Source organism: Pseudomonas sp. G5001 (assembly GCF_013385475.1).
In the GTDB taxonomy this organism is placed as follows: domain Bacteria; phylum Pseudomonadota; class Gammaproteobacteria; order Pseudomonadales; family Pseudomonadaceae; genus Aquipseudomonas.
In genome coordinates, this window is sequence record NZ_JACAPZ010000028.1 from 1 (window position 1) to 45,564 (window position 45,564).

The following is a 45,564-nucleotide window of genomic DNA, read 5'->3' on the forward strand; positions in this document are numbered from 1 at the left end:
TGCTTTTGATCTTGATTTTGATCTTAGGCGCCCCGTTAAACCACGCTGGCCGAACGCAGGTATTGCGGAGCGGGTAAACCGGCAGGACGCCGGTTTAGCCGCGCCGGGCCATGGATGGCCCGTCGCGGCGGCCCGCGGAGTAATGCCGGAGTGAGGGAACACCGAGCCTAGGCGAGGTGCCGAGTGGTGGGGCAAGAGCGTTTTGCTTACTTTTGCGCTGTTCAAAAGTGAGCCGCTGTAAGAGCGGAACCAATAGTGGCCGTTACCTAAATAACGGATATACACCCACAACCAAGCGAAAATACCAACCCCACAACGTCAAAGTTTGTAATCAGTATCCGTACGCTCCAATTGCCGAATCAACGCATTCCAGTGCCGCGCCACCCCCGGCCCATCCCCGCTCTTGAACACTTCTGCCTGCTTCTCCACCTTGGCCACCACCTCCGCCGGCGGAAAGATCAACTCGGCATTTCCCCCCGCCTGCGCCGCAATCTGGATATTGCACGCCCGCTCCAGCCCCTGCAGTTGCTGGAACGCATGCTCCACACTCACCCCCGCCGTCAGCAATCCATGGTTGCGCAAGATCATCACACTCTTGTCCCCCAGGTCCGCCACCAACCGCTCACGCTCATCCAGGTCAAGGGCCACACCTTCATACCCGTGGTACGCAACGCGCCCGGAAAACCCGATGGAATGCTGGGAGATCGGCAACAACCCGTCCTTCTGCGCCGACACCGCAATACCGTCGCGCGTATGCGTATGCAGCACGGCCTGCAAATCGTGGCGAGCCGCATGGATCGCGCTGTGGATCACATAGCCCGCATAGTTGATCCCCAGGCCCGTAGGGTCATCGACAATCGTGCCGTCGATATCCACCTTGACCAGATTCGAAGCGCTGATCTCATCGAACAACAGCCCGTAGGCATTGATCAGGAAATGCTCCTCAGGCCCCGGCACCCGGGCGGAGAAGTGCGTGTAGATGTGGTCGGTCCACTTGTACAAGGCCGCCAGCCGATAGGCCGCCGCAAGTTTAACGCGCACCTCCCACTCTTCCGGGGTAACCCGCTGGCGGACGTTGTTCGAGACACTGGAGATCGAGGTGACGCTGCTCATGGCAAAACTTCCTGGATGGCCTTAAGGACTTCCAGGCAAGCCTAGGGGATGACCAAAAATAATAAAAAGCACATTTTAATCTAAGCTAATTATTATTTTTTTTCATATCACGCCGCATTGCGCACCTTGTGCAACGACGCCGCCACCAGCTTGCCAAACGCGTCCACCGGCCCTTGCAGGTTGCCCAGGAAATGCGGGTAGATCAGCCACAGGTCCATCACCGGCTTGAAGTCCTTCAGTGGCATGGCCGCCAGTTGATCGCGATGGGCGCTGCGCTCCAGCAGCGGGCGTGGCACCAGGCCGAGGCCCAGGCCGTCAGCCACCAGGCCCAACTGTAGCTCGGTGCCGAAGGTCTCCAGGTTGACCCGCAACGCCAGGCCCTGGTCCGACAGGGTGCGTTGCAACCCGGCACGGAAACCGCAGCCATCCGGGTTCAGGATCCAGCCATTCTGGTACACGTCCGCCAGCTTGCAGGGCTTCTTCGGCAGTTGGGCCTTGGCACACACCACCACCAGTTCCATCTTGCCGATGGACTCGCCGACGATGTTGTCCGGGAAGATCTTGCCCGCCGGAAACAGCGCCGCCGCCGCGTCCAGTTCGCCGCGCTCGATCTTGCCCACCAGTTGGCTGCCCCAGCCGGTAGCCACCTGGGCCCGCAGCTCGGGGAATTCAATGCGCAGGTGCTTGAGGGCGTCCAGCAACACCACGTCGCCAATGGTCTGCGGCACCCCCAGGCGCAGCAGGCCGGTGGGCGGCGCGTCGGTGGCCACCAGTTCACGCAGGGCGTCCATTTCCCGAAGGATCGAACGGCACTGTTCATACACCCGCGTACCGATCAAAGTAGGCTTGAGCGGCTTGGTGTTGCGGTCGAACAACTCCACCCCCAGCGCCTGCTCGAAGTTCTGCACGCGACGGGTAATGGCCGGCTGGGTCAGTTGCAGCGACTCGGCGGCATGGCTGATGGACTGGCAACGAATCACTTCGACAAAGGCATCGATATCGTCAATTTTCATTTGGGCCGCACATAGAGAACAGTCATTAAGATGTGTGAAAAGCATAGTTCCATAAACGGTGGCTGGATAGCCCAACCCCCGGATCGATAACGTCTAACGCTATTCAAACCGGTTCTAAATTACTTTCCGCTATAACCTAATCATTAAAAAATAGCATATTAACTATAAACATTATGCTTAGATAAACCCATCACCACGAACCACCCACGATGGAATTGTCATGACCCAGGCCCGACACCCGGAGAGACTCAGAGCATTCATTGGCGCCCTGGCGGAATTGATCGACGGCAACCCTCGCGAAGGCGACCTGCTGCACCGCGGCGGCAAGCTGCTGGCGCAACTGGTCAGCCACGATGACTGGCTGCCGGACGAGTTTGCCCAACCCGACCCCGAGCGTTATCAGCAATTCCTGCTGCACGCCGATTCGCGCCAGCGCTTCAGCATCGTCAGCTTTGTGTGGGGGCCGGGGCAGACCACGCCGATCCATGACCATCGCGTGTGGGGGCTGATCGGCATGCTGCGCGGTTCCGAGTATTCCCAGGGCTTTGAGCGTAACGCCGAGGGCGCACTGGTCGCCGACGGCAAGCGCATCCAGCTGGAACCCGGCCAGGTGGAAGCCGTGTCGCCGAAGATCGGTGACATCCATCAAGTCAGCAATGCCTTCAGTGACCAGGTGTCCATCAGCATTCATGTGTATGGCGCCAACATCGGTGCGGTGCGCCGCGCCGTGTACCAGCCGGACGGCAGCGAGAAACTGTTTATCTCCGGTTATTCCAACGCTTTTCTCCCGAACATCTGGGATTTGTCCAAAGACGCCCTGTCCAAAGAGAGCCCTGCCCCATGACTGTATCGAACCGCAGCTTCGCCCAGATTCGCCAGGCCCTGCTGGACCGTGAAGAAGTCGCCCTTGTGGATGTGCGCGAGGAAGCGCCTTTCGCCGAATCCCACCCGCTGTTCGCCGCGAATATCCCGCTGTCGAAACTGGAACTGGAAGTGTATTCACGCATCCCACGCCGGGATACCCAGGTGACGGTGTACGACAACGGTGAAGGCCTGGCACAGATCGCCGCCCAGCGCTTGCAGGCGCTCGGCTATACCGAGGTCAGCCTGCTGGAAGGCGGCCTGGACGGTTGGCGCAGCGCCGGTGGCGAGCTGTTTATCGACGTCAACGTGCCAAGCAAATCCTTTGGCGAGCTGGTGGAAAGCCAGCGCCACACACCGTCGCTGGCGGCTGAAGAAGTGCAGGCGTTGCTCGACAGCAACGCCGACGTGGTGGTGCTCGACGCCCGCCGCTTCGATGAATACCAGACCATGAGCATTCCCACCGGCATCAGCGTGCCCGGCGCCGAACTGGTGCTGCGCGCCCGTGAGCTGGCACCGGACCCGGCCACCCGCATTATCGTCAACTGCGCCGGGCGTACCCGCAGCATCATCGGCACCCAGTCGCTGATCAATGCCGGCATCGCCAACCCGGTGTCTGCCCTGCGCAACGGCACCATCGGCTGGACCCTGGCCGGGCAGAAGCTGCAACACGGCCAGGCTCGACGCTTCGCGCCGACCTCGGAAGAACACCGCCAGATCGCCGCCAGGGACGCCCGCCAAGTCGCCGACAAGGCCCGCGTAGGCCGCGCCACCCTCGCCGACCTGCAACGCTGGCAGCAGGAAGCGACGCGCACCACTTACCTGTTCGACGTACGCACCCCGGAAGAATTCGAAGCCGGCCACCTGCCCGGCTCGCGCTCCACACCGGGCGGCCAACTGGTGCAGGAAACCGATCACGTCGCCAGCGTACGCGGCGCCCGGCTGGTACTGGTGGATGACGACGGCGTGCGGGCCAATATGTCTGCGTCCTGGCTCGCACAACTGGGTTGGGAAGTGCATGTGCTGGATGACCTGCAACCTGCGCACTTCAGCGAACCGGGGGCCTGGGTTGCCCCCGTCCCGGCGCCGCAACAGGCCGAACTCATCAGCCCGCACACCCTCGCCGAATGGCAGGTTCATGGCGACACCGCAGTACTGGATTTCACCGCCAGCGCCAACTACGTCAAGCGCCACATTCCCGGTGCCTGGTGGGCGTTGCGCGGGCAGTTGCCCGAAGCCTTGCGCAAGGTGCCTGCTGCCGAACGCTACGTGTTGACCTGTGGCAGCAGCCAGCTGGCGCGCCTCGCGGTGGCGCAAGTCGAAGCGCTGACCGGCAAGCCCGTGTTCCTGCTGCAGGACGGCACTGCCAGCTGGATCGCCGCGCAACTGCCGCTGGAGGAAGGCGAGACCCGCCTCGCTTCACCGCGCATCGACCGCTACCGCCGCCCGTACGAAGGCACCGACAATCCGAAGGAAGCCATGCAGGCCTACCTCGACTGGGAGTTCGGCCTGGTGGACCAGCTGGCCCGCGACGGCACCCACGGGTTTTATGTGATCTGAACACCCCCAGGAGCGAGTCCGCTCGCTCCTCTTCCCACTACCAGCCGACCCCTTCTCCAGGCGGAGGCGACTGAACGCAAGACCTAGCCTGGAGCCCGCCTGATGCGCTTTACCCTTGCCCTTTTACTGGCCGCCCTCACCCTGGGTGCGACTTGCCAGGCCGCCGACCTGCAGCCCCTGCGAGTGGCCAACCAGAAATCCACCATCAAGGCGCTGCTGGAAGTCGCCGGCGAAACCCGGGATGTGCCCTACGAAATCCAGTGGTCCGAGTTCCCCGCCGCCGCACCGCTGGGCGAAGCCCTCAACGCCGGGGCCGTGGACATCGGCGCGCTGGGGGACGCGCCCTACGTGTTCGCCCTCGGTGCCGGAGCACCGCTGAAGGTGGTGAGCATCATCCACGCCGAAGGCCGCAACACCACCGCGCTGATTGTTCCGAAAGATTCTCCGATCCACGATCTTGCCGACCTCAAGGGCAAGCGCATCGTCACCACCCGCGGCTCCATCGGGCACTTCCTGGCGATCAAGGCGCTGCGCAGCGCCGGCCTTTCCACCCACGACGTGCAGTTCATCTTCCTGCTGCCCAGCGAGTCACGGCTGGTGCTGGATAACGGCACCGCCGATGCCTGGTCGACCTGGGACCCCTACACCACCGTGGTCACCAGCCAGAGCCAGGCAAGAGTCCTTGCCAGCGGCAACAACCTGCTGAGCAATCACCTGTACCTCGCCGCCACCAGCAAGGCGATTGCCGACAAGCGCGTGCAGCTGGACGACTTCGTGGCCCGGGTCGACCGCGCCTACCGCTGGAGCAACGATCACCCGCAGGCGTTCGCCGCCGCCATGGCCAAAATCACCGGCTTGCCGCTGGAGGTGCACGTAGCCGTGGCCAACGCCACCCATATGCAACCGGTGGCGATTGACGACTCGGTGATCAGCGGCCTGCAAACCACCGCCGACATCTATCAGGACGAAGGCCTGCTGACCAAACACATCGACGTCTCCCAAGGCTTCGACAAAAGCTTCAACGCCAAACGTGCCCCGCTTACCCAGGCTTCCCGCTAAAAGGAGAGAGAACATGAGCAAACGCCAACTGAAACTCGGTGCCATGGTGCACGGCGTCGGTCACGGCTGGGGCGAATGGCGCCACCCGCAGGCGCAGCCCAATGCCAGCGTCAACTTCGGGTTCTACAAGCATCAGACGCAACTGGCCGAAGGCGCGAAGTTCGACTTCGTGTTCATCGCCGACAGCCTGCATATCCATGAAAAATCCAGCCCGCACTACCTCAACCGTTTTGAACCGCTGACCATTCTTTCGGCCCTGGCGGCCCTGACCTCGAACATCGGCCTGGTGGCGACCGTCACCGTGAGCTACACCGAACCGTTCCAGGTGGCACGCCAGTTCGCCTCCCTGGACCACATCAGCGGCGGCCGCGCCGGCTGGAACGTGGTGACTTCGTGGCTCAGCGGCACCGCCGACAACTTCGGCAAGGCCGAGCACCCGCCCCACGCCGTGCGCTACCGCATCGCCAGGGAGCATGTGAATGTGGTCAAGGGCCTGTGGGATTCCTGGGAAGACGATGCCTTTGCGTACAACAAGCAAAGCGGCGAATTTTTCACCCCTGGCAAGCTGCATGCACTGGAACACAAAGGCGAGTTTTTTGCGGTCAAGGGCCCGCTGAATATCGCCCGCTCGCGCCAGGGCCAGCCGGTGATTTTCCAGGCGGGCACTTCCGAGGACGGGCGCAATTTTGCCGCCGAAAACAGCGACGCGATTTTTGTCCACGCCGAGACCTTCGACGAAGCCAAGGCCTACGCCCAGGACTTGAAGAGACGCGCCCGCAGTTTTGGCCGTGATGCTGATCAGTTGTCGATCCTGCCGGGCATCCGGCCGATTGTTGGCCGCGACGAAGCCGAGGTGGAAAGCCGCTATCAGCAAGCTGTGGAGCTGGTGACCGTCGAGGACGCAATCGTCGCCCTGGGCCGCCCGTTCAACGACCACGATTTCAGCAAGTACCCGCTGGACGAACCCTTCCCGGAACTCGGCGACCTGGGCTCCAACAGCCAGAAAGGCGGCTCCGACCGCATCAAGCAACTGGCCCGCGATGAACGCCTGACCCTGCGGGAAGTGGCCCTGCGGTTCTCCCGGCCCAAGCGCGATTTTGTCGGTACCCCGGAGCAGGTCGCCGACGCGATCCAGACCTGGTTCGAAGCCGGCGCGGCCGACGGCTTCATCATCAATTCACTGCTGCCGGACGGCTTGCAGTACTTCACCGAGCTGGTAGTGCCGGTGCTGCAACACCGCGGACTGTTGCGCAGCGAATACAGCGGCGCCACCCTGCGGGAAAACCTTGGCCTGGACGTGCCGGCGAACCGCTACAGCACCCCGTTCGAAACTCAACCAACGCAGATCGCCATCTGACCAGGGCACGACCATGACGAACACGATCAAACACGGACAGTTCAATCGTCGCGGCTTCCTGGGCGCCAGTTCGATTGCCCTTGGCGCGCTGGGCCTCGCCTCGCTGGTGCCCCGGGCTTTCGCTGCACCTGCGAAGCTCTCGGACCTGACCCTGGCCGTCGCCACCTACCGTGGCCAGGACTCGTACTTCACCGACGACGCCGGCACTTCCAACACGCCCTATAAAGTCGACTACGCCGAGTTCGCCGGCGGCAACCTGATCGTCGAAGCGCTGGCCTCCGGCAGCCTGGACATTGGCGGCATGAGCGAGATCCCGCCGATCTTCTCGATCCAGAGCCACCGCGAGCCGAAGCTGATTGCGGTGCTGCAAGGTGACGTGAATAACCAGGTGATCCTGATTCCTAAGGAGTCGAAAATTGAATCCATCGCCCAGTTGAAAGGCAAGCGTGTGGGCTATGTGCGCTCCACCACCTCGCACTACTTCTTGATCAAGGCCTTGAAGGAGCAAGGGCTGACCTTCAACGACATCACCCCCGTGGCACTCACGCCACAGGACGGTTTCAGCGCGTTCCAGAGTGGCCAACTGGACGCCTGGGTGATCTATGGGGTGTTTATCCAGCTGGCGAAATTCCGCAGCGGCGCCCGGGTATTGAAAACCGCCCTCGGCTACCTCTCCGGCAACTACCTGATCGGCGCCCGCCCCGCCGCCCTGGAAGACCCGCTGCGCAAACAGGCGATCCAGGATTACTTGCAGCGCCAGGCGCGCACGCTGGAATGGATGAACAACAACCCCGAGCCGTGGGCTGAAAAATCGGCGAAGTTGCTCGGTGTGGACAAGGCAGTGTTCCTCGACGTGTACAACAACCGCAGCCAGCCCTACAGCGTGATCGAGGTGAACGACCAGGCCATCGCTTCGCAGCAGGAAGTGGCGGACCTGTTCTTCAATGCTGGGGTATTGAACGAGCGGCTGGATGTCAGCCCGTTGTGGGATCGGCAGTTTAAGTTGCTGCCGATATAACCCGCCTTCGAAAACGCCGAATAACCCATGTGGGAGCGGGCTTGCTCGCGAAAGCGGTGGATCAGCCAACGGATGTGCAACCTGACACACCGCTTTCGCGAGCAAGCCCGCTCCCACATTTTGAACGAGTACACCCATCATGAGCCTTTCTTCTCAACCGTCACTGCGCTCCGTGGAAGTGGCCAATTTCGAAGCCTTGCTGGAACGCCTCAGCGCCCAGCTCGCCGCCACTGCACACATCGTTGATAAAAGCGGCACCTTCCCCCACGACAACTTCAAGCTGCTGCACGAACACGGCCTTATCGCCCTGACCGTGCCCAAGGCCCTCGGCGGTGGCGGTGCCAACCTGAGCCAGGCGCGCAAGGCCATCAGCGCGATTGCCAAGGGCGAGCCGTCCACCGCGTTGATCCTGGTGATGCAGTACCTGCAACACACGCGCCTGCAAGACAGCAAAACCTGGCCGCCCGCCCTGCGCACCCAGGTCGCCGAAGACGCTGTGCGCAATGGGGCGCTGATCAATGCCCTGCGCGTCGAACCCGATCTCGGCACCCCGGCCCGTGGCGGCCTGCCCGCGACCATCGCCCGGCGTACCGCCGCCGGCTGGCGCATCAGCGGGCGCAAGATCTACTCCACCGGCAGCCATGGCCTGAGCTGGTTCAGCGTGTGGGCCCGCAGCAGCGATGAAGACCCGTTGGTAGGCGCCTGGCTGGTGCCCAGGGACAGCCCCGGCATCAGCATCATCGACACCTGGGACCACCTCGGCATGCGCGCCACCTGCAGCCATGAAGTGGTGTTCGACAACGTGCTGGTGCCGCTGGACCACGCGGTCAGCGTCAGCCCCTGGAGCGCACCGCAGGTGGAACTGGACGGTGACGGGTTCCTGTGGATGTCGGTACTGCTCTCATCGGTGTACGACGCCGTGGCCCAGGCCGCGCGCGACTGGCTGGTGGACTGGCTGGAACAACGCAAGCCGTCCAACCTCGGCGCCGCGCTGTCGACCTTGCCGCGCTTTCAGGAGACCGTCGGGCATATCGACACTCTGCTGTTTGCCAACCGCAGCCTGCTGGACGCCGCCGCCGACGGGCACACCCCGGCAGCCCACGCCGCACAGATCAAATACCTGGTGACCGGCAACGCGATCCGTGCCGTCGAGTTGGCCATCGAGGCTTCCGGCAATCCCGGCCTGTCCCGACACAGCCCACTGCAGCGGCATTACCGCGACGTGCTGTGCAGCCGCGTGCATACCCCGCAGAACGACGCGGTGCTGCAAGGCGTCGGCAAGGCCGTCTTCGCTCAACGACACAAGGAACGCCCATGAGCCAGGTGATTATCGCCAGCCAGTTGGACGAAGATTTCAATCAAGTCATCCGCCAGCGCCTGGCCCTCACCCACCCCGGTGCCGAGGTGATCAGCGTGCCGGCCGGTGTGCCCAGCGACTTGCCGGCCCAGGCCAATATCCTGCTGGCCCGGCCGATCAATGTGCGCGGCTACACCGCGCCGGACACACCGCCACCGGGTTGGCCGTACGGCGTGCAGTGGATCCAGGTGGTGTCGTCGGGCATCGACTTCTATCCCAGGTGGCTGTTCAACGGGCCGCCGGTGAGCACCTCACGGGGCAGCGCCGCCGAAAACCTCGCCGAGTTCGCCCTCGCGGCAATCTTCGCGGCGGCCAAGCATTTGCCGGATATCTGGGTAAAGGATGCCCAATGGCAGTTCACCCCGTTGCGCCCGCTCAAGGGCACCACCCTGGGGATTCTCGGGTTTGGCGCGATTGGCCGCAGCCTGGCGCAGAAGGCTCATGGGTTGGGGATCAAGGTGGTGGCATTACGCCAAACTGACACGCCGTTTGACGTGGAGGGTGTGGAAGCGGCGCGGGATATCCATGACCTGTTTGCTCGTTCCGATCACCTGGTACTGGCAGCGCCACTGACCGAGGCCACACGGCATATCGTCGATCGGGAGGCGCTGGCGAATGCCAAGCCAGGGTTGCACCTGATCAATATTGCCCGGGGAGGATTGGTGGATCATGAGGCGCTGCTGGAGGCACTGGACAGCGGCCATATCGGGCTGGCGTCGCTGGATGTGACCGAGCCCGAGCCATTGCCGGACGGGCATGCGTTGTATGGGCATCCGAGGGTCAGGGTGTCGCCGCATACGTCGGCGATTTCGACCAATAGCCGGCATGACATTGCGGACAGTTTCCTGGGCAATCTGGAAAGGTATCTGAGTGATCGGCCGCTGGAAAACCTCGCTGATACCCAACGCGGTTACTAAACCCAACAGAAATCAAAATGTGGGAGCGGGCTTGCTCGCGAATGCGGTGTTTCAGTCACTATCAATGTTGACTGAGCGACCGCATTCGCGAGCAAGCCCGCTCCCACATTTGTTTTTTGTCGGCTGAAAAATATCATCAGCCTTACGCATCACATTTAAACCAATACATACCTATTTTTTATAATTAACTTATAACTAATCGGACTTTTACGCCCGGCATTTATACAAATACTGTTACATCCAGTACCGACCCCTGACCAGGTGGAGGCCCAATTTTGCCTAAACCGTCAACCACCTCAGGGGTCCATCATGAGTCCTACCGCCGTACCCAATCGCCTGGCACTGGCCATCTCCCTCGCCCTGTTCGGCCTCGCCGTTCACGCCGACGACACCGCCCTGCCGGTGGTCAATGTCACCGCCGAGCACCGCAGCGAAGACCTGCAAAAAACCCCGCTGGCGATTTCCGCGTTTGATGAAAAGGCCCTGGAAGACAAGCAGATCAACAGCGTGCGCGACCTCTCGGGCCAGGTGCCGAACCTGACACTCAGCCGCCAGTCGATCTCCTACAGCGCGCAGACCTACGGCATTCGCGGTATCGGTGAAACCGACCCGATCCAGGAAGCCGCCGTCGCCGTGTATGCCGATGACCTGTACATCCCGCGTGCGATTTCGTCGATGCTCGACTTCAACGATGTGGAGCGTGTCGAAGTGCTGCGCGGGCCCCAGGGCACCCTGTACGGGCGCAACAGCAGCGCCGGTGCGATCCGCGTGATCACCCGCGATCCGACCCAGGAAACCCGTGGTTTTGTAGAGCTGGGCGCCGGCAACTACGACGCCCAGAACGCACGCCTGCTGATCAGCGGCCCGCTGGTGGACAACGCGCTGTTCGGCAGTTTCTCGGCGATCCGCCTGAGCCGCGACGGCACCGTCTCCGACCCCACCCGGGGCAAGGATGTAAACAACGTCGACATCCAGTCCTACCGCGGCAAGCTGCGCTACAAGCCGGTGGATTCGCCGTGGGATGTGCAACTGACCCTGGCCGGTACCTTCGACCGGGGCGACACCACCAGCTACACGCCTTTCGACGCCAACGGGCATTTCGACAAATTCAAGAGCTACAGCAGCCTCGACCCGAAAAACCGCCTGGACCAGGGCAGCTCGGTACTGCGGGCGATTTACGCGATCAATGACAACCTGAACTTCAAATCGGTGACCGCCTACTCGGCGTTCCACCAACCGGTGGACTACGACAACTCAGGGCAAGCCGCGCTGATCCAGAACAACCTGATCCTGTACAAGCAGAACTATGCGACCCAGGAGTTCCAGCTCAACGGCGACTACGACGATTTCAGCTTCAGCACCGGGGTGTACCTGTACCGCGAGAAGTTCGACGCCGACCGCGACAACCTTACCTATTCCATCGCCCGCAATCGGGTGATCGGCCAGGGCCAATACAGCACCACCAACACCGAAAGCTATGCGCTGTATGGCCAGGGCACCTACAAGCTGACGCAACAACTGTCGCTGATCGCCGGCCTGCGCTTTACCCGCGAGCACAAGAATTTCGACTTCACCAACTACGCGATCAACACCGACCGGCAAATCACCGGCACCAACTTCACCGCCGAGTCGAGCAAATCCTGGCAGTCCACCAGCCCGAAGATCGGCTTCGAATACGCCTGGACCCCGCACCTGAACCAGTACGCCTACGTCGCCAAGGGTTTCAAGGCCGGTGGCTACGACAACCGCGCCCCCACCCAGGCCGCCGCCGAACAGGCGTTCTCCCCGGAAGACGTGACCACCTGGGAAACCGGGGTCAAGGGCGACTTCTTCGACCAGCGCCTGCGGGCCAACGTCGCGCTGTTCTACAACGACTACAAAGACCTGCAAACCAACGCCTATGACCCGGCGCTGGGGGTGAGCCTGCGCACCAACGTCGGCCGTGCCCACACCTACGGCGTGGAGCTGGAAACCCTCACCGCCCTGAGCCGCGACCTGCAACTGACCGCCAACGTCGGCTACCTGCAAAGCAAGTACGACGACTTCCAGAACGCCAGCGGTGCCGGGGTGGATGCCAACGGCAAGCAATTGGTGTTCTCGCCACGCTGGAACGCGAGCGTTGGCCTGAACTACACCATCCCGGCCGGGCTGCCGGGCACCTGGCTGGCAGGCACCGATGCGCAGTTCCAGACCAAGTCCTACGCCAACGCATTGAACGACGACATCCAGGAAATCCCGCAACAGACCTTCTGGAACGCCAACACCCGCTACATCAGCGGCGACGGCCACTGGACCACCACCCTGGCGGTGAAAAACCTGCTGGACCGCGCCTACCCGCAGTCGGTGGGCTACGTGCCCTCCAGCGGCGCCCGCTACTACTCGGTCAACGACCCGCGAACCCTGTTGCTGACCGTGCGCTACGACCTCTGACAAACCGCTATCTCAAGGAGCGAATCATGGCTTTTACCCGCAGGGAACTGATTTCCCGTATTGCCGCCGTGGGCGGTTATTCCGCCGCTGTCAGCGCATTGGGCGCGCTGGGGCTGACGCCTCAGGCGGTGGCATCGAGCTTTACCCCGCTGCAATTGGGCAGCACCGGCAAAGGCAAGCAGGTGGTGGTGGTCGGCGCCGGGATCTCCGGGCTGGTCAGCGCCTATGAGCTGCGCAAGGCCGGGTTCAACGTGACGATCCTGGAAGCCCGCGACCGGGTGGGTGGACGCAACTGGACCCTGCGCCGAGGCACCAAGGTCGATTTCGACGACGGCGTCAGCCAGACCGTCGACTTTGATGACGGGCAGTTTTTCAACGCCGGCCCCGCGCGTATTCCCAGCCACCACCAGACGATCCTCGGCTACTGCCGCGAGCTGGGTGTGGAGCTGCAAGTACTGGTCAACAGCAGCCGCAACGCCCTGGCCCGGCCGGATACGCAGCGACCGGCATTCCAGCTGCGCCAGGCGGTCAACGACACCCGCGGCCAACTCTCGGAACTGCTGGCCCGCACAGTCAGCCGCAAGGCGTTGGACCAGGACCTGAGCGTGGATGACCGGAAGGCGCTGCTGAGTTTCCTCAAGGTGTACGGCGACCTCAACGGCGACCTGCAATACAAGGGTTCGGTGCGCTCCGGCTACACCCGCGTGCCCGGCGCCGGCGACCAGACCGGCGTGACCCGCGCGCCGCTGGAGCTGCAGACCTTGCTCAATCCCAAGCTGTGGGGCGCGCTTGTGTTCGATGAAATCCCGGAGTTTTCCTCCACCATGTTCCAGCCGGTGGGCGGCATGGACCGTATTCCGTATGCCTTCTACGAGCATCTGAAAGATGCGGTGCGCTTCAACGCCGAAGTCAGCGATATCCAGACCTCGGAGCAAGGCAGCCGGATCACCTACCGCGACCGTATCAGCGGCAAGACCCAGGTGCTGAGTGCCGACTACGCGATTGTCACCGTGCCCTTGCCGCTGCTGGCCAAGCTGCCAACCAACTTCACGGCACCCTTCAAGCAGGCGATCCAGACCGCGCAAAGCGACCAGGCCAACAAGGTGGCCTGGCAGGCGCCGCGTTTCTGGGAAACCGACTTCAACATCTACGGCGGCCTGTCGTACCTCGACCATGAAGTCAAAGGCCTGTGGTACCCCAGCGACCGCCTCAACAGCGCCCAGGGGATTCTGGTGGCGGCCTACAACACCAGTGAATCGGCCCAGGCCTTCAGCCAGAAATCCCTGGCTGAACAGTTCGCCTCCTCACGCCAGGCGGTGGAGCTGTTGCACCCCGGCCACAGCGCCAAGCTGCAAAAACCGGTGGCGATCAACTGGTCGAAAGTCAGCTACAGCAAGGGCCCGTGGATCGTCAACGACGAGGTCGGCGAAAGCGCCTACCGCGTGCTCAACGAGCCCCAGGGCCGCACGTACCTGGCCAGCGACGCCCTCGCCCACGGCGGCGTCGGCATCTGGCAGAACAGCGCCGCCGATTCGGCGCGGCGCATCGTCTCGCTGATCGGCCGGCATGCCGAACGCCAGCAACCGGGCGTCGCCGCCTGACTTTTCTCTCTCAAGGAATGAACCGATGAAGACGCTTTTTGCAGGACTGCTGATGACCGCCACCACCCTTGCCGCCCACGCCGATGAGATCAAGCGCGTGCCGCTGCCGAACTCGAATTTCCCGATCTCATTGGCGGTGTCGGTGCCGCCGCAGACCGAGCTGCTGTTTGTGAGTGGGTTGCTGGCCGACCTGCATGACCCCAAGGCACCGAAAGACTCGTTTGCAGCCTATGGCGACACGGCCATCCAGACCACGTCGATCCTCAACAAGCTCAAGGGTGTGCTGCAAGGCCAGGGCCTGGATTTGGGAGATGTGGTGCAGCTGCGGATATTCCTGGTGGGCGATCCAGCCAAGGGCGGCAAGCTCGACTTTGCCGGGTTGCAGGAAGGCTACACGCCGTTTTTCGGCAGTGCCGAGCAGCCGAAAAAACCGGCGCGCACCGCGGTGCAAGTCGTCGCGTTGCCATTGCCCGGCGGGCTGGTAGAAATCGAAGCGGTTGCCGCGCGCAAACGCTGACAGGGACATCACTCGAGACCAAGGAGCTCCACTCTCATGCGAAAATTCAACTGGCTGACGGCACCTTTGTGGCGAGGGAGCTTGCTCCCGCTGGGGCGCGTAGCGGCCCTGAAGCCTGACTCCGCAATTTCCTCGGAAGACCGTATTGGGGCTGCTACGCAGCCCAGCGGGAGCAAGCTCCCTCGCCACAGCAAGCTTCCTCACCACAGCAAGCTCCCTCGTCACAGCAAGCTTCCTCACCACAGCAAGCTCCCTGGCCACAGCAAGCTCGCTCATCGTAAAAGGCTACACCGGTACAATCATCTGAAACTCCTGCCGCTCTCGCTGGCGTGCGGCCTGGCGTCCTTCGGCGTCGAATCTGCCGAAGACCGCTCTCCCACCCTCGACACCGTCGTCGTCACCGGCAACCGTGGCGCCGAACAACGTACCGTCACCACCAGCCCCACGCCGATTGATGTGATCAGCGGCGAACAACTGCGGGCCGTGGGCAAGCCAAGTTTGCTCGAAGCGTTGGGCAAGCTCATCCCCTCGTTCAACCTGCCCGACCGCGCCGGCTGGGATGCCAGCGGCGTGGTGCGTTCGGCCACCCTACGCGGCCTCACCGCCTCTCACGTACTGGTGCTGGTCAACGGCAAACGCCGCCATACCAGCGCCACCCTGAACATCAACGGCATCAACAGCGGCGCGGCCCCCAGCGACCTCGACCTGATCCCGGTGGCTGCCATCGACCATGTTGAGGTGCTGCGCGACGGTGCGGCGGCGCAATACGGCTCGGATGCGATTTCCGGGGTGATCAACATCATCCTCAAGCAGACCACCGGCGGCAGTTCCGACACCACCCTGGGGCAGAACTACGACGGCAAGCGCGGCACCGGCCAGGAGGCGCTGAACTATGGCTTCCAGGTGGGTGAAGCCGGGGTGCTCAACGTGTCCCTCGACACCCGCTACCAGGAGCGCGACAACAAGGCCGGCAGCAACGGCTACAGCAGCCATTACTACCCGCTGGCGGACGGTTCCCCCGACCCGCGCGAAGCCACCTCCAGCCACCACACCTACAAAGGCTACGGCTCGCCCCGCAGCCAGTTGGGCGATGTGGCGTACAACCTCGACCTGCCGCTGAACGACAACCTGACGCTGTACTCGTTTTCCACCCTGGCCACCCGGGAGAACAACGACGGCCAGAACTTCCGCCTGCCCAACGGCCGCAATACCATCACCACCGGGCCCAATGGATACCCCGATGGCTACAGCCCGTACTGGCTGGTCAACGAGACCGACTTCCAATCGGCCTTCGGTGCCAAGGGCAACGACCTTGGCGGCGGTTGGGGTTGGGACCTGAGCAGCACCTACGGGCGCAACTACGCCAAGCAGCGCACCTACGACAACCAGAACCCGTCCCTGGGCGAAAGCACACCGAACAAGTTCACCTCCGGGATCTACATCGCCGACCAGCTCACCACCAACCTCGACCTGAAAAACACCTACGAGATCGGCCTGGCCAAGCCGCTGGACGTGGCGTTCGGCCTGGAGCACCGGCGCGAGAGCTACGAGACCCGCGCCGGCTCCGAGGCTTCCTATATCGATGGCGGCTACGTGTTCCCGGCAGGCCATCCGCGTGCCGGGCAGCGTCCCGATCCGGGGGCCCAGGTCACCAACGGCATCCGTCCGGAAGACGCGCAGAAGGTCAGCCGCAACAGCGTCGCCAGCTATGTCGACCTCGGGTTCTACCCCACCGAGCAGTGGTACGTCGGCGTGGCCGGACGCTACGAACATTACAACGAAGGCGTCGGCGGTACCCGCAGCGGCAAGCTCAGCACGCGATATGCGTTCAACCCGGTGTTCGCCCTGCGCGGCACCGTGAGCAACGGCTTTCGCGCACCGTCCCTGGCCAACGAGATCTTCACCGCACGCTCCACCGGGTTCGACACCATCAATGGCGTGTACCAGTCGTATAACTACGTGATCCTGCCGGTGGATTCCGCCGGCGCTCAGGCATTGGGTGCCAAGTCACTGAAGCCGGAGCGCTCGACCAACTTCAGCCTCGGTTTCGCCGTGACCCCAAGCGATGACTTGAGCCTCACGGTGGACGGCTACGTGATCAACCTGCGGGACCGCCTGGTGCTCAGCGAACGCTTCCAGGGCCCGGGCATTGCCTCCCTGCTGGACAGCATCGGCGTACCGGCCACGGCGGGCGCGCAGTACTTCACCAACGGCGCCAACACCCGCACCTCCGGGGTGGACGTGGTGGGCAACTACCGGCAGAACCTCGACCGCTACGGCTCGGTGAAATGGACGGCGGCGCTGAACTACAACCACACGCAGATCCTCAGCGTCAACGACACCCCGGCGCAGCTCGCCGCCCTGGGCAACTTCCAGTTGATGGGTCGCCAGTCACGGGCACTGATCACCAAGACTTCACCCAGCAGCAAGATGATCTTCTCCGCCGACTGGGCGATCCACGACTTCGACGTCAACCTGCGCCTGACTCGCTACGGCACCTACACCGAGGTCAACAGCTCCAGCGACGCGAGCCTGGACCGCACGTATTCGGCCAAGTGGATCACTGACCTCGACGTGGCCTACGCGATCAGCAAACAGCTGACGGTGGCCGTAGGTGCGCAGAACCTGTTCGACAAATACCCGGATCACATCGGCGTGAAGAACTCGTCGTTCGGCGATAACTGGGGCAGCTATTCGCCGTTCGGGTTTACCGGCGGGTATTACTACAGCCGGGTGCAGTACGCGTTCTGATTCAACAACCGCCGGCCAGGCGTTCACGCAGGAACTCGATCAACGCCTGCACCGGGCGCGAGCTCTGGCGGTGCTGGGGGTAAACGGCGGAAAGGGTCAGGGGTTCGGGCGCGCAGTCATCCAGCAGCGTCACCAGGCGGCCGTCCTGCAAGGCTTGGGCAACGATAAAATTGGGTAGGTAGGTGATGCCCAACCCGGCCACGGCGGCATCCCGCAGCAGCTCACCGTTGTTGACCCGCATGCGCCCGCTGACGTTGCGGGTGTGGGGTTTGCCATCGACCTTGAAGTGCCATTGGACCTGGCGACCATGGCCGTAAGGCAGGCATGCGTGATCGGCCAGGTCATCGGGACTCTGCGGCGTGCCGTGGCGGGCCAGGTAGTCGGGACTGGCGCAGTAGACGCGCTGCACACTGGCGATGCGTCGGGCGATCAGGGTCGAATCCTCGAGGGTGCCGATGCGCAGCACCAGGTCGTAGCCCTCGCTGATGAGGTCTACCGGGCGGTCGCTAAGGTCCACTTCCACGGTGACATGAGGGTGGCGTTGCAGGAACAGCGGCAACAGGCAACCCAGGTGCGCCATGGCAAACGACAACGGCGCGCTCAGGCGAATGGTGCCTCGGGGCTCGGTGTTTTGCCCGGCGATGCCCTGCTCCACTTGCTCGACTTCACTGAGCAGGCGCAGGGCGGATTCGTAGTAACTCTGGCCCAGCGGCGTGACGTCCAGGCGGCGGGTGGAGCGGTTGAGCAGGCGTACGCCGAGGCGCTCTTCCAGCTGGATCAGGCGGCGGCTGACAAATTGCTTGGACAGGCCAAGATGCTCGGCGGCAGCGGTGAAACTGCCGGATTCCATGACCTGGCAAAACAGGCGCATGTCTTCGAAGGGGTTCATTGTCGCTTCTCGGTGGACGCTGGGCTGTTTTATAGCCGGTCAGTCGCCACACCACAAATCAAAATGTGGGAGCGGGCTTGCTCGCGAAGGCGGTGGGTCAGTCGGTACATGTATTGACTGGCACACCGCCTTCGCGAGCAAGCCCGCTCCCACATTGGATTACCTGCATATCAGAGAGCGGTTTATTTGGCCGTCAGCGCCGAGTAGCTGTTCATCAAATTGCGATAGTTGGGAATACGCGGCGACAGCAGATTCGCCAGGCCTTCCATGTCGTTGCGCCAATCCCCTTGCAGCTCGCAGGCCACCGAGAACCAGTTCACCAGCTGTGCACCGGCCGCCGTCATGCGTGCCCACGCCGCCTGTTGCACGGTCTCATTGAAGGTGCCCGAAGCATCGGTCACCACAAACACTTCAAACCCTTCAGCCAGGGCCGACAGCGTCGGGAAGGTCACGCACACGTCGGTCACCACACCGGCAATGATCAGTTGCTTGCGCCCGGTGGCTTTCACTGCCTTGACGAAATCTTCGTTGTCCCATGCGTTGATCTGGCCAGGGCGCGGGATGTACGGCGCGTCCGGGAACAGTTCTTTCAGCTCCGGCACCATCGGGCCGTTGGGGCCGCTTTCGAAACTGGTGGTGAGGATAGTCGGCAGCTTGAAGAACTTGGCCAGGTCTGCCAGGGCCAGGACGTTGTTCTTGAATTCGTTGGGCGAGAAGTCCTGCACCAGGGAAATCAGGCCGGTCTGGTGATCCACCAGCAGGACCACGGCGTCATCTTTGTTCAGGCGTTTGTAAGTCATGGGAATACTCTTTTGGGGTTAGATTCAGAAGGCAAAACACGAGCAGCCAAACGCGCCCCAGAAACCCTGGAAGTCGCTGACCGGCACGTTCGAGAGACGCGCCCGTTCATGGCTATGGGCATGCACGCCACAGGGGCCGCTGCACTGGTGCACCTGGGCTTGCAGCGCTGACGCCGGGCGCCAGTGGCCCGGTACCTTGACCACCGGCGACCAGTCCGGCAGCACCGGCACGCTGGGTGGTGCGAAATCTTCAAAGTCGCCGGCGCCGTACACCACCTTGCCGCCGACCACGGTGAGTACCGATTCGATCCACTTGATGGCTTCCTCGTCGACACTGAAGAAGTCCGCCGACAGTGCCGCCACGTCCGCCAGTTGGCCGACCTTGATCTGGCCCTTCTTGCCTTGCTCGGAGGAGAACCAGGCGCTGCCGTGGGTGAACAGTTCCAGGGCCGTCAGCCGGGGCAGCCCCTCGGCGTGCAGTTCCAGCCCGCCGACGGTGCGGCCGCTGACCATCCAGTACAGCGAGGTCCAGGGGTTGTAGCTCGACACCCGGGTGGCGTCGGTGCCAGCGCCCACCGGCACGCCTTCGGCGAGCATGCGCTTGATCGGCGGCGTGGCCTCGGCGGCCTTGGCGCCGTAGCGCTCCACAAAGTACTCACCCTGGAACGCCATGCGGTCCTGGATCGCGATGCCGCCGCCCAGCGCCCGCACGCGCTCGATGTTCTGCGGGGTGATGGTTTCGGCGTGGTCGAAGAACCATGGCAAGCCGTTGAACGGGATGTCGCGGTTGACCTTCTCGAACACGTCGAGCATCCGCGAGATCGACTCGTTGTAGGTGGCGTGCAGGCGGAACGGCCAGCGCTGTTCCACCAGGTGGCGCACCACCGGCTCCAGTTCCTGCTCCATGGTCAGCGGCAGGTCTGGGCGTGGTTCGAGGAAGTCTTCGAAGTCGGCCGCCGAGAACACCAGCATTTCGCCGGCGCCGTTGTGGCGCAGATAGTCGTCGCCCTGATGCAGGGTCACGCTGCCGGTCCAGTTCTTGAAGTCGCTGAGTTCTTCCTTGGGCTTCTGGGTGAACAGGTTGTACGCGATGCGCACGGTCAGTTGCTGGTCCTTGGCCAACTGTTCGATCACGGCGTAATCGTCGGGATAGTTCTGGAAACCACCGCCGGCGTCGATGGCACTGGTCAGGCCCAGGCGGTTGAGTTCGCGCATGAACTGGCGGGTGGAATTCACCTGGTATTCCAGGGGCAGTTTCGGGCCCTTGGCCAGGGTCGCGTAGAGAATCATCGCGTTGGGCCGCGCCACCAGCATGCCGGTGGGGTTGCCGTTATGGTCGCGCACGATCTCGCCGCCGGGCGGGTTCGGCGTGTCCTTGGTGTAGCCGGCCACCCGCAGGGCGGCACGGTTGAGCAAGGCGCGGTCATACAGGTGCAGCACGAACACCGGCGTGTCGGGGGCGGCCTGGTTGAGTTCGTCGAGGGTGGGCATGCGCTTTTCAGCGAACTGGAATTCGTTCCAGCCGCCCACCACCCTCACCCACTGCGGCGTGGGCGTGCGGTCAGCCTGATCCTTGAGCATGCGCAGGGCATCGGCCAGTGACGGCACGCCTTCCCAGCGCAGTTCGAGGTTGTAGTTCAGGCCGCCACGGATCAGGTGCAGGTGCGAGTCGTTGAGGCCAGGGATGACGGTGCGACCCTTGAGGTCGATGACCTGGGTACCACTGCCGCGCAGGGCCATGGCTTCACCGTCGGTACCCACCGCGACGAAGCGTCCCTGGTGGATCGCAACTGCCGTGGCGCGGGGATTTTCACGGTCCACGGTGTGGAACTGGCCATTGAACAGAATCAGGTCGGCGTTCATAGGGTTTCCTTTACAGAGGCTTCAAGCCAGGGCGCGAACAGGCGGGTGGCCGCCGGCATCAGCAGGTAAACCACCAGTAAAACGATGGTCAGGGTGACCAGGAAGGTGGCGACGATGTAGTTGGACAGGAACGGGTGCAGCCGCAGTACCGGGCCCCAGATGATCGGCACCAGCAAGGTCAGCGGCAGGATCACCAGCAGCGTGACCACTGCCTGTTTCCAGCGCGGCGGCTTGGCGGCAGCATCGGCCAGGGGCGAGAACCAGAACTCGTTGACCGCGCCGACTTCGGTCTGGTCGCCGTCGGCCAGCATCGGTGCGGCTTGGTTGATCAGCTCCAGGCGCTGCGGCGAATCGAGCCAGCGCTCCAGGTCTTCGGTGGAGCGGTAACGCAGCACGCAGGTGAACAACGCAAGGCCGCCCTGCTTGCTGCGCACCACGTCAACGCCGAGGTGGCCGGGACGCTCACCGGCAATACGCACGATGCGTCGCAGCCAGGCTTCGTAGTCGGCTTCAAGCCCGGGTTTTATGCGGTGCTTGACCACCAGGGTCACGACCTCGTCCGGCCCGCCTTGTGCTGTTGAGTCCATCGTGCCCTTCCCCTGGATGCTTGAACGTTCGCGCTAGTGTGCGACGGCCCGATCCAGAAAAATTGCATGCATGTGCTCAGTTCAACAGATGCTTGCAGCGGTCTACACTGGGGATTCATTCACCGGTAAGGTGTGTGAAAACAAGCGCCCATCGACCACGGATAGCGATCATGGCTCAACCAGCAGCTGCAACCGGAACCCTGTGTTCAGAGCGGGAACAGAGGGTCAAGCAATTGATCCTCGCCAATCTTGCTGGCCCCCTGGAGGTGACGGAACTGGCTCGCGCCTGTGAGCTGTCCCGCAGCCATTTCTCCAGGGCCTTCAAGCGCACCACCGGTGTATCGCCCCAGGAATGGATTCGCCAGCAACGCATCAAGCAGGCCAAGGTGCTGATCACCGGCTCCGCCCTGAGCCTGACGCAGATCAGCCAGGAATGCGGGTTCTGCGACCAGGCGCACTTCTGTCACCTGTTCAGCCGCAGCGAAGGCGTGAACCCAATGGCCTGGCGCAAACTTCAGCTGCGCTACCGCCATCATCTGCGGACGGCACAGCTGGCGATCGTCAACCTAAAAGAGACAGTCATTCCGATTTCAGCTTCTTAATCAACCTATCGTTAACCAGTAATCTTCTCCTCACACCGAAGCCCTGCATCTCGCAGCCAGGCTTCCCTTGAGGAGAACACCCTATGCTGACCCTTCGCAAAGCCTCGGAACGCGGCGCCGCCAATCACGGTTGGTTGAAGTCGTTCCACACCTTCTCGTTCGCCAACTACTGGAATCCCAAAGAACAGGGTTTTTCCGACCTGCTGGTGATCAACGATGACCGGGTTGCCGCCGGCAAGGGCTTCGGCCAACACCCGCACCGCGACATGGAGATTTTCTCCTATGTGCTCGAAGGCGCCCTGGAACACAAGGACACCCTGGGCACCGGTTCGGTGATTCGCCCCGGCGACGTGCAACTGATGAGCGCCGGCAGCGGCGTGGCCCACAGCGAGTTCAACCACAGCCACACCCAGGGCGTGCACTTCCTGCAAATCTGGATCGTGCCGGATGTGGCGGGCGCCGAACCGCGCTATCAGCAGGAGCACTTCACCGAGGCGCAGAAACGCGGCCGGTTGCAGTTGATCATCTCGCCGGAAGGCACCGACGGCTCCCTCGGCGTGCGCCAGGACGCGCGGGTGTATGCCGGGCTGTTCAACGGCTTTGAAACCGCCAGCCTGCCGCTGGCCCCGGAACGCTACGCCTACATCCATGTGGCGCGGGGCAGCGTTGAAGTCAATGGCCAGCGCTTGCACGAAGGCGACGGTGCCCGAGTGCGCGATGAGCGGGAGATTCACCTGAGCCATGGGGAGGACGCCGAGGTGCTGGTGTTCGACCTGCGCCCTCGGGAACTGCCAGAAATGCCGTGATGAGCGACGCGATGGCCCGGGAAAACGGGCCATCGCTGGCGTCGATAGTCACCATCAGCCCAATGAAGTTCTCTTAAAAAATCTGCCGCGTAACATCGCATCCATACCAACCAACGACTTTCCCGGAGCACACCCTCATGAAACGCCAACTCTTGCTTAGCCTCGCTTTCTCGGTACTTGCTGTAAGCGCCTTTACCCAACCTGCCCTCGCTGAAGGCGGCGCGGATCGCCTGATGGACAGCCGCGTGGCTGAGGGTGGGTCTGACCGTATGCTGGAACGCCGCGTTGCTGAAGGCGGGTCTGATCGCCTGCTGGAACGTCGTGTTGCTGAAGGTGGTGCTGATCGCCTTCAAGAAAACCGTGTGGCTGAAGGTGGTGCAGACCGCCTGATGGAAAACCGCGCGTAACGACTGTGGTTCGCGGTCCACCCCCCAGCCGGCCTGATCAGCCGGCTTTTTTTCGCCTGCTGTTAACTGATCCTCACAAGCGCCACGACCCCTGTGGCGAGGGAGCTTGCTCCCTCGCCACACAAGCTCTCTGGCCATTAGTGAAGTTCACGATCCAGCCACACCACCGCCTTGCCAATCTGCTGCCGTGCCTCAATCCGCGCGTGCACCTGCTGCACCTCTTCCAGCGTGTAATGCCCTTCGATATCCACCGTCAGCGAACCTTCGAGCATCGCCGCAAACACCGCATTGGCACGCCTTTGCACCGTAGGGCCGTCGGCCATGTGGTCGTTGAGCCGTGGGCGAGTCAGGAACAGTGAACCGGCTTCCCCCAACTCCATCGGGTCCAGATCAGTGATCGAACCGGAGACGTTGCCGTAATTGACGATCACCCCCCGCGTGCGGCAAGCCCTGAAGCTCTCGCGCAAGGTGGCCTTGCCCACCGAATCGAACACCACATCCACGCCCTGCCCTTGCGTGGCCTCCAACACCCGCTCGGCAAACCCGTCGTATTGCCAGGCCTGATCCGCGCCACGCTCAAGGGCAATCGCGCACTTTTCGACGCTGCTGCCGGTGGTGAACACCGTGGCACCGAGCCGATGGGCCATTTGCACCAGCAACTGGCCGATGCTGCCGGACGCCGCGTGGATCAAACAGCTGTTGCCCGCCTGCAACCGCGCAACATCTTCAATCAGGTAGTGAGCCGTGCAGCCCTGGAACATCGCCGCAGCCGCCTGATCGAAGCCGATCGCATTGGGAATTTGCGCCACTCGCGCGGCGGGCACGCTGGCGTATTCGGCGAACGCGCCCCATGAAATGCACCATGCCACTCGATCACCCGGCGCCAGATGGCTCACGCCCTCGCCTACCGCCACCACCACACCGGCCCCTTCCATACCCAGAGTGCACGGCAGCCGTACCGGGTAGGTCACCGACTTGGCGTACTTGCCCTGGCGGGTGTGAACATCCATGAAATTGATCCCGGCACAGGCCACCTTGACCAGTACATGGCCGGCGGTCACTTGGGGTTTGGGCACATCAAGGCGCAGTTGAACAACTTCCGGGCCGCCGTAGGTTTCAAGGGTGAGGGCTTTCATCGCGAGACAACTCCGTTTGCAGTGGGAATGCGCCATGGTAAAAGGCGCTACTCTGTACGAGAATTCCCCAATACCTCCCACCCTCCGTGCGAAAATAACCCGATGTTCGACTGGCAGGATCTGTATTTCTTCACCGTGCTGGCGCGCACCCAATCACTGTCGGCTGCCGCCCGCGAACTGCAGGTGGAACACGCCACTGTTGGCCGGCGCGTCGATGCCCTGGAAAAAGCCCTCGGCGTCAAACTGGTGGATCGCCTGCCCCGCAGCCGGCCGCTCACCGAGGAAGGCCTGGCACTGGCGAAGCTGGCGGCCGGCATGGGCGAGATGGCCACAGAAGTGATGCGCCTGTCCCGCGTGGCCTCGATCGAAGTGGCCGGCACCGTGCGGGTCAGTTGCCCGCCGTCGATTGCCATCCACTGCATCGCGCCCCATGTCGCACGGTTCAGGGCGCAGTATCCCAAGCTGAATATCGTGTTGATGTCCTCGACGACGCTGGCCGCCCTCGACAAAGGCGAAGCCGACATTGCCCTGCGCACGGTGCGTCCCGATGAGGAAGCGCTGGTACGCAGAAAGGTCGGCGCCGTGCGTTTCGGGCTCTATGCCACGCCCGAGCTCAAGCAGTTACCCGCTGAACAGTGGACATTCATTGCCTATGACGCCACCCGCGACCACCTGCCCCAACAGGCGTGGATGCATCAGGTGCGCGGCAACCGCACGATTGACTTCGCCGCCAGCGACCTGATCACCCAGCAAATGGCCGCCCGGTCCCAGGTGGGTGCAGTGGTGTTGCCCACGCTGGTGGGCGATCACGACGCGGCATTGGTGCGGTTGGCAACGAACACCGAAGGCCCGGTTCGCGATATCTGGCTGACGGTGTATCCGGATATGCGCCGCTCGCCTTCGGTGAAGGTGGTGATGGAGTTTCTGGTGAGCTGCATTGAAGGCGAGCCGCAGTTGCGGCGCTGACTCAGTTGAGGGCGGGCTGGAATTTCTTGCGATAAGCCACCGGCAACACACCCACCCGTTGCTCAAATAAGCGGCGGAAGGAATTGCTGTCCTCATAGCCTACGGCGTAGGTGATGCTGTCCAGCGTCATGCGGGTGGTTTCCAGCAGTAGCTTGGCCCGCTCCAAACGCAGGGTTTGCAGGTAGGCAATGGGTGTATAGCTGGTGGCCTCCTTGAAGCGCCGCTTGAAATTGCGAACGCCAAAACCAAAGCGCCGAGCCAGGTCATCGATTACAACGGCTTGTGCAAAGTGCTGCTCCAGCCAGTGTTGCACCCGCAAAATATCTCCGTCGCCGTGATTTTTAGGCGATGACCACATCACATAGATGGATTGCTCACTGCGCACGTTGTCGATCAGCAGGTACTTGCTGCAGGTATGCGCCAACTCCGGTGTGCCGAAGCGGCGTATCAGATGCAACAGCAGGTCCATCGCAGCACTCGCCCCGCCGCTGGTGATCACCCGGTTTTCTTCACAGAGGATCTGCGTCTCCTGCAACGTCACCCCGGGGTAGCGCCGGGCAAAGAGTTCGGCAAAAGCCCAGTGAGTGGTGGCGCGCAACCCATCCAGTAGACCGTTCTCGGCAAGCATGAACGCGGCGGTGCACATTGATGCAACCACCGCGCCTTGCGCGTGCTGCTTGCGCAGCCATGCACCGTAGGCGGGAAACGCCGGCAAGGCCTCTTTCAAGGTGAACAAAAACCCCGGTATCAGCACCAGATCCGTGTGCCCTACTTGTGCCATCGAACAATCAACCTGCAAGCACTGCCCGCCCCAAGCGTTGACGACCTGACCGTCGAGCGAGACGACGACCACTTCAAAGGGCTGCTTGCCCTCGGCAAACAGATTGGCCGCACTCAGCATCTCAAGGGCGAGCGTGGCGCTGGCAGCCGAACACCGATCGGCCAGGAGCAGGGTAATGTGCATAAAAATTCCAGATTGCGCTTTTCGCATGAAATAAGTCATTTGCGCACCTACCTTACCTGATTCCTCCGCACTACAGTGCGAGCTTCAATCACTGCTCGGCTAATTCATGAATCTCTGGTTTCGCTTACTGCTCATGCTGTTTCGGCGCCCCTGGCGCAAGCCCGTCGATGGCCTGGCCACCACCGTTGTACGGATGCGTGTCTGGCCGCTGGACCTTGACCTCAACCGGCACGTCACCAACGGCCGGTATTTCACCCTGGCCGATGTCGGGCGCATGGATTTCGTACTGCGCAGCGGCGCATTTCGCGTGGCTTTGCGCAATAAGGCGCTGCCGGTTGTCGGTGACACCTGGGGCAAGTTCCGACGGGAATTGAAGCTGTTCGAAGCGTTTGAAATCCACACCCGGATTCTGGGCTGGGATCAAAAATGGAGCGTGATGGAGCACCGCTTCGTCAGCCGGGGCCGCGTGGTCGGAGTAGTGGTGATGCGCGGGCTGTTTCGCTCGGCCAAGGGCACCCTCCCCGCCGCAGATTTTGTGCGGGAGCTGGGATTGGCCGAGGTATCACCCGCGATGCCTGAATGGCTGAGGGCGTGGACGCACAGTTGCGACACCATGAGCGCCCAGTTGCGCGAGGAGGAGCACCGTTCAGGTGTTATTGCGCGGTCGAGTACTGAGCGTCGCTGACCTGCTCCATACAGTCCACCACCTTGCCGTCGAGCATTTCGTTAATCGCGATATGGGTCATGGTGGCCGCCAGGCTTCACCCGCGTTTGCGCTGTTGGTGGAAGCGTTGCGTTATCGCGGCTGAAGGAAGTCCGTCAGGGCCGCGCCCAAGCCATCGAACACCACGGCGATGCGCGGGACCTTGCGCATGTCCTGATGCATGGCGATCCACACGTCAACCTTGAAATCCACCTGCGCGGGCAACACCCGCACCAGCCCGTGACGCTGCGCCACCTGGGCTGAACACACGCCGATCCCCAGCCCCGCACGCAACGCGGCCAACTGCGCGAGGTGATCGTCGGTGCGAATCACCGTACTGGGCGCCGAACAGTCGAAACCGCGCTCACCCAGGAATTCGATCTCCAGCAAGTTGCGGTCCGGCCCGATCAGCGGGTAGCCGTGCAATTGCGCAACGGTGTCCGGCGTGCCCTGCTCTGCCAACAGTTCGGGCGCGGCGTACAACCCTACGTGAAGGTCGCCGACCTTGCGCGCGACCACCGTGGATTCGACCGGGCGACGGATGCGTACGGCGACGTCGGCCTCTTGCCGGGCAAGTGCCTGCGGCCGATTGGATACGCTCAGTTCGATGGCCAATTGCGGATGATCACGGCGCAGGCTGCGCAACATGGGCGGCAGCACTTCAACGCCCAGCAGCTTGCCGCTGGTGAGCCGCACCGTGCCGCCGGCGAGGGCCGTGTCGGCCGAGGCTGCGCGGCTGAAGGCGTTGGCGGCAACGGCCATCGCTTCAACGTGGCTGATCAGGTCCTTGGCCGTGTCGGTGGGCAACAGCCCGGCGGGTGAGCGGATAAACAGGCTGACCCCGACGCTCTGCTCCAGGGCCTCGATCCTTCGCCGCGCGGTGGCCTGGGCGAACCCCAGCAAACGGGCCGCGCCCGACAGGCTGCCGGTGCGCAACACGGCGAGGAAGGCGCGCTGGGTTTCCCATTGGAGTTGCGGGGCGTTCATACATTTCCTGTGAGCCGCTGGGCAGTTTTGGCGGATGTTCTTTGTTCGGAGGCTGCGGCATGCTGGCGAGCATAACCGATGGGGCTTTCGCCCTCACTTTGCACAGGATCGTTTTTGATGACACTCACCGGCCAATGTCGCTGCGCCCGCGTGACCTACACCCTCGATAAGGACGCGCCGCTGGCGGTGTATGCCTGCCATTGCCGCCACTGCCAGACCTGGAGCGGCAGCGCGTTTGCCCTGCATGCGCTGTTGCCGGCGGATGCGCTGCGGGTTGAAGGTTCGCTGACGGAATATGCCTATGACGTTGATGGGCAGCGCTCGGAACATCGGTTGTGCGGGGTGTGCCATACGCGGATCTGCAACACCACGACGGCCGCGCCGGGGTTGGTTGTGCTGCGGGTCGGGACACTGGATGAGAGCCCGTCCGTGCAGCCGGTGGCGCATATCTGGCTGCGGCACAAGCAGCCGTGGGTAACGCTGGCGGAGGGTGTTCCGACCTGGCCGGAAAGCCCTACGCCCCAGGCGTTTGCGCAAGCGTTGAGCGCTCCCCTGTAGACATGACTCACACCCACACTGTGGCGAGGGAGCTTGCTCCCGCTGGGTTGCGCAGCAACCCCAAAAGCATTGACCGGCCCATCCTGAAAGACCGCAGCGGCCTACCAGGGGGCGCTTCGCCCCCCAACGGGAGCAAGCTCCCTCGCCACATTGGGCTCTGCGTCGATGTTGAGGCTCAGCACTTCGCCATTGCGCAACTGCCAGTCGAAGAAGTCTGAGAAATCATCGCGAACTAATGCGCGAATCGCCTTGGCGACAACCCCATGGGCAACCAGCACCACCACCTGTTGCCCATGGTTCACCAGCAACTGATTCAATCCGCCCCGGATGCGCTCGACGAACTGCGAGATTGACTCACCGTCCGTGGGTGCCCGCTCCCATTGCCGGGTAATATTCTGCGCCCAAAGGTCGGGATAACGCTGCGCCGCCTCCGCCTGGGTCAGTCCCTCAAACACCCCCACGCCGCGCTCACGAAACGCATCCAGCGTAGGCAGTTGCAGCCCATCATCCGCAAACACAATGGCCGCCGTTTGCTGAGCCCTGCGCAGCGGCGAGACGATGACGGCGTCGATCTGCGCCGGCAATTTTTCCCGCAACTCCCGCGCCTGCAGCACGCCCCGTTCGTTGAGATCAATGTCCAGCGAGCCCTGGTAACGCCCCTCGGCATTGGCTTGAGTTTCGCCGTGACGAACAACATACAACTGCATACCGCCCTCCTTCATCCTGACGCTGAAAGGCCGCGACCGGCGCACCCGATAAAGGCCTAAGCTAAGATCGAAAAATTATTTATCGAATGTTTTTTAGAACAATAAGCTCACCTTAATCCATTAAGAGTCGAGCACGCCATGCCCCAGTTTTCGCTCCATCGCCTTTTCATCGCAGGCCTTGCCACACTGGGCCTCTGCACCACCCTGAGCACACAAGCCCAGGAAACCGTACGCATCGGTTACCAGAAATCCTCGACCCTGATCACCTTGCTGAAAACCCAGGGCACCCTGGAAAAAGCCCTCAAGGCCGACGGCATCGACGTCACCTGGCACGAGTTCCCCAGTGGCCTGCCGCTGCTGGAAGCACTCAACGTCGGTAACGTGGATATCAGCGCTGACGTGGCCGACACCGTACCGATCTTCGCCCAGGCCGCCCAGGCCAAGCTCACCTACTTCGCCCAGGAAGCGCCCTCGCCCCAAGCCCAGGCGATCGTGGTGCGCAAGGACTCGCCGATTCAGCAACTGGCGGATTTGAAAGGCAAGAAAATCGCCGTGACCAAGGCCGCCGGCACTCACTATTTATTGATCGCTGCCTTGAACAAGGCGGGGCTGGCCTTCTCCGATATCGAGCCGGCGTACCTGACGCCCGCCGATGGCCGCGCTGCGTTTGAAAACAACAAGGTTGATGCCTGGGTCACGTGGGAACCGTTCCTCACCAGCGTGCAGCGCCAACTGCCCACCCGCACCCTTGCGGACGGTACCGGGCTGGCCAGTTACAAGCGCTATTACCTGACGGGTACGCCCTATGCCCAGGCGCATCCGGAAGTGCTGAAGCTGGTGTACGAGCAGTTGCACCAGGCTGGCGAGTGGGTGAAGAGCCACCCGCGTGATGCCGCGAAAGTGCTGGGGCCATTGTGGGGCAACCTGGATGTGGAGACTGTCGAGGCCGCCAATGCTCATCGCAGCTATGAGGTGCAACCGGTGACGCTGGATCAGTTGGGGGAACAGCAGAAAATTGCGGATGCGTTCTTCAAGGCGGGGTTGTTGCCCAAGGCGGTGGATGCGCAGGATGTGCAGGTGTGGAAACCCTGAGGCAGTCAACTGTGGGAGCCGGGCTTGTCCGCGATGCAGACAACTCGGTACTCCAGTCATACCGCGGTGATGCCATCGCAGCCTCGCCAAGGCTCGACAGCTCCCACAGGTGATGTTCAGGGCCTGGACTATCGGCGGTGTCAGCTTTTACGCGTCGCGTCATCCAGCGCAAGGATGGTATGAGCATTGGTCACCGTGGTCGCCAGGGTATTGATCACTCCCGAGCGCAACGCCCCCAGCGTTGCCGCCGCCTTGGTGTTTTCACTGGCAATCGCCACCACATCCGGAATCCGGAACAGCTCCTGCACCGTCAACCCGATCACCCGCCCCTGAATCGCGTTGACCGCCGGCTGGCCATGAATGTCGATGAAGTCATAACCCATCATGTCCCCCACGGTGCCGGACAACCGCGCCTGTGCAATTTCCTGGGGCGAAAACCACCCCATGCGCACCATGTTGCTGTTTTCACTCATGTCACCGATGCCGATCAACGCCATGTCCGCACGGCGGGCACGGTCAAGCGTGGAACGCACCGTATCGTTGCTGATCAACACCCCACGCAGTTCCGGGTTGGCCACCAGCGCCGGGGCGTACAGGCTTTCACTCTCGCCACCAAACCGCAGGGCCAGGCGCCGGCAAATATGGTCGGGGTTCATGTATTCACCCGCCTTGAGCGAACCGCCAATGGCGCACACAAACGTGCAGTTGCGGGTCACCGGCAAAAACACATTATCGGCCACCGCACCGACGTTACGCCCCATACCCACCGCGACGATCATGCCGTCACTGAGGGTTTTGTTCAGGTAGTTGGCCACCAGGCTCGCCACCGCCGAGCGCTGGGTGTCCGGGTCGCTGTGGTCCACCGCAATCAACGCGCGGTCCAGCTGGAAGCGCTCCACCAGCGCCTGTTCCAGCTCGTTGTTCATCGCCGGGTGCTGCAACACCCGCACCTCGACAATCCCTTCATCCCGTGCGCGTTTGAGCAGGCGGCTGACTTTTGCCCGGGACAGGTCGAAGCGCTTGGCAATGGCTTCCTGAGTGACGTTCTCAAGGTAATAGAGCATCGCCACTTCGGTCATCAGGTCGATGTCGCTGGCGATGCGCTGGGTACTGTCACTCATGGGCACGGGCTTCCGTTTCGGTGTCAAAGGCGCATTCTCCCGACTCTTGCCCCGTTCCGTCCACTACTGATGCCCATCACGCTCGATCGCGTTGATGCGGTCGACCTTGGCCCCGGAACGCGCGGCTTCGAACTCCGACTCCAGGAACGACTTGACGATGCTCTTGGCCAGTTCCGCGCCGATCACCCGTGCACCGATGGACAGGATCTGCGCATCGTTGCTCTTGCGTGCCCGCTCCGCCGAATAAGTGTCATGGGCCTGGGCCGCACGAATCCCCAGGACTTTGTTGGCCGAGATGGCCATGCCGATGCCAGTGCCGCACACCAGCACGCCCAAGCGTTGCTCGCCGGCATTGATCGCCGTGGCCACCGCCAGGGCAATGTCCGGGTACAGCACCGGCGCCGTGGAATGGGTGCCGAAGTCCGTCACCGGGTAACCCAGCGCCTCGATATGGCGCTTCAACAGTTCTTTGAGCTCATAACCCGCTTCATCGCATCCGATAGCCACCGGGAAAGGTGTGTTCATGGCGTTTGGCTCCGCTGCCGTTTTGGGTGCTGGAGAGTGATCATATGATCACTCGGTGAAATTTAGCTCAGTCATTTCTCGGATATTCCAGTCGCCCTGTCAAGCAGGATTTAGCTGACCTTCCAGTCAAAGCCCTCTAAACCGGCTTACTTTGCGCAAATCCGTCCATTTACAACTTTTCAGTGAAAGAGATTGACTGATCAGAATTTCATTTGATACACATATGCTCACAGCGAAACATGACTGTGCGACCTAATAAGAATTCACAGCACGAGGACACGCCGATGGCCACGCCATTACTGCTCCAGGCTGAACACGTCGCCAAGGCTTACGCCGGGATTCCTGCCCTGCGTGAGGGGCGCCTCTCTCTGCGGGCCGGCAGCGTCCACGCCCTGTGCGGCGGCAATGGCGCAGGCAAATCGACTTTCCTGAGCATCCTGATGGGCATCACCCAGCGTGACGCCGGGACCATCCTGCTCAACGGCTCCCCCGTCCAGTTCAACCGCCCCAGCGAAGCACTCGCGGCGGGGATCGCGATGATCACCCAGGAGCTGGAACCCATTCCCTACATGACCGTCGCCGAAAACATCTGGCTGGGCCGCGAACCGCGCCGCGCCGGCTGCATCGTCGACAGCAAGGAGCTCAACCGGCGCACTCGCGAACTGCTGGAAGGCCTGGAGTTCGACGTCGACGCCACCAGCCCCATGCATCGCCTGAGCGTGGCGCAGATCCAGCTGGTGGAGATCGCCAAGGCATTCAGCCACGACTGCCAGGTGATGATCATGGACGAGCCCACCTCGGCCATCGGCGAGCGCGAGGCCGAAACCCTGTTCAAGGCGATCCGCCGCCTCACCGCCCGTGGTGCCGGCATCATCTATGTGTCGCATCGTCTCAGCGAACTGGCGCAAATCGCCGACGACTACAGCATCTTTCGCGACGGCGCCTTCGTTGAGACCGGGCGCATGGCCGATATCGACCGCGCCCACCTGGTGCGCGGCATCGTCGGCCAGGAACTGACCCGCATCGACCACAAGGTCGGCCGCGAATGCGCCGCCGAATGCTGCCTGGACGTCGACAGCCTGAGCCGCGCCGGCGAATTCCAGGACATCAGCCTGCAACTGCGCCAGGGCGAGATTCTCGGCATCTACGGACTGATGGGCTCGGGCCGCAGCGAATTCCTCAACTGCATCTACGGCCTCACCACGCCGGACTCCGGCAGCGTGACCCTGCAAGGCAAACCGATGCCCATCGGCCTGCCCAAGGCAACGATCCAGGCCGGCATGTCACTGGTCACCGAAGACCGCAAGGACAGCGGCCTGGTGCTCAGCGGCAGTATCCTCTCGAACATCGCATTGTCGGCGTACAAGCAGCTGTCGAGCTGGTCGCTGATCAATGCCCGCAAGGAAAACCAACTGGCCCAGGACATGGTCAAGCGCCTGCAGATCAAGACCACTTCCCTGGACCTGCCGGTGGAATCCATGAGCGGCGGTAACCAGCAGAAAGTAGTGCTCGCCAAATGCCTGTCGACCCAGCCGATCTGCCTGCTGTGCGATGAGCCGACCCGGGGCATCGACGAAGGCGCCAAGCAGGAGATCTATCACCTGCTGGACCAGTTCGTGCGCGCCGGCGGCGCGGCAATTGTGGTGTCGTCCGAAGCCCCGGAATTGCTGCACCTGAGTGACCGTATTGCCGTGTTCAAAGGCGGAAGGCTGGTGACCATCAGCAGCGATACCGCCCTTTCCCAGGAAGCCTTGTTGAGTCTTGCCTCATGAATGCCAAATCACTTTCTACACCTGCAGCCGCCCCCGTCACGACCGCACCCCGCAGCCGCCTGCGCCTGTCCCTCGACCGCTTCGGCCTGCCGCTGGTGTTCATCCTCCTGTGCCTGGTGATGGCCTTCGCCAGCGAATACTTCATGACCTGGCGCAACTGGATGGACATCCTGCGCCAAACCTCGATCAACGGGATCCTCGCCGTGGGCATGACCTACGTGATCCTCACCAAGGGCATCGACCTGTCGGTGGGCTCGATCCTGGCGTTTGCCGGGCTGTGCAGCGCCATGGTCGCGACCCAGGGCTATGGCGTGCTGGCGGCGGTCAGCGCCGGGATGTTCGCCGGGGCGATGCTCGGGGTGGTGAACGGCTTTATGGTGGCCAACCTGTCGATCCCGCCCTTTGTCGCGACCTTGGGCATGCTGAGCATTGCCCGGGGCATGACCTTCATCTTGAACGACGGCAGCCCGATCACTGACCTGCCCGACGCCTACCTGGCGCTGGGTATCGGCAAGATCGGCCCGATCGGTGTGCCGATCGTGATCTTCGCCGTGGTCGCGCTGATCTTCTGGATGGTGCTGCGCTACACCACCTACGGCCGCTATGTGTACGCGGTGGGCGGCAACGAGAAGAGCGCGCGCACCTCCGGGATCGGTGTGCGCAAGGTGATGTTTTCGGTGTACGTGGTCTCGGGCCTGCTCGCCGGGCTGGCCGGTGTAGTGCTGTCGGCGCGCACCACCTCTGCCCTGCCCCAGGCCGGCACCTCGTATGAGCTGGATGCGATTGCCGCCGTGGTAATCGGCGGCACCAGCCTGTCGGGCGGTACCGGCACGATTGTCGGCACGCTGTTTGGCGCATTGCTGATCGGCGTGATCAACAACGGCCTGAACCTGCTCGGCGTGTCCTCCTATTACCAGCAGGTCGCCAAGGGCCTGATCATCGTGTTCGCAGTGCTGATTGACGTGTGGCGCAAGAAGAAACGCTAGTTCTGAAAACTACCACTACAACAATAACGGAGTTCTCTCATGAAACCTGGTACGACTTTGGCCGCCGTCGCGGCACTCTCCCTGCTCGCCAGCAGTGTCACCCTGGCCGCCGATGGCAAGACCTACAAGATCGGCGCCGCCGTGTACGGGCTCAAGGGCCAGTTCATGCAGAACTGGGTGCGCGAGCTGAAGGAACACCCCGCAGTCAAGGACGGCACCGTGCAGTTGACCGTGTTCGACGGCAACTATGACGCACTGACCCAGAACAACCAGATTGAAAACATGGTGACCCAGCACTACGACGCGATCCTGTTTGTGCCGATCGACACCAAGGCCGGCGTCGGCACCGTGAAGGCCGCCATGAGCAATGACGTGGTGGTGATCGCCTCCAACACCAAGGTGGCGGACGCCAACGTGCCTTATGTTGGCAACGATGACGTGGAAGGCGGTCGCCTGCAGGCCCAGGCCATGGTCGACAAACTCAAGGGCCGCGGCAACGTGGTGATCATCCAGGGCCCGATTGGCCAGTCGGCGCAGATCGACCGCGAAAAGGGCGAGATGGAAGTACTGGGCAAGCACCCGGACATCAAGATCATCGAGAAGAAAACCGCCAACTGGGACCGCGCCCAGGCCCTGGCCCTGACCGAAGACTGGCTGAACGCACACCCCAAGGGCATCAACGGGGTGATCGCGCAAAACGATGACATGGCCCTCGGTGCGGTGCAGGCGTTGAAGTCCCATGGGCTGACGTCCAAGGATGTGCCGGTGACGTCCATCGACGGCATGCCGGATGCGATCCAGGCGGCGAAGAAAGATGAAGTGACCACCTTCCTCCAGGACGCCCAGGCCCAGTCTCAAGGCGCGCTGGATGTGGCGCTGCGGGCGCTGGCCGGCAAGGATTACAAGCCGCAGTCGGTGATCTGGGAACGTTATGGCAAGGACGTGAAATGGGGTGACGGCACCGCCAGGAACTACATCCTGCCGTGGGTGCCGGTGACCAATGCGAATGCGGATGCGCTGTATCAGCAGGTGAGCGGTACGAAGTAAGTTTTGACTTGAAACCCGGTCAAGTGTGGGAGCGGGCTTGCTTGCGAAAGCGGTGGATCATTCAACAGATGTGCCACCTGATACACCGCTTTCGCGAGCAAGCCCGCTCCCACATTGGATCTTCACCGATCTGAAAAATGGAGTCATGTTCATGTCTGGATTCTGGAATCAAGCCTTCGACCTCACCGGCCGCTGCGCCGTGATCACCGGCGGGGCCGCCGGGATCGGTCTGGCTTGTGCCAGCCTGCTGGTGGAACGCGGCGCGCGGGTGGCCCTGCTGGACCGCGACCCGGCCGTGGTCGAAGTCGCCGCCAGCCTCGGCGCCGGGAACATCGGCATCGCCGTGGACCTGCGCCAACTCGACCAGGTGCACAGCACCGTCGATTACGTATTCGATCACTTCAAACGCCTGGATTACCTGGTCAACAGCGCCGGCGTGGCCCTGCTGGACAAGGCCCTGGACGTCAGCGAAAACGCCTGGGACACCACTCTCGACATCAACCTCAAGGCCAGTTTCTTCGTGGCCCAGGCCTGCGCCAGGCACATGCTTGCCCAGGGCAGCGGGCGCATCGTCAACCTCGCCTCCCAAGCGGCGGTGATCGGCCTGGACCGTCACGTCGCCTACTGCGCCAGCAAGGCCGCCGTGGTCGGCATGACCAAGGTGCTCGCCATGGAATGGGCGCCGCATATCAACGTCAACGCCATCTCCCCGACCATCGTCGAAACCGCCCTCGGTAAAAAGGCCTGGGCGGGCGAGCTGGGGGAACGGGCCAAATTGCAGATCCCGGTGGGCCGCTTTGCCCAGCCGGAAGAAATCGCCGGGCTGGCGTTGTACCTGCTCAGCGACGCCGCACAGATGATCACCGGGGAAAACGTGGTGATCGACGGCGGCTACAGCATCCAGTAATTGATCTTTTGTCGTGAGGTTTATCGTCATGTCTACCGTTACCGAACGCACTGCCGAACAACTGTCCCCCGTCATTCCGAAAACCATGCAGGCCGTGGTCTGTCACGGCCCCGAAGACTATCGCCTGGAGACCGTCGATGTGCCGACGCCCGGCCCCGACGAAATCCTCACCAAGGTCGAGCTGTGCGGCATCTGCATGGGCGACATCAAGACCTACCGCGGCGCGCCCTCGTTCTGGGGCGACGCCGAGCAGCCGCGCTACGTGAAGCCGCCGATGATTCCCGGCCACGAGTTTGTCTGCCGCGTGGTCGCCCTCGGCCCCGGCGCGGAAAAGCGCGGGGTGAAGGTCGGCGACCGGGTGATTTCCGAACAGATCGTGCCGTGCTGGGGCTGCCGCTTCTGCAACCACGGCCAGTACTGGATGTGCCAGAAACACGACTTGTACGGCTTCCAGAACAACGTCCAGGGCGCCATGGCCCAGTACATGATCTTCACCAAGGAAGGCATCATCCACAAAGTACCGGACTCGATTGCCCCGGACGAAGCCATCCTGATCGAACCCCTGGCCTGTTCGCTGCACGCGGCGGAACGGGCGAATGTGGATTTCGACGACATCGTGGTGGTGGCCGGCGCCGGCACCCTGGGCCTGGGGATCATCGGTGCGGTGCGCATGCGCAACCCGAAAAAGCTCATCGTGCTCGACATGAAACCCGAACGCGCTGCCCTCGCCCTGCGCATGGGCGCGGACGAAGTGTGGAACCCGGCCGAAGTCGACGTGATGGCGAAGATTCGCGAGATCACCGATGGCTACGGCTGCGACATCTACATCGAAGCCACCGGGCACCACAAGGCGGTGAACCAGGGCCTGGCGATGCTGCGCAAGCTGGGGCGCTTCGTGGAATTCAGCGTGTTCAACGACGAGGCCACGGTGGACTGGTCAATCATCGGTGACCGCAAGGAACTGGACGTTCTGGGCTCGCACCTCGGCCCCTACATGTACCCGCGCGCCATCGACTTTATCGGCAACCGCAAGATCGACATGCGCGACGTGGTGACCCACAAGTTTGCCCTGGCGGACTTCAAGGAAGCGTTTGCGGTGATGGAGCGCGGGGACAAGTCGCTTAAAGTCGTCCTGGAACCCTGATTGGCCCAATAACACAAAACCCTGCGGGCGCCGGGCTTAGGCTTTTTGTGGGAGCTGGCTTGCCTGCGATGCAGACGCCTCGGTCTATCTGTGACACCGAGCCGATGCAATCGCGGGCAAGCCAGCTCCCACAAAAGCCCCCGGCTCCCACACCAAGAACAAGAACACAGGAAACCGCGTTATGAATCGAGTGATAAACGATCCGGACCAGGTGGTCGAGGACATGCTGCGGGGTATTTTGGTCGCGCACCCCGAGCTGCGCCAATACGAAACCAATCCCCGGGTGATCGGCAAGGCCAAGCCGTCACCACAGGGCCGGGTGGGCATCGTGACCGGCGGCGGCTCCGGCCATGAACCGGCGTTCCTTGGCTATGTCGGCCCGGGCCTGGTGGACGCCGTGGCCGTCGGCGAAATCTTCTCCTCGCCCACCGCCAAAAGCTTCTTCGACGCCTTCCGTGCCGCCGACCACGGCGCCGGGGTGGCGTGCCTGTACGGCAACTATGCCGGCGACAACATGAACGTGAAGCTGGCGATGAAGATGGCCGCCAGCAAGGACATGCGCATCCGCACCGTGGTCGCCAACGACGACGTGGCCTCGGCGCCCAAGGCCGACATCGCCAAGCGTCGCGGCGTGGCAGGCGAGATCTTCATGTGGAAGGTCGGCGGTGCAGCCGCGGCCCAGCATTACGACCTGGACGGGGTGATTCGTGTCGCCCAGAAAGCGGTCGACAACTGCCGCTCCATCGGCATCGGCCTCACGCCCTGCACCATCGCAGCGGTGGGCAAGCCGAACTTCCAGATTCCCGACGGGCAGATGGAATTGGGCATCGGCCATCACGGCGAGCCTGGCATTGAAGTCATCCCGATCGAATCCGCCGAGGCCATGGCGGCCCGCATGCTCGCACCGATCCTCGCCGACCGCGACTTCAGCCAGGACGACAGCGTGGTGGTGCTGGTTTCGGGCCTGGGTGCGACGCCGGTGATGGAACTTTACATTTTCTACGCCGAGGTTGAACGTCAGCTGCAAGCCAGGGGCTTGAAGATTCACCGCTGCTACGTGGGCAACTACTTCACCTCCCTGGAAATGATGGGCGTGACCCTGACCTTGCTGGGCCTGGACGCCGAGCTGAAATCCCTGATCGACCAACCCTGCCGTTCCATCGGCATGACCCAGGCGGACTAAACCATGAGCCAGCATTTCTCCACCCACGACGGCAGCGCCATCGTCGCCGACCTGGTCAGCGTGATCGTTGCCAACCGCGAATACCTGAGCGAAGTCGACGGCGCCATTGGCGATGGCGACCACGGCATCAACATGGCCAAGGGGTTTGCCCATTGCGGGCGCACCATTGAAGGCCGCCAGCTGACCCTGGCCGAAGCCCTGGATGAGTTGACACTGAGCCTGATGGAAGGCATCGGCGGCTCCATGGGGCCGTTGTATGGCAGCCTGTTTATCGGCATGGCGGATGAGGTGCGCGGCAGCGAACAGATTGACGCGGCGACCTTTGCACATTTGCTGCGGGGCGGGCTGACCTCGTTGCAGGACATCACCGAAGCCGGCGTGGGTGACAAGTGTTTGATGGACACCTTGATTCCGGCGGTGGAGGCGTTTGAACAGGCCCATGGGTCGGGGGCGTCATTCAGTGAGGCGTTGGAGGCGATGAAAAGTGCCGCGTCGCGGGGGCGGGATTCCACCAAGGACCTGGTGGCAAAAATCGGCCGCGCCAGCCGCCTGGGCGAGCGCTCACTGGGTGTACTGGATGCCGGAGCGGTATCGTGCTGCTTGATACTGACGCGATTGGCGGATTCGGTTCAACCGCGGTTGGTGCAGTGCTTGAAATGACCCCTTCGCGAGCAAGCCCGCTCCCACCTTCGACCGAGTTCCATCTTTGGAATGCCGTCGAAGGTGGGAGCGGGCTTGCTCGCGAAGGCAGCAACACACTTAACCCGTGAAGCACCTAACCCGCCGCGATCAAACCTTCAAACTGGCTACCTGCTTCACCTGCTCTATATACCGCGCCACCGCCGGCGCCTTTTCAAAGCGCCGGTAAATCAGCGACAACCAGGACGACGCCTCGCTGCCTTCGATGCTGCGGTACAAGACATTCGGCAAGCTCACATGCCCCACCACCGACTCCGGCACCACCGCCACGCCCTGCCCCAGTGACACCAACGCAATCACCGCCACCAACCCACCCGGCTGCGGCCCCAGTCGCGGCGCATAACCACCCTGCGCCGCCACGTGCAGCGTGCCGCTGATCTGCTCGGGCAAGATGAAGGTCTCGTTCTGCAGATGCTCGCAACTGATTGCCTTCAACCCCAGCAGCCACGAATCCTGGGGCAACGCCAGCACAAACCCCTCACTGCTCAACCGCACCGCTTCGACCCCATCAGGCAAGGTCATCGGCGAACGAATGTAACCAATGTCGAAACGCCCCTCCGCCACCAACCCCGGCAACACCGCCATGGGACTCTCGCGCACGCTGAGGCTCACGTCCGGGCAGTCCGCGCAGAACGACTGCACCTGACGCTGCAACAACCCCGAATACACCGCCGACGCCACATAACCCAGTTCGATATGACCGATCTCGCCACGCCCGGCGCGCTGGGCATTGCGTTGGGCAAACTCGAACTGGCGCACGGTGGCCTCTGCCTCGATCAGCAAGGCCGCGCCCGCCTCGGTCAGGCTGACCTCGCGCTGGCGGCGGATAAACAAGCGCGTACCGAGGGTGGTTTCCATGTCCTGGATCTGCCGGCTCAGGGTCGGCGGCGCGATACCCAGCTGTTCGGCAGCACGGGTGAAATTGCGTTGCCGGGCAACCGCCAGGAAGTAGCGGAAATGACGTACTTCCATCGCAGGATTAGCTCAAAGGTAATGAAGTTCTGTATGGCGCCTAACAAGGACGCCACCTGCCGGGGATAAGCTCGCGGTACGTTCACAGTAGAGAGGCTTTCCCATGTTCGTCAAATCATTGGTCCTGGTGCTTGCCGGTCTTTGCACCGTGCCCGCAGCGCTGGCCGCAGAAGCCCCGGCAAGCATTGCCCACAAGGCAATCCTGAACCTGGCAACGGCCCAGCAGATCGCCGCACACGCGCGCAAGGTCGCCGCCGACAAGGGCTGGCCCTGCGCCGTGGCCATCGTCGATGACGGTGGCTGGCCGATCCTGACGCTGCGCATGGATGGCGCTCCCGTGGTGGCCGGTATCGAGCTGGCCCAAGGCAAGGCGCGCACTTCAGCGCTCTTCAAGCGGCCGTCCGGGGATCTGGAAAACGCCATCAACAATGGCCGCCCGGCAGCCATCACCGCCGGCCTGTTGATGATGAAGGGCGCCCAGCCAATCATCCTTGAAGGCCAGGTAGTGGGCGCCATCGGCATCAGCGCAGATACTCCGGCCCACGATGACGAGATCGCCCTCGCGGCGGTGGCTTCGGTGCAGCCATGAGCAAGGTCAGCCCGCGCCTGACACTGCTGACAGCCTCCGGGGTCTGTTCGCTGATCGTGCTCGACACCAATATCGTCGCCGTGACCCTGCCGAGCATCGCCCGGGACCTGGGGGCGAATTTTGCCGATATCGAATGGGTGGTCAGCGCTTATATGCTGGCCTTCGCCGCCCTGCTATTGCCGGCCGGAAGCATTGCCGACCGCTTTGGCCGCAAGAAGACCCTGGTCTGGGGCCTGGGTATTTTCATCCTCGCCTCCCTCGGCTGCGGTGCGGCGCCGAATGCGTTGTTCCTGGATATCGCTCGCGCCGTCAAAGGTGTCGGCGCAGCGCTGCTGCTGACCTCGGCCCTGGCCTCCATCGGCCATACCTTCCATGACGAAGTGGAACGCGCCAAGGCCTGGGCCTTCTGGGGCGCGTGCATGGGCGTGGCGATGACCGCCGCGCCGACCCTCGGCGGGTTGATTACCCAGTACCTGGGCTGGCGCTGGATTTTCTATCTGAATTTGCCGGTCGGCCTGGTGCTGATGGGACTGGTGCTGCGCGCGATTCCGGAATCCCGCGATGCCCAGGCTGCAAGGCTCGACCCTTGGGGCAGCCTGAGTTTCAGTGCCAGCCTGCTGTGCCTGATCTGGGGCTTGATCGAAGCCAACCGTATCGGCTGGGACAACCCGCTGACTTACGCGCGGCTGCTGGGAGGCGCTGCGTTGCTGGGTGTTTTTGTACTCGCCGAACGCCTGCAACAGCGGCCCATGGTCGACCTGCAACTGTTCAGGCACCCGCGCTTTATCGGCGCACTGCTGGGGATGTTCGCCTACGCCGGCTGTGCCCAGGTGATGATGACGCTGCTGCCGTTCTACCTGCAAAACGGCCTGGGGTTCTCCGCGATTGCCTCCGGGCTGGGCATGTTGCCGTTTGCCTTGACCATGTTGATTTGTCCGCGGATAGGCGCACGCCTGGCCGGCCGCTTTGCCCCGGCCACTCTGATGGCGACAGGGCTGGCGCTGGTGGGTTGCGGCAACCTGCTGAGTGCCTGGGCGGTCAATATCGGCGGCTATCTGCCGTTCGCCCTGGCGATTGCCGTCACGGGGGCCGGCGCGGGATTGCTCAATGGCGATACGCAGAAAAACATCATGGCTTGCGTGCCACGGGACCGCGCGGGGATGGCGTCGGGCATGAGCACCACCATGCGCTTCAGCGCGATCATGTTGGCGATCGGGGTGTATGGGGCGTTGTTGAGCAGCCATAGCGAACAGTTGCTGCACACGAGCATCGGCTCCCAGTGGCAGGAACAGGCGGCAGGGATTGCTTCACGGGTAGTGGCTGGCGATATGCCGGCGGCCATGGCGTTGCTGCCCGAGTCAGCACGGGACACGGTGCAGCCACTGGCGCGGCAGGCGTTCGTCGGCGGGTTCAGCGTGGTGCTGTGGGTGGCGGGGTTGTTGGGTTTGCTGGGGGCGCTGGTGGTGGGCTCGTTGATGCGGCATCCCATACCGGCGGTGCCGCAGGCCTCTTTACTGACTCGATAATGCGACCACCACGACCCAATGTGGGAGCGGGCTTGCTCGCGAATGCGGTGGGTCAGTCAATACATCTGTGACTGATCCACCGCATTCGCGAGCAAGTCGAATCGTCGCACCGCCGCTCCCACATTTTGATCTTCGAACGTCAGCTGGAATTGTTACCAGAAACGCTGCTGGGTCAGCCGACTCCACCAGGTCAGCAGCACCCGGTCAACCGAACCGCTGGCCGCCAGGCCCACCCGCTCTTGCAGGCTTTTACGCTCGGCATAGTGCAGGTGGAACACCTCGGCGGTCTTGGCCTTGGTCGCCAGGTATTCGTCGCTGGTTTGCAGCTGGTCCACCAGTTGCTTGTCCAGCGCCGCGACGCCCAGCCAGACTTCACCGGTGGCCACGTCATCAATGGCCAACTGCGGGCGGTAGCGCGACACGAAGTTCTTGAACAGTTGATGGGTGATGTCCAGGTCTTCCTGGAACTTCTCGCGGCCCTTCTCGGTGTTTTCGCCAAACACGGTCAGGGTGCGTTTGTATTCACCGGCAGTCAGCACTTCGAAGTCGATGTCGTGCTTCTTCAGCAGGCGGTTGACGTTGGGCAACTGCGCCACCACGCCAATCGAGCCAAGGATGGCAAACGGTGCGCTGATGATCTTCTCGCCGATGCACGCCATCATGTAGCCGCCGCTGGCCGCGACCTTGTCGATGCACACGGTCAACGGCACGCCCGCCTCGCGGATACGCGCCAGTTGCGACGACGCCAGGCCGTAGCTGTGAACCATGCCGCCGCCGCTTTCAAGGCGCAGCACCACTTCGTCCTTGGGCGTGGCCAGGCTCAGCAGTGCCGTGATTTCATGGCGCAGGCTTTCAGTGGCCGAGGCCTTGATGTCGCCGTCGAAATCCAGCACGAACACCCGTGGCTTGGCTTCTGGCTTCTTCTTGCCCTTCTTCTTTTCGGCCTTGCCTTCAGACTTGCGCAGGGCCTTGAGCTGGTCCTTGTCGAGCAGGGTCTGCTCCAGGCGCTCACGCAAACCCTTGTAGAAGTCATTGAGCTTGCTGACCTGCAACTGGCCGGCAGCTTTGCGGCGGCCTTTGCTGCGCAATGCGGCGAAACTGATCAGCACCACCAGGATGGCGACGACCAGGGTGACGGTTTTAGCCAGGAAAGTAGCGTACTCGGCCAGAAAATCCATGTGACTCCTTACAAGTGCAGTGCGCCAGGCGCGGATTGCCCAAGCATACCGACGCCACCGCCATGGGGCCAGTGATCAAACCGCCAGCAGCGGGCCTCTAACGACCTTTTAAAACAAGCGTATGTTTTTTCATTGACAGCTTCCCGGCATCCTCATAACCTCGCCAGACTTTCAACGTACCGGGAAAACGGACGTGGGCAGCATCTACCTGATTCGACATGGCCAGGCCTCCTTCGGTGCAGACGACTACGACGTGCTGTCGCCCATCGGTGTGCAACAGGCGCAAGTGCTGGGCCGCCACCTGGCGGAACTGGGCCTGGGCTTCGACCGCTGCGTGTCGGGCGACCTGCGCCGCCAGCAGCACACCGCCAACGCCGCCTTCGAACAATACAGCGCCCTCGGCCTGCCGGTACCCACGCTGGAAATCGACAGCGCGTTCAACGAGTTCGACGCCGAGGCGATCATCCGCGCCCTGCTCCCGGACCTGCTGCACAGCGAACCCGAAGCCCTGCACATATTGCGCAACGCCGCGCAAAACCGTGGCGAATTCCAGCGCATCTTTTCCCTGATCATCGAACGCTGGCTGGCCGGCACCTACGACCCGCCGGGCCTGGAAAGCTGGCTGGGATTTGTCGAACGTGTCCAGGGTGGCCTGCAACGCCTCCTCGAAGCCGCCGACAACCGTGACAAGATCGCCGTGTTCACCTCCGGCGGCACCATCACGGCCCTGCTCCACCTGATTACCCGAATGCCTGCCGCACAGGCCTTCGAACTGAACTGGCAAATTGTTAACACCTCGCTCAACCAACTGAAATTCCGTGGTCGCGAGGTGGCACTGGCTTCCTTCAACAGCCATACCCACTTGCAACTGTTGAAGGCGCCGCAGCTCATCACTTTCCGATGAATTGCGGCCAACCGTGACCCCAAGGTCACTGGACTCACCATAAAAGGATCGAAACCATGACTGACGTAGCTAAAGCCGTAGAAGCAATGAAAGCCAAATTCAACCCAGCCGCTGCCGACGGCCTGGACCTGGTGTTCGGTTTCCGTATCGACGACACCCAGAACTTCTCGCTGGTTGTGAAAAACAAAACCTGCGAACTGCTGGAAGGTGAAAACCCGGACGCCCAAGTCACCCTGGTGATGGACGGCGACACCATGAAAGGCATCGTCAGCGGCGAAACCGACGGCATGCAGGCATTCATGGGCGGCAAACTGCGCACTGAAGGCGACATGATGCTGGCCATGAAATTGAGCGAGCTGTTCCCGGCCTGATCAGGGCAACCCTGGCAAG

The 45,564-nt window shown here is 62.5% G+C and carries 42 protein-coding genes and 2 pseudogenes; 29 read left to right on the forward strand and 15 right to left on the reverse strand.

Annotation, left to right across the window (positions count from 1 at the left end; all coding sequences use genetic code 11):
* Positions 1–318: 318 nt before the first annotated feature.
* Together HX805_RS21845 and HX805_RS21850 are read right to left on the reverse strand one after the other, a co-directional pair.
* The gene (locus tag HX805_RS21845; protein WP_003211295.1) at positions 319–1,113 is read right to left on the reverse strand and encodes a class II aldolase/adducin family protein; all 795 of its coding nucleotides are present in this window, start codon (positions 1,111–1,113) and stop codon (positions 319–321) included.
* 107 nt (positions 1,114–1,220) lie between these two features.
* Positions 1,221–2,126 carry a LysR family transcriptional regulator gene (locus HX805_RS21850; RefSeq protein ID WP_102606446.1) on the reverse strand — a complete coding sequence of 302 codons (906 nt, stop codon included), beginning with the start codon at positions 2,124–2,126 and terminating at the stop codon, positions 1,221–1,223.
* Positions 2,127–2,346: 220 nt separating this feature from the next.
* Between HX805_RS21850 and HX805_RS21855 the strand changes: the two genes are divergently transcribed.
* From HX805_RS21855 to HX805_RS21905, 11 genes are all read left to right on the forward strand, one after another.
* Entirely contained in the window at positions 2,347–2,970 is a 624-nt protein-coding gene (locus tag HX805_RS21855) for a cysteine dioxygenase (RefSeq protein WP_008434600.1), read from the forward strand.
* Complete coding sequence (locus HX805_RS21860) at positions 2,967–4,547, forward strand: rhodanese-related sulfurtransferase (RefSeq protein ID WP_177044895.1); 1,581 nt, start codon at positions 2,967–2,969, stop codon at positions 4,545–4,547. The genes HX805_RS21855 and HX805_RS21860 overlap by 4 nt, the downstream gene beginning before the upstream one ends.
* 102 nt (positions 4,548–4,649) lie before the next feature.
* A complete protein-coding gene (locus HX805_RS21865; RefSeq protein WP_003211301.1) occupies positions 4,650–5,606 on the forward strand; it encodes an ABC transporter substrate-binding protein in 957 nt (318 codons plus the stop codon).
* Positions 5,607–5,619: 13 nt separating this feature from the next.
* Entirely contained in the window at positions 5,620–6,963 is a 1,344-nt protein-coding gene (locus HX805_RS21870; RefSeq protein WP_177117308.1) for an LLM class flavin-dependent oxidoreductase, read from the forward strand.
* Positions 6,964–6,976: 13 nt separating this feature from the next.
* Positions 6,977–7,981 carry an ABC transporter substrate-binding protein gene (locus tag HX805_RS21875; RefSeq protein WP_003211303.1) on the forward strand — a complete coding sequence of 335 codons (1,005 nt, stop codon included), beginning with the start codon at positions 6,977–6,979 and terminating at the stop codon, positions 7,979–7,981.
* A 139-nt stretch (positions 7,982–8,120) separates the two neighbouring features.
* Positions 8,121–9,299 carry an acyl-CoA dehydrogenase family protein gene (locus tag HX805_RS21880; protein ID WP_177117309.1) on the forward strand — a complete coding sequence of 393 codons (1,179 nt, stop codon included), beginning with the start codon at positions 8,121–8,123 and terminating at the stop codon, positions 9,297–9,299.
* Positions 9,296–10,255 (forward strand): D-isomer specific 2-hydroxyacid dehydrogenase family protein, encoded by a 960-nt coding sequence (locus HX805_RS21885; RefSeq protein WP_003211305.1) that lies wholly within the window; start codon positions 9,296–9,298, stop codon positions 10,253–10,255. Before HX805_RS21880 ends, HX805_RS21885 begins: the two co-directional genes overlap by 4 nt.
* A 309-nt stretch (positions 10,256–10,564) precedes the next feature.
* On the forward strand, positions 10,565–12,685 hold the full coding sequence (locus HX805_RS21890) for a TonB-dependent receptor (RefSeq protein ID WP_087694856.1): 2,121 nt from the start codon (positions 10,565–10,567) through the stop codon (positions 12,683–12,685).
* 26 nt (positions 12,686–12,711) lie between these two features.
* Entirely contained in the window at positions 12,712–14,286 is a 1,575-nt protein-coding gene (locus tag HX805_RS21895) for an FAD-dependent oxidoreductase (RefSeq protein WP_177069967.1), read from the forward strand.
* Between the two features lie 25 nt (positions 14,287–14,311).
* Positions 14,312–14,803, forward strand: a complete 492-nt coding sequence (locus HX805_RS21900) for a RidA family protein (RefSeq protein ID WP_003211308.1) — start codon at positions 14,312–14,314, stop codon at positions 14,801–14,803.
* Positions 14,804–14,839: 36 nt separating this feature from the next.
* Positions 14,840–17,554, forward strand: a complete 2,715-nt coding sequence (locus HX805_RS21905) for a TonB-dependent siderophore receptor (protein ID WP_256348259.1) — start codon at positions 14,840–14,842, stop codon at positions 17,552–17,554.
* A 1-nt stretch (position 17,555) separates the two neighbouring features.
* On the opposite strand, the gene HX805_RS21910 is transcribed toward HX805_RS21905, so the two are convergent.
* The 4 genes from HX805_RS21910 to HX805_RS21925 all read right to left on the reverse strand — a co-directional run bounded on the left by HX805_RS21910 (position 17,556) and on the right by HX805_RS21925 (position 21,693).
* Positions 17,556–18,443, reverse strand: a complete 888-nt coding sequence (locus HX805_RS21910; protein ID WP_177019915.1) for a LysR family transcriptional regulator — start codon at positions 18,441–18,443, stop codon at positions 17,556–17,558.
* A gap of 182 nt (positions 18,444–18,625) precedes the next feature.
* The gene (gene ycaC, locus HX805_RS21915) at positions 18,626–19,249 is read right to left on the reverse strand and encodes an isochorismate family cysteine hydrolase YcaC (RefSeq protein ID WP_177028445.1); all 624 of its coding nucleotides are present in this window, start codon (positions 19,247–19,249) and stop codon (positions 18,626–18,628) included.
* Between the two features lie 18 nt (positions 19,250–19,267).
* On the reverse strand, positions 19,268–21,106 hold the full coding sequence (locus HX805_RS21920; protein ID WP_003207313.1) for an amidohydrolase: 1,839 nt from the start codon (positions 21,104–21,106) through the stop codon (positions 19,268–19,270).
* On the reverse strand, positions 21,103–21,693 hold the full coding sequence (locus tag HX805_RS21925) for an antibiotic biosynthesis monooxygenase (protein WP_177019914.1): 591 nt from the start codon (positions 21,691–21,693) through the stop codon (positions 21,103–21,105). Before HX805_RS21925 ends, HX805_RS21920 begins: the two co-directional genes overlap by 4 nt.
* A gap of 170 nt (positions 21,694–21,863) precedes the next feature.
* Here HX805_RS21925 and HX805_RS21930 point away from each other — a divergent pair, with 170 nt between their 5' ends.
* From HX805_RS21930 to HX805_RS21940, 3 genes and pseudogenes are all read left to right on the forward strand, one after another.
* Positions 21,864–22,295 carry an AraC family transcriptional regulator gene (locus HX805_RS21930; RefSeq protein ID WP_023658747.1) on the forward strand — a complete coding sequence of 144 codons (432 nt, stop codon included), beginning with the start codon at positions 21,864–21,866 and terminating at the stop codon, positions 22,293–22,295.
* 83 nt (positions 22,296–22,378) lie between these two features.
* Positions 22,379–23,101 carry a pirin family protein gene (locus HX805_RS21935; RefSeq protein WP_008434624.1) on the forward strand — a complete coding sequence of 241 codons (723 nt, stop codon included), beginning with the start codon at positions 22,379–22,381 and terminating at the stop codon, positions 23,099–23,101.
* Positions 23,102–23,238: 137 nt separating this feature from the next.
* A pseudogene (locus tag HX805_RS21940) lies at positions 23,239–23,502 on the forward strand (hypothetical protein); the annotation flags it as partial.
* Between the two features lie 143 nt (positions 23,503–23,645).
* On the opposite strand, the gene HX805_RS21945 reads toward HX805_RS21940, so the two are convergent.
* On the reverse strand, positions 23,646–24,644 hold the full coding sequence (locus HX805_RS21945; protein WP_177080245.1) for a quinone oxidoreductase: 999 nt from the start codon (positions 24,642–24,644) through the stop codon (positions 23,646–23,648).
* A 102-nt stretch (positions 24,645–24,746) separates the two neighbouring features.
* On the opposite strand from HX805_RS21945, the gene HX805_RS21950 reads away from it, so the two are divergent.
* Positions 24,747–25,610 (forward strand): LysR family transcriptional regulator, encoded by an 864-nt coding sequence (locus HX805_RS21950; RefSeq protein WP_177080246.1) that lies wholly within the window; start codon positions 24,747–24,749, stop codon positions 25,608–25,610.
* Between the two features lies 1 nt (position 25,611).
* Here HX805_RS21950 and HX805_RS21955 read toward each other — a convergent pair whose 3' ends face one another.
* Positions 25,612–26,574 carry a GlxA family transcriptional regulator gene (locus tag HX805_RS21955; RefSeq protein WP_177080294.1) on the reverse strand — a complete coding sequence of 321 codons (963 nt, stop codon included), beginning with the start codon at positions 26,572–26,574 and terminating at the stop codon, positions 25,612–25,614.
* 106 nt (positions 26,575–26,680) lie between these two features.
* Here HX805_RS21955 and HX805_RS21960 point away from each other — a divergent pair, with 106 nt between their 5' ends.
* Entirely contained in the window at positions 26,681–27,259 is a 579-nt protein-coding gene (locus HX805_RS21960; protein ID WP_102368798.1) for an acyl-CoA thioesterase, read from the forward strand.
* Here HX805_RS21960 and HX805_RS32435 read toward each other — a convergent pair.
* Both HX805_RS32435 and HX805_RS21965 read right to left on the reverse strand, forming a co-directional pair.
* A pseudogene (locus HX805_RS32435) lies at positions 27,228–27,320 on the reverse strand (cupin domain-containing protein); the annotation flags it as partial. The gene HX805_RS21960 and the pseudogene HX805_RS32435 overlap by 32 nt on opposite strands.
* A 50-nt stretch (positions 27,321–27,370) precedes the next feature.
* Positions 27,371–28,264 carry a LysR family transcriptional regulator gene (locus HX805_RS21965; RefSeq protein ID WP_177117310.1) on the reverse strand — a complete coding sequence of 298 codons (894 nt, stop codon included), beginning with the start codon at positions 28,262–28,264 and terminating at the stop codon, positions 27,371–27,373.
* A 117-nt stretch (positions 28,265–28,381) separates the two neighbouring features.
* Here HX805_RS21965 and HX805_RS21970 point away from each other — a divergent pair, with 117 nt between their 5' ends.
* Positions 28,382–28,822 (forward strand): GFA family protein, encoded by a 441-nt coding sequence (locus HX805_RS21970; protein ID WP_177080248.1) that lies wholly within the window; start codon positions 28,382–28,384, stop codon positions 28,820–28,822.
* A gap of 101 nt (positions 28,823–28,923) precedes the next feature.
* Here HX805_RS21970 and HX805_RS21975 read toward each other — a convergent pair whose 3' ends face one another.
* Positions 28,924–29,529, reverse strand: a complete 606-nt coding sequence (locus HX805_RS21975; protein ID WP_177080249.1) for a histidine phosphatase family protein — start codon at positions 29,527–29,529, stop codon at positions 28,924–28,926.
* Between the two features lie 138 nt (positions 29,530–29,667).
* On the opposite strand from HX805_RS21975, the gene HX805_RS21980 reads away from it, so the two are divergent.
* Positions 29,668–30,621 carry an aliphatic sulfonate ABC transporter substrate-binding protein gene (locus HX805_RS21980; protein WP_134326328.1) on the forward strand — a complete coding sequence of 318 codons (954 nt, stop codon included), beginning with the start codon at positions 29,668–29,670 and terminating at the stop codon, positions 30,619–30,621.
* A gap of 140 nt (positions 30,622–30,761) precedes the next feature.
* Here the strand turns inward: HX805_RS21980 and HX805_RS21985 are convergent, their stop codons facing one another.
* Both HX805_RS21985 and rpiB read right to left on the reverse strand, forming a co-directional pair.
* Positions 30,762–31,742, reverse strand: coding sequence for a sugar-binding transcriptional regulator (locus tag HX805_RS21985; protein ID WP_003215718.1), 981 nt, complete (start codon positions 31,740–31,742; stop codon positions 30,762–30,764).
* A 63-nt stretch (positions 31,743–31,805) separates the two neighbouring features.
* Positions 31,806–32,267 carry a ribose 5-phosphate isomerase B gene (gene rpiB / locus HX805_RS21990; protein ID WP_003215716.1) on the reverse strand — a complete coding sequence of 154 codons (462 nt, stop codon included), beginning with the start codon at positions 32,265–32,267 and terminating at the stop codon, positions 31,806–31,808.
* 284 nt (positions 32,268–32,551) lie between these two features.
* Here rpiB and HX805_RS21995 point away from each other — a divergent pair, with 284 nt between their 5' ends.
* From HX805_RS21995 to dhaL, 7 genes are all read left to right on the forward strand, one after another.
* Positions 32,552–34,039 carry a sugar ABC transporter ATP-binding protein gene (locus HX805_RS21995; protein WP_003215714.1) on the forward strand — a complete coding sequence of 496 codons (1,488 nt, stop codon included), beginning with the start codon at positions 32,552–32,554 and terminating at the stop codon, positions 34,037–34,039.
* The gene (locus HX805_RS22000; RefSeq protein WP_003215711.1) at positions 34,036–35,025 is read left to right on the forward strand and encodes an ABC transporter permease; all 990 of its coding nucleotides are present in this window, start codon (positions 34,036–34,038) and stop codon (positions 35,023–35,025) included. Before HX805_RS21995 ends, HX805_RS22000 begins: the two co-directional genes overlap by 4 nt.
* A 39-nt stretch (positions 35,026–35,064) precedes the next feature.
* Positions 35,065–36,072 (forward strand): substrate-binding domain-containing protein, encoded by a 1,008-nt coding sequence (locus tag HX805_RS22005; protein WP_087694868.1) that lies wholly within the window; start codon positions 35,065–35,067, stop codon positions 36,070–36,072.
* Positions 36,073–36,223: 151 nt separating this feature from the next.
* Positions 36,224–36,979 (forward strand): SDR family oxidoreductase, encoded by a 756-nt coding sequence (locus tag HX805_RS22010; protein ID WP_177080250.1) that lies wholly within the window; start codon positions 36,224–36,226, stop codon positions 36,977–36,979.
* 28 nt (positions 36,980–37,007) lie between these two features.
* The gene (locus HX805_RS22015) at positions 37,008–38,123 is read left to right on the forward strand and encodes an erythritol/L-threitol dehydrogenase (protein ID WP_008434653.1); all 1,116 of its coding nucleotides are present in this window, start codon (positions 37,008–37,010) and stop codon (positions 38,121–38,123) included.
* Positions 38,124–38,304: 181 nt separating this feature from the next.
* On the forward strand, positions 38,305–39,306 hold the full coding sequence (locus tag HX805_RS22020; RefSeq protein ID WP_003215684.1) for a dihydroxyacetone kinase subunit DhaK: 1,002 nt from the start codon (positions 38,305–38,307) through the stop codon (positions 39,304–39,306).
* 3 nt (positions 39,307–39,309) lie between these two features.
* Entirely contained in the window at positions 39,310–39,966 is a 657-nt protein-coding gene (gene dhaL / locus HX805_RS22025) for a dihydroxyacetone kinase subunit DhaL (RefSeq protein WP_177069981.1), read from the forward strand.
* Positions 39,967–40,095: 129 nt separating this feature from the next.
* Here dhaL and HX805_RS22030 read toward each other — a convergent pair whose 3' ends face one another.
* Positions 40,096–40,977, reverse strand: a complete 882-nt coding sequence (locus HX805_RS22030) for a LysR family transcriptional regulator (protein WP_177117311.1) — start codon at positions 40,975–40,977, stop codon at positions 40,096–40,098.
* 103 nt (positions 40,978–41,080) lie between these two features.
* Between HX805_RS22030 and HX805_RS22035 the strand changes: the two genes are divergently transcribed.
* Both HX805_RS22035 and HX805_RS22040 read left to right on the forward strand, forming a co-directional pair.
* The gene (locus HX805_RS22035) at positions 41,081–41,566 is read left to right on the forward strand and encodes a heme-binding protein (protein WP_177080252.1); all 486 of its coding nucleotides are present in this window, start codon (positions 41,081–41,083) and stop codon (positions 41,564–41,566) included.
* Positions 41,563–43,092, forward strand: coding sequence for an MFS transporter (locus HX805_RS22040; protein WP_102605150.1), 1,530 nt, complete (start codon positions 41,563–41,565; stop codon positions 43,090–43,092). The genes HX805_RS22035 and HX805_RS22040 overlap by 4 nt, the downstream gene beginning before the upstream one ends.
* 152 nt (positions 43,093–43,244) lie before the next feature.
* Here HX805_RS22040 and sohB read toward each other — a convergent pair whose 3' ends face one another.
* Positions 43,245–44,270 (reverse strand): protease SohB, encoded by a 1,026-nt coding sequence (gene sohB, locus HX805_RS22045; RefSeq protein WP_008434663.1) that lies wholly within the window; start codon positions 44,268–44,270, stop codon positions 43,245–43,247.
* A gap of 193 nt (positions 44,271–44,463) precedes the next feature.
* On the opposite strand from sohB, the gene HX805_RS22050 reads away from it, so the two are divergent.
* Positions 44,464–45,174 carry a histidine phosphatase family protein gene (locus tag HX805_RS22050; protein WP_177080253.1) on the forward strand — a complete coding sequence of 237 codons (711 nt, stop codon included), beginning with the start codon at positions 44,464–44,466 and terminating at the stop codon, positions 45,172–45,174.
* A 56-nt stretch (positions 45,175–45,230) separates the two neighbouring features.
* Positions 45,231–45,545 (forward strand): SCP2 sterol-binding domain-containing protein, encoded by a 315-nt coding sequence (locus HX805_RS22055; protein WP_008434667.1) that lies wholly within the window; start codon positions 45,231–45,233, stop codon positions 45,543–45,545.
* Positions 45,546–45,564: the final 19 nt, after the last annotated feature.

Coding starts and splice junctions, on each gene's coding strand:
- HX805_RS21845 (WP_003211295.1), bottom strand. CDS start 1,113: ATGAGCAGCGTCACCTCGATCTCCAGTGTCTCGAACAACGTCCGCCAG.
- HX805_RS21850 (WP_102606446.1), bottom strand. CDS start 2,126: ATGAAAATTGACGATATCGATGCCTTTGTCGAAGTGATTCGTTGCCAG.
- HX805_RS21855 (WP_008434600.1), top strand. CDS start 2,347: ATGACCCAGGCCCGACACCCGGAGAGACTCAGAGCATTCATTGGCGCC.
- HX805_RS21860 (WP_177044895.1), top strand. CDS start 2,967: ATGACTGTATCGAACCGCAGCTTCGCCCAGATTCGCCAGGCCCTGCTG.
- HX805_RS21865 (WP_003211301.1), top strand. CDS start 4,650: ATGCGCTTTACCCTTGCCCTTTTACTGGCCGCCCTCACCCTGGGTGCG.
- HX805_RS21870 (WP_177117308.1), top strand. CDS start 5,620: ATGAGCAAACGCCAACTGAAACTCGGTGCCATGGTGCACGGCGTCGGT.
- HX805_RS21875 (WP_003211303.1), top strand. CDS start 6,977: ATGACGAACACGATCAAACACGGACAGTTCAATCGTCGCGGCTTCCTG.
- HX805_RS21880 (WP_177117309.1), top strand. CDS start 8,121: ATGAGCCTTTCTTCTCAACCGTCACTGCGCTCCGTGGAAGTGGCCAAT.
- HX805_RS21885 (WP_003211305.1), top strand. CDS start 9,296: ATGAGCCAGGTGATTATCGCCAGCCAGTTGGACGAAGATTTCAATCAA.
- HX805_RS21890 (WP_087694856.1), top strand. CDS start 10,565: ATGAGTCCTACCGCCGTACCCAATCGCCTGGCACTGGCCATCTCCCTC.
- HX805_RS21895 (WP_177069967.1), top strand. CDS start 12,712: ATGGCTTTTACCCGCAGGGAACTGATTTCCCGTATTGCCGCCGTGGGC.
- HX805_RS21900 (WP_003211308.1), top strand. CDS start 14,312: ATGAAGACGCTTTTTGCAGGACTGCTGATGACCGCCACCACCCTTGCC.
- HX805_RS21905 (WP_256348259.1), top strand. CDS start 14,840: ATGCGAAAATTCAACTGGCTGACGGCACCTTTGTGGCGAGGGAGCTTG.
- HX805_RS21910 (WP_177019915.1), bottom strand. CDS start 18,443: ATGAACCCCTTCGAAGACATGCGCCTGTTTTGCCAGGTCATGGAATCC.
- HX805_RS21920 (WP_003207313.1), bottom strand. CDS start 21,106: ATGAACGCCGACCTGATTCTGTTCAATGGCCAGTTCCACACCGTGGAC.
- HX805_RS21925 (WP_177019914.1), bottom strand. CDS start 21,693: ATGGACTCAACAGCACAAGGCGGGCCGGACGAGGTCGTGACCCTGGTG.
- HX805_RS21930 (WP_023658747.1), top strand. CDS start 21,864: ATGGCTCAACCAGCAGCTGCAACCGGAACCCTGTGTTCAGAGCGGGAA.
- HX805_RS21935 (WP_008434624.1), top strand. CDS start 22,379: ATGCTGACCCTTCGCAAAGCCTCGGAACGCGGCGCCGCCAATCACGGT.
- HX805_RS21945 (WP_177080245.1), bottom strand. CDS start 24,644: ATGAAAGCCCTCACCCTTGAAACCTACGGCGGCCCGGAAGTTGTTCAA.
- HX805_RS21950 (WP_177080246.1), top strand. CDS start 24,747: ATGTTCGACTGGCAGGATCTGTATTTCTTCACCGTGCTGGCGCGCACC.
- HX805_RS21955 (WP_177080294.1), bottom strand. CDS start 26,574: ATGCACATTACCCTGCTCCTGGCCGATCGGTGTTCGGCTGCCAGCGCC.
- HX805_RS21960 (WP_102368798.1), top strand. CDS start 26,681: ATGAATCTCTGGTTTCGCTTACTGCTCATGCTGTTTCGGCGCCCCTGG.
- HX805_RS21965 (WP_177117310.1), bottom strand. CDS start 28,264: ATGAACGCCCCGCAACTCCAATGGGAAACCCAGCGCGCCTTCCTCGCC.
- HX805_RS21970 (WP_177080248.1), top strand. CDS start 28,382: ATGACACTCACCGGCCAATGTCGCTGCGCCCGCGTGACCTACACCCTC.
- HX805_RS21975 (WP_177080249.1), bottom strand. CDS start 29,529: ATGCAGTTGTATGTTGTTCGTCACGGCGAAACTCAAGCCAATGCCGAG.
- HX805_RS21980 (WP_134326328.1), top strand. CDS start 29,668: ATGCCCCAGTTTTCGCTCCATCGCCTTTTCATCGCAGGCCTTGCCACA.
- HX805_RS21985 (WP_003215718.1), bottom strand. CDS start 31,742: ATGAGTGACAGTACCCAGCGCATCGCCAGCGACATCGACCTGATGACC.
- rpiB (WP_003215716.1), bottom strand. CDS start 32,267: ATGAACACACCTTTCCCGGTGGCTATCGGATGCGATGAAGCGGGTTAT.
- HX805_RS21995 (WP_003215714.1), top strand. CDS start 32,552: ATGGCCACGCCATTACTGCTCCAGGCTGAACACGTCGCCAAGGCTTAC.
- HX805_RS22000 (WP_003215711.1), top strand. CDS start 34,036: ATGAATGCCAAATCACTTTCTACACCTGCAGCCGCCCCCGTCACGACC.
- HX805_RS22005 (WP_087694868.1), top strand. CDS start 35,065: ATGAAACCTGGTACGACTTTGGCCGCCGTCGCGGCACTCTCCCTGCTC.
- HX805_RS22010 (WP_177080250.1), top strand. CDS start 36,224: ATGTCTGGATTCTGGAATCAAGCCTTCGACCTCACCGGCCGCTGCGCC.
- HX805_RS22015 (WP_008434653.1), top strand. CDS start 37,008: ATGTCTACCGTTACCGAACGCACTGCCGAACAACTGTCCCCCGTCATT.
- HX805_RS22020 (WP_003215684.1), top strand. CDS start 38,305: ATGAATCGAGTGATAAACGATCCGGACCAGGTGGTCGAGGACATGCTG.
- dhaL (WP_177069981.1), top strand. CDS start 39,310: ATGAGCCAGCATTTCTCCACCCACGACGGCAGCGCCATCGTCGCCGAC.
- HX805_RS22030 (WP_177117311.1), bottom strand. CDS start 40,977: ATGGAAGTACGTCATTTCCGCTACTTCCTGGCGGTTGCCCGGCAACGC.
- HX805_RS22035 (WP_177080252.1), top strand. CDS start 41,081: ATGTTCGTCAAATCATTGGTCCTGGTGCTTGCCGGTCTTTGCACCGTG.
- HX805_RS22040 (WP_102605150.1), top strand. CDS start 41,563: ATGAGCAAGGTCAGCCCGCGCCTGACACTGCTGACAGCCTCCGGGGTC.
- sohB (WP_008434663.1), bottom strand. CDS start 44,270: ATGGATTTTCTGGCCGAGTACGCTACTTTCCTGGCTAAAACCGTCACC.
- HX805_RS22055 (WP_008434667.1), top strand. CDS start 45,231: ATGACTGACGTAGCTAAAGCCGTAGAAGCAATGAAAGCCAAATTCAAC.